The 54,407-nt window shown below is 30.9% G+C and carries 36 protein-coding genes and 1 riboswitch (1 of these 37 cut by a window edge); of the genes, 7 read left to right on the top strand and 29 right to left on the bottom strand.

The features are described 5' to 3' along the window. Positions 1–122: 122 nt before the first annotated feature. Both QMG30_RS12430 and QMG30_RS12425 read right to left on the bottom strand, forming a co-directional pair. On the bottom strand, positions 123–1,574 hold the full coding sequence (locus QMG30_RS12430; RefSeq protein WP_281815804.1) for an aspartate aminotransferase family protein: 1,452 nt from the start codon (positions 1,572–1,574) through the stop codon (positions 123–125). 141 nt (positions 1,575–1,715) lie between these two features. Next, a complete protein-coding gene (locus QMG30_RS12425; protein ID WP_281815803.1) occupies positions 1,716–2,312 on the bottom strand; it encodes a TetR/AcrR family transcriptional regulator in 597 nt (198 codons plus the stop codon). Between the two features lie 233 nt (positions 2,313–2,545). Here QMG30_RS12425 and QMG30_RS12420 point away from each other — a divergent pair, with 233 nt between their 5' ends. The 5 genes from QMG30_RS12420 (at position 2,546) to QMG30_RS12400 (ending at position 10,633) form a co-directional block, all read left to right on the top strand. Next, on the top strand, positions 2,546–4,075 hold the full coding sequence (locus QMG30_RS12420; protein WP_281815801.1) for a xylulokinase: 1,530 nt from the start codon (positions 2,546–2,548) through the stop codon (positions 4,073–4,075). A 63-nt stretch (positions 4,076–4,138) separates the two neighbouring features. Next, positions 4,139–6,046: an MFS transporter gene (locus QMG30_RS12415; RefSeq protein WP_281815799.1), complete on the top strand. Its 1,908-nt coding sequence runs from the start codon at positions 4,139–4,141 to the stop codon at positions 6,044–6,046. A gap of 362 nt (positions 6,047–6,408) precedes the next feature. Next, complete coding sequence (locus tag QMG30_RS12410; protein WP_281815798.1) at positions 6,409–7,383, top strand: CAP domain-containing protein; 975 nt, start codon at positions 6,409–6,411, stop codon at positions 7,381–7,383. 262 nt (positions 7,384–7,645) lie between these two features. Further along, positions 7,646–8,278, top strand: coding sequence for a hypothetical protein (locus QMG30_RS12405; protein WP_281815797.1), 633 nt, complete (start codon positions 7,646–7,648; stop codon positions 8,276–8,278). 87 nt (positions 8,279–8,365) lie between these two features. Continuing rightward, positions 8,366–10,633, top strand: a complete 2,268-nt coding sequence (locus QMG30_RS12400; RefSeq protein WP_281815796.1) for an FAD-dependent oxidoreductase — start codon at positions 8,366–8,368, stop codon at positions 10,631–10,633. Positions 10,634–10,774: 141 nt separating this feature from the next. Here the strand turns inward: QMG30_RS12400 and QMG30_RS12395 are convergent, their stop codons facing one another. From QMG30_RS12395 to QMG30_RS12355, 9 genes are all read right to left on the bottom strand, one after another. Beyond that, complete coding sequence (locus QMG30_RS12395) at positions 10,775–11,956, bottom strand: GNAT family N-acetyltransferase (protein ID WP_281815794.1); 1,182 nt, start codon at positions 11,954–11,956, stop codon at positions 10,775–10,777. Between the two features lie 106 nt (positions 11,957–12,062). Continuing rightward, the gene (locus QMG30_RS12390; RefSeq protein ID WP_281815793.1) at positions 12,063–13,685 is read right to left on the bottom strand and encodes a BCCT family transporter; all 1,623 of its coding nucleotides are present in this window, start codon (positions 13,683–13,685) and stop codon (positions 12,063–12,065) included. A gap of 604 nt (positions 13,686–14,289) precedes the next feature. Then, the gene (locus QMG30_RS12385; protein WP_281815792.1) at positions 14,290–14,529 is read right to left on the bottom strand and encodes a thioredoxin family protein; all 240 of its coding nucleotides are present in this window, start codon (positions 14,527–14,529) and stop codon (positions 14,290–14,292) included. A gap of 36 nt (positions 14,530–14,565) precedes the next feature. After that, positions 14,566–15,534 (bottom strand): permease, encoded by a 969-nt coding sequence (locus QMG30_RS12380; RefSeq protein ID WP_281815790.1) that lies wholly within the window; start codon positions 15,532–15,534, stop codon positions 14,566–14,568. Positions 15,535–15,536: 2 nt separating this feature from the next. Continuing rightward, on the bottom strand, positions 15,537–15,842 hold the full coding sequence (locus tag QMG30_RS12375; protein ID WP_281815788.1) for an ArsR/SmtB family transcription factor: 306 nt from the start codon (positions 15,840–15,842) through the stop codon (positions 15,537–15,539). A gap of 211 nt (positions 15,843–16,053) precedes the next feature. Further along, entirely contained in the window at positions 16,054–17,655 is a 1,602-nt protein-coding gene (locus tag QMG30_RS12370; RefSeq protein ID WP_281815787.1) for a mannitol dehydrogenase family protein, read from the bottom strand. A 30-nt stretch (positions 17,656–17,685) separates the two neighbouring features. Then, the gene (gene uxuA, locus QMG30_RS12365; protein WP_281815786.1) at positions 17,686–18,753 is read right to left on the bottom strand and encodes a mannonate dehydratase; all 1,068 of its coding nucleotides are present in this window, start codon (positions 18,751–18,753) and stop codon (positions 17,686–17,688) included. A gap of 229 nt (positions 18,754–18,982) precedes the next feature. Continuing rightward, positions 18,983–19,705, bottom strand: coding sequence for a GntR family transcriptional regulator (locus QMG30_RS12360; protein WP_281815784.1), 723 nt, complete (start codon positions 19,703–19,705; stop codon positions 18,983–18,985). Positions 19,706–19,828: 123 nt separating this feature from the next. Continuing rightward, positions 19,829–21,001 carry an NAD(P)-dependent malic enzyme gene (locus QMG30_RS12355; protein WP_281815782.1) on the bottom strand — a complete coding sequence of 391 codons (1,173 nt, stop codon included), beginning with the start codon at positions 20,999–21,001 and terminating at the stop codon, positions 19,829–19,831. 349 nt (positions 21,002–21,350) lie between these two features. Between QMG30_RS12355 and mnmH the strand changes: the two genes are divergently transcribed. Beyond that, a complete protein-coding gene (mnmH, locus tag QMG30_RS12350; RefSeq protein ID WP_281815780.1) occupies positions 21,351–22,415 on the top strand; it encodes a tRNA 2-selenouridine(34) synthase MnmH in 1,065 nt (354 codons plus the stop codon). A 109-nt stretch (positions 22,416–22,524) separates the two neighbouring features. Beyond that, positions 22,525–22,700, top strand: a riboswitch (Lysine riboswitch). Positions 22,701–22,777: 77 nt separating this feature from the next. After that, complete coding sequence (locus QMG30_RS12345; RefSeq protein ID WP_281815777.1) at positions 22,778–24,289, top strand: Na+/H+ antiporter NhaC family protein; 1,512 nt, start codon at positions 22,778–22,780, stop codon at positions 24,287–24,289. Positions 24,290–24,394: 105 nt separating this feature from the next. Here QMG30_RS12345 and QMG30_RS12340 read toward each other — a convergent pair whose 3' ends face one another. The 18 genes from QMG30_RS12340 to QMG30_RS12255 all read right to left on the bottom strand — a co-directional run. After that, entirely contained in the window at positions 24,395–25,321 is a 927-nt protein-coding gene (locus QMG30_RS12340; RefSeq protein WP_281815775.1) for a glycoside hydrolase family 113, read from the bottom strand. A 16-nt stretch (positions 25,322–25,337) separates the two neighbouring features. Continuing rightward, complete coding sequence (locus tag QMG30_RS12335) at positions 25,338–27,578, bottom strand: glycoside hydrolase family 30 protein (RefSeq protein ID WP_281815772.1); 2,241 nt, start codon at positions 27,576–27,578, stop codon at positions 25,338–25,340. 24 nt (positions 27,579–27,602) lie between these two features. Further along, the gene (locus QMG30_RS12330) at positions 27,603–28,625 is read right to left on the bottom strand and encodes a glycoside hydrolase family 130 protein (protein WP_281815770.1); all 1,023 of its coding nucleotides are present in this window, start codon (positions 28,623–28,625) and stop codon (positions 27,603–27,605) included. A 60-nt stretch (positions 28,626–28,685) separates the two neighbouring features. Continuing rightward, positions 28,686–29,519, bottom strand: coding sequence for a carbohydrate ABC transporter permease (locus tag QMG30_RS12325; RefSeq protein WP_281815768.1), 834 nt, complete (start codon positions 29,517–29,519; stop codon positions 28,686–28,688). A 2-nt stretch (positions 29,520–29,521) separates the two neighbouring features. Further along, positions 29,522–30,406, bottom strand: a complete 885-nt coding sequence (locus QMG30_RS12320; protein WP_281815766.1) for a carbohydrate ABC transporter permease — start codon at positions 30,404–30,406, stop codon at positions 29,522–29,524. Between the two features lie 87 nt (positions 30,407–30,493). Then, positions 30,494–31,840, bottom strand: a complete 1,347-nt coding sequence (locus QMG30_RS12315) for an ABC transporter substrate-binding protein (protein WP_281815764.1) — start codon at positions 31,838–31,840, stop codon at positions 30,494–30,496. A 289-nt stretch (positions 31,841–32,129) separates the two neighbouring features. After that, complete coding sequence (locus QMG30_RS12310; protein WP_281815762.1) at positions 32,130–33,134, bottom strand: substrate-binding domain-containing protein; 1,005 nt, start codon at positions 33,132–33,134, stop codon at positions 32,130–32,132. Between the two features lie 65 nt (positions 33,135–33,199). After that, positions 33,200–35,041 carry an alpha-L-fucosidase gene (locus QMG30_RS12305; protein ID WP_281815761.1) on the bottom strand — a complete coding sequence of 614 codons (1,842 nt, stop codon included), beginning with the start codon at positions 35,039–35,041 and terminating at the stop codon, positions 33,200–33,202. A gap of 100 nt (positions 35,042–35,141) precedes the next feature. Next, positions 35,142–39,392, bottom strand: a complete 4,251-nt coding sequence (locus tag QMG30_RS12300) for a 2-hydroxyacyl-CoA dehydratase (protein ID WP_330680728.1) — start codon at positions 39,390–39,392, stop codon at positions 35,142–35,144. A gap of 106 nt (positions 39,393–39,498) precedes the next feature. After that, complete coding sequence (locus tag QMG30_RS12295) at positions 39,499–40,287, bottom strand: methyl-accepting chemotaxis protein (protein WP_281815758.1); 789 nt, start codon at positions 40,285–40,287, stop codon at positions 39,499–39,501. A gap of 185 nt (positions 40,288–40,472) precedes the next feature. Then, positions 40,473–45,470, bottom strand: a complete 4,998-nt coding sequence (locus tag QMG30_RS12290; protein WP_281815756.1) for an Ig-like domain-containing alpha-2-macroglobulin family protein — start codon at positions 45,468–45,470, stop codon at positions 40,473–40,475. A gap of 224 nt (positions 45,471–45,694) precedes the next feature. Further along, positions 45,695–46,216 carry a GNAT family N-acetyltransferase gene (locus QMG30_RS12285; RefSeq protein ID WP_281815754.1) on the bottom strand — a complete coding sequence of 174 codons (522 nt, stop codon included), beginning with the start codon at positions 46,214–46,216 and terminating at the stop codon, positions 45,695–45,697. Between the two features lie 187 nt (positions 46,217–46,403). Continuing rightward, on the bottom strand, positions 46,404–47,258 hold the full coding sequence (locus QMG30_RS12280) for an amidohydrolase family protein (RefSeq protein WP_281815753.1): 855 nt from the start codon (positions 47,256–47,258) through the stop codon (positions 46,404–46,406). 23 nt (positions 47,259–47,281) lie between these two features. Continuing rightward, a complete protein-coding gene (locus QMG30_RS12275; RefSeq protein WP_281815749.1) occupies positions 47,282–50,365 on the bottom strand; it encodes a GNAT family N-acetyltransferase in 3,084 nt (1,027 codons plus the stop codon). A 340-nt stretch (positions 50,366–50,705) separates the two neighbouring features. Next, positions 50,706–51,638: an alanine-tRNA synthetase second additional domain-containing protein gene (locus QMG30_RS12270; protein WP_281815747.1), complete on the bottom strand. Its 933-nt coding sequence runs from the start codon at positions 51,636–51,638 to the stop codon at positions 50,706–50,708. A 135-nt stretch (positions 51,639–51,773) separates the two neighbouring features. After that, a complete protein-coding gene (locus tag QMG30_RS12265) occupies positions 51,774–52,730 on the bottom strand; it encodes a GNAT family N-acetyltransferase (protein ID WP_281815746.1) in 957 nt (318 codons plus the stop codon). A gap of 264 nt (positions 52,731–52,994) precedes the next feature. Continuing rightward, complete coding sequence (locus tag QMG30_RS12260) at positions 52,995–53,876, bottom strand: hypothetical protein (RefSeq protein ID WP_281815744.1); 882 nt, start codon at positions 53,874–53,876, stop codon at positions 52,995–52,997. 159 nt (positions 53,877–54,035) lie between these two features. Then, positions 54,036–54,407, bottom strand: the final stretch of a protein-coding gene (locus QMG30_RS12255; protein WP_281815743.1) for a Gfo/Idh/MocA family protein. 759 nt of this gene lie beyond the right edge of the window; the window shows 372 of its 1,131 coding nt (coding positions 760–1,131); the start codon falls outside the window, past its right edge; the stop codon is at positions 54,036–54,038.

Here is a 54,407-nt window from a genome sequence, read left to right as displayed (position 1 = left end):
CAATATTAAAATATTACAGGGTAGGGCTTACCCGTAGAGCTTGGTAATAATAGTAACCATTAGGTTACTACGTCCCAAGAAACCCCCTCAAAACCGTTTTATAGGTTTAGTGGGGGAGCATGTCACTTGACTCCTTCTACATTTTTAAATACGCTTTCGAATCTATTTAATCCTTCATCTATTATTTCATCTGTATCTGCAAGACTGGTATACATCCTGCTTCCTGCAAGAGTCACTAGACCTTCTGCCATATATGCGGCACCCATTTCTTCCATCATGTGTTTTCTGGCTTTCATTTCTTTCATTCCACCTAGTCTGAATATCTTGGTGAACATTGTTCCTGCTGTTTCAAGATGACATATTGAACCTTGATTATAAGCGACAAAAGGAAGATCATAATGTCTAATCAATTCTTTTAATCCTTTTGTCAATCGATCCCCTGCTCTACCTGCTACTTCACAAGCATTGGTTCTCTCAATTTCTTTTATGGTATAATATCCTGCCAAAGCACTTATTGGATTAGCTGCAAGTGTTCCTCCTGCATATGCTCTCTTCTTACCGCTCTGGAGTCCTGCTGCGATATGTTCCATTAAGTCCTTTCTTCCTCCAAGTCCACCGGCTGAAGGATAACCACCTGCTATGATTTTACCAAATATAGTAAGATCGGGTTTTACATCAAAATATCCTTGAGCCCCACCAATACCTATCCTGAATCCACTTACAACTTCATCAAATATTAGTATAGCTCCATATTTATCGCACAGTTCTCTTATATTTTTGTTGTAATCTTTATCAATTGGCCTAGTTCCACTTTCGGGTCCTACTGGTTCAACTATTACAGCTGCTGTACCACCTCTTAATCTATTGAATCTCAATACCCTCTCTAAACTGTGTAACTTATTAGGATAGGCTTCTTGAGTATTACGACGGCATTTACCAGGAATACCATGTGCTTCGAATCCTCTTGTATTAGGTATGTGAAGTCCATATACCATCTGGTCACTCCAACCATGATAAGCACCACCTAATTTTATTATCTTTTTCTTTCCAGTAGCAAGTCTTGCGATTCTTATAGCTGCCATGACAGATTCTGTTCCACTGCCAAGCATTCTATAGAGTTCAACGGAAGGAAAATGTTTCTTCACTTCTTTCGCGATTTTCAGTTCATATTCATGGAATAATCCAGTAACAGGTCCACATTCTTTTATAAGTTCAATAACTTTTTCCTGTACAGGCTTATAATTACTACCTAGTATAGTTGGACCGCCAGCCTGTAAAAAGTCAATATACTCGTTACCATCAATATCATACATATAAGGTCCATCCACTTTAGTAATAACTATAGGAAATGGATGATTGAAAGCTAGATTATGCTGCACCCCTCCTGGAATATGTTCTTTGGCCTCTGTAATCATTTCTTTCGATTTCTTGCATCTGGTATGAAAATAATCAAGATACTTATTCATGGCATCTCTTTTGACTCTACGTATTGGTTGTGCCAATAAATTATCAATCTGCTCATATATCTCTTTTGTATCATGCCACTTAGATACTGAATATCCTTTCTTCTCCATAATATACCTCCCAACATTATAATTACTAATTTATTAATTCTATTTATTGACTTCACTGTATATCAGTTAAGCTTTAATCATTAGAATTATGTTTATATATGCTAGTCGATATCATGTATCAGATTCGTATATTATCTGTAATTACTGTACTGAAAGTCCTTTATATATAATATCTAATATACTACTTACATCATCTATCGTAACTTTTTCTTTACTGTCAAACCATCTAAAGATCAAACTATAATAAGCACCTATAATTGAGTTTACAATAACCTTATTAGTAACATCTTTAGTGAATTCCAGATTTTCTTTTCCTTCATCAACTAGACTATCAAGTAATTCGTATATCTTATGAAACGGTGAATTGCTATCACCACTATTTATTATAGTGGAAAAAACCATTCTACCTGTTAATTGCATATACGGAATTGAATCTTTCAGTAGTCTTTCCATAATCATCTTAATCTTTTTTTTGCTAGATTCAATCTTGTAAAAATTCTCATCAGCAAGTTCAAGAATATCAAAAACCTCATCTTCTGCTACAGCTAACATTAGTCCTTCCTTGTTAGTGAAATAATTAAAAAATGTTCCCTTAGAAACATCACTTCGCTCGGTGATATCCTCAATTAAAACATTCTCATATCCTTTTTCTTCAAAAAGATGTCTAGCTGCAGTAAGTATATTTGATTTAGTCTTAATTTTTTTACGTTCTCTACGAGAAATATTTTCTATATTCATACTTCCTCCATTTATATAATTTACTATGTTAATTATTAACCCTTAGCTTTAATTCAATTATACATATAAATATTATTGCAGTCAAGAATATTTATACTTAAGTTTAAAATTATACAATAGTTAACTTTTATATTAAATTACAAATTTATATTAGCATTCAAATAAATGTTATGATATAATGAATTTAGACTCTAAATTGTGAACCGTAAGAGATTACTTGGAGGAGGGATAAAGTGAACTTAAAATATGTCATTGCTCATGACGTAGGAACCAGTTCATGTAAAACAGTTCTAGTTGATACATTAGGAAATACTATCTGCAAATCCTCTAACAGTTATCCTGTTGATGTTCCCCATCCTAACTGGGTTGAACAGAATCCCACTGATTATTATGAAGCAGCTGTAAAAGGTAGTAAAAATGTTCTTAATGAATCAAGAATTTCTCCTACAGATGTTGTAGGAATTGTTTTCACTACTCAAGCAATGGGTATCATTCCTATTGATAAACATAACCGAGTACTTCGTCCTAACATTACTTGGGTAGATGGAAGAGCTGAAAAACAAGCTAAAAAAATCATGAAAAAACTTATGGGGGAAAAATTATTCAAAAAAATTGTTGGTATTGAATTAGTTGGTAAAGATGTAATTCCAAAATTGCTATGGATAAAAGAATACGAACCAACTATCTACAATGAAACAGAATATTTTCTTGATGTTAACGGTTACCTAAAATTCAGGACCACAGGTAAAAAAGTGACGGAATACTCTGGAGCCTGTTCTTATGGGTTTGATCTCAAGAAAAAAGATTGGATGAGATTCATCATAAAAGCAGCAGGAATCGACATCCATAAGCTTCCACCTCTCGTAAGTTCTATTGACAATGTAGGTGGTCTAACAGAAGAAGCTGCAAAAGCCATGGGACTTGTAGAAGGTACTCCTGTATTCGGAGGCTGTGATGATACCCAAAGCGCAGCAATAGGTTCTAGTGCTGTAGAAGAAGGAGAAGCCCACATATATCTTGGTACATCTGCATGGGTATGTGTAACCACTAAGAAAAACCTGAAATTCAAACATGCAGCAGTCTGTTTGCAAAGTGGTGATCCAAATATGAATATTGTAGTAGGCATAATAGAATCTGCCGGCTCATGTATCAAATGGATTGCAGACGAATTCTATAAGCACGAACAGAATGACCCTAATATCAAAAACATATATGAATTAATGGACGAAGATGTCAAGAAAGTTCCCGCTGGTTCCGATTACCTTATATGCACACCTTGGATGCGTGGAGAACGTTGTCCCGTCAGTACAACTACTACAAGAGCTACTCTATTCAATATTACTCATGAACATACCCGTGAACATATGATGCGTTCTGTTTACGAAGGTGTCGCCTATAATCTAAGATGGATAATAGAAAACTTCATAAAAGATTTTTCTTTTAATATAACTGATCTTAAGATAATAGGTGGTGGTGCTTTAGATAAACAATGGATGCAAATCATCTCAGATATCACCAAAAAGAAAATTCAAGTAACTAACAATCCTCAGATGTGTGGTGCTCTTGGCGCTGCAATGTGTGCATTCGTCGGTCTTGGAATCTACAAAGATTTTGCAGAAATCAAGAAAATCATTTATCCTCAAAATACATACCTTCCTGACACTAATAATTTTCAACAATATGATAAGCTTTTTAATTCATACAAATCTATATATTACTCACTTAAGAAAACTTACAGTGAAATTAATTCTTGGAGATTCTAATTCATCACAACAATATAAAATCAAATGGCTTTTTTAATAAAACAATAGACGGAGGTCAAACAATTGAAAGAATATAAGATTTATCCCTATAGATGGGTAGTACTTCTTTGTACACTACCTATACTGGCTATGACTAACATATTCTGGCTAACATTTGCACCCATAACCAACTCAGCAGAAAGTTATTATAATGTCTCAGGTATAAGTATTGCTTTCTTATCAATGTGTTACATGATTGTCTATATAATAGCAGCTATACCAGCTTCAATACTTATTGATACCAAGGGTTTCAAAATTTCAGTAACCATAGGTGCTGTTCTTTCAGCAGTTTTCGGCATGGCTAGGGGTATTTTTGCTGATAACTATACCATAGTAGTCATTTGTCAGATAGGTGTTGCATTAGGTCAACCATTCCTTGTTAATGCTATCACTAAAATAGCAGCCAGATGGTTTCCCATTGACTCTAGGGCTACAGCTTCTGGTTTGGCGACAATGGCAGGTTACGTCGGAATGGTAATTGCAATGATTCTCTCACCTAGACTATTTGAATCTGTAGGAATGAAAAATCTACTGATGTATTACGGTTATGCATCAGTAATCTGTGCATTGATATTCATAATGTTCGCTAGAGAAAAACCTAAAACTCCACCGGGACCAGAATATCAATCAACTACTTTTAAAGTAAAAGAGATAAACAAGTTATTTAAGAAAAAGACTTACATATATCTAATGATTTGTATGTTTGTTATGATGGGTATATTCAATGCTGTAATGACTTGGATTGAAGAAATGCTGTCACCTAGAGGAATTACTTCCGTTCAAGCTGGTTTAATAGGTGGAATATTAGTAATAGTGGGACTTATTGGTGCTGTCATTCTTCCTGCATTCTCTGATAAATTGAAAAGAAGAAGACCTCTTCTATTATGGCCGATAATACTTACCATACCAGCATTCCTAGGACTAACTTTTTCTAGCGAATACATTGTAATAGCAATCTTTGCAGGTTTAGTCGGATTCCTAGTAATGGGTATGGGACCAATAGCCTTTCAATATGGTGCTGAAGTGGCTTATCCTGTCCCAGAAGGAACATCTTTTGGCATATTAATGCTTATGGGTCAGATATCAGGAATAATATTTATATTTTTAATGGATGCCTTAGGCAGTGCAGCATCTGGTGATATGACCTTATCTCTCGTCATATTCAGTGTTCTGATACTCATAACATTCATAATTGCATTAAAACTAAAGGAATCACCTATAATATTAGATGCAACAGGTAATATTTCAAATAAGGAATGTAATAAGCCTGAAGGTGAATTACTAGAAAAAAGGAAAAAAGAATTGTGCGAAGCTGGATTACGTTTACTTGAAACTGGACTTATAGCAGGAACTTGGGGCAACATAAGTATGAAATTGAATGATGATTATATGTTAATTACTCCAAGTGGAATTCCCTATGATAAACTAACACCTGATGATATGGTATTGGTCAATATTAATGACTTTAGCTATGATAGTAATAATAAACCTTCCAGTGAGAAGAGACTCCATGGAGAGATTTACAAGACCAGAAAAGAATTCAATGCAATCATTCATACTCATTCCTCTAATGCATCAACTGTAGCAGCAGCCAAAAGAGAAGTTCCTCCACTATTGGACGATATGGTACAGATACTGGGACCTTCTGTTCGTGTAGCTGATTATGCATTACCTGGTAGCAAAAAATTGGTCAAAGGAGCCATTAAAGCCCTGAAAGGAAGAAGTGCTGTTTTACTGGCCAATCATGGAGCTGCATGTGGTGGACGAAATCTCGAAGAAGCATTTACAGCTTGTTTCATTCTAGAAAAAGCGTGTAAAACTTTTATTGAAGTACAATTTCTAGGTGGTGGAGTTCCAATAAACAAATTTGAAAGTTATATGATGCATAAGGTGTTTTTGAAAAAATATTCAAAAAATGCTTTAGAAAAGTAACAAAATTCATGTTTTAATTATATTTACAAACAAGAAAGCTAGAGCTGTTGATTATCCTATCAGCTCTAGCTTCTATTTTACTGTAAAGCCAATACAAATCAGTTATTTATATTTTTAGATATATATTTATTATTATAATTTTTTGGAAATTTATTCTAATTATGTGCTTTAATTAAAGTTCAACCACATATTAGGTAAATTCAGTCGTATATTAGGTAAATTAATACTTATTTACTTGTTTTTATTTTAATAAAAATTAAGCCATTTCTAATAATAATGATATAAGTATTTTTTTTTAGAAATAATTCTATAGCAATTAATATGTAACATTACAATAATTTATTAAGATAAGGAGGATAAAGATGAAAAAAATAAGCGTTATACTTATATTCACTTTATTTGCATCTGTCATGTTTACATCATGCAGATCCAATGAAGAACCTGTAAAAGGAATAGAATCATCAGTTAACCAAACTGGACAAATGCAAGCTGTGAAAATAACAGCAGATAATTGTAAAGTAACAGTAGGATGCGATCCTAATTCATCAGTATTACAAACTTGTAATAAAGACACTACACTTAATGTATTAAGTGAGATAAACAAAGATTGGGTAGCAGTTAAATTAGACAACAATCAAATAGGTTTCGTTCCTCAGAAACAGTGTACACCAGTATTACCTGATAGTGCATTAAACAAAGGTAATCAAGCTTCACAAGGCAATAATGTTCAAACTCCTAGTGGTGGAAAAGGCAATCAGAATACTACCAAGAAAAATGGTTATGACAATCTATTGAAGACTCCACCAACAAGAGATAATCCAAACATTATGCAACAGACACCTAACGATACAACTACTCAACAACAAACACCTGGAACAGACACAACTACACCGCCAGAAAACAATAATGTAGAAACAGATACTGATAATAATAATACTACTACAAACCAAAATATATCAAACGAAGAACAACAACTAGTTAAATTGATTAATCAATCAAGACAACAAAATGGATTGAAACCTCTCGTAGCAGATAATCAGCTTTCAGAAGTTGCAAGAATAAAATCAAAAGATATGATAGATAATAATTATTTCAGTCATAACTCACCTACTTATGGTGATCCATTTAAGATGTTGAAAGATTTTGGTATACAGTACCTAAGTGCTGCTGAAAATATAGCAGGTAATAAATCAGTAGAAGAAGCCCATGAAGCATTAATGAATTCTCCTGGGCATAGAAAAAATATTCTTAATCCTGAATTCACACATATTGGAATAGGAATTCAAAAAGGTAGTAAATACGGCTACATGTTTACAGAATTATTTATGAAAAAATAACTTACATCTATGCTTACTAATTAATAACATCGAATAAATTTTACCCAGTACCTTCCACTGTACCTTCCTACTAAAGCTAGTAAAAATTCTTGATCATAGAACTTTACTAGCTTTCAAATATATCCATTTATGCTATAATATACTTATCCAAAATACATTTCTATTTTATATCATCAACTAACTCACAATATACAACATTAACTAAAATCCTACTAGATAATATCTATCCAATGAAAATTTTTATTAAGAAGGAGGTATTACTATGACAGAATCCACAAGACAATCATTGATACTCTTGAGAGATTCTTCAAATTTTCAATGGTATATCATTCCAATACTTTTGCTAGTTATCTATATCTATGCTGTTGAGGTTGAAAAAAGAAATTGGAATGTTCTTTTAGCTGGACTGGCTTTCTGGGGAATGGATTGGATTAATGAAATATGGAATTCATTAGTATTCCATTTTACAGGATATGCACCTGTGTGGGGAGCACCAACCAAAAGTGCATATTTGATACTAATCGGCCTAAATATTGAGATTACACTTATGTTTCTAGTTGCTGGAATAGCATGTGCCAAAATGCTACCAAAAGATAAGAAAATAAAGATATTAGGTATTCCTAATAGATATTTTTTAGTAGTTTTTAATTCCATATTGTTTGTCATAGTAGAAATAATATTGAATCATATAGGCGTATTAACCTGGGAATACTCCTGGTGGCAAGGCTATTGTCCTTGGTTAATTATACTTATTGGTTATATGCCATTCATAACAATGTGCTATATCGTTCATGATATGAAAAAATTAAAAAACAAACTAATAACCGTTGGAATTATATTTTCTATAGACATACTAGGATTAATAATATTCGGACCTATATTAAATTGGATCTAAGAATAAATATACATAAGCTCACAAATAGAAGGATAGATTGTAATAATGTCGAATAAGTAAGTATACACTAACTCAAGGAGGAAAAATATGGTATCTTATCAAGAACGAGTTAAGAATTTAACTAGTAGTTATGGAAATTGGTTTCATGACAATACACTTCTAGAATACGGAAAAATGACTTCTTCATTATACCCCTATACTAAACTTTTTTCCCCTATAACAATAAATAGAACCAAAATCAAGAATAGGTTGATAATGGCACCAATGGGTAATATTTCTATGTGTGACGAAACCGGTAGACCTAACGAAAAAATGGTTAGCTATTTTACAGAAAGAGCTAAAGGTGGTGTAGGATTAATTACTACCGGACTAATACCTATAAGTTATGGAATCGACAATTCCATTATAGAGAAAGGTGATTTAACCTACTTTCCAAGAATTGATAGATCCAGAACTACATTTGCACCTTGGAGAGATATAGCAGAAAACTGTCATTCATTTGGAGCTAAGATTTTCCTTCAAATAAGTCCTGGTCTGGGCAGAGTCGGGAATCCCCAGTGTGTTCTTAATATGCACAAATTTCCTGTATCAGCATCATATAATCCTAATTATTATATGCCAGGAGTACCATCACTTAGATTATCAGATAGAAAACTTAAGAAAATAATCAAAAAATCAGGTCAAGCTGCTGCCGACTCCAAAGCTGCATTGATTGATGGTGTATATATGCATGGACACGAGGGTTATCTATTGGAGCAATTGACCAATCCTGCTTTCAATAGAAGGAAACTAGGGAAATACTCTGATTGGCAGAGATTCGGTATCGATTTAGTAAAAGAAATAAGAGAAAGATGTGGTAAAAATTATCCTATAATGTATAGAATAGATTTATCCTTGGTTCTTAACGAAACATACGGTGAAAGAATGTCAAGTGTCAAATCTCTCAAAAAATTTAAAAACGAAAGAACGGTCGACATGACTCTTGATTATATGAAAAACCTAGTAACCGCTGGCGTAGATGTGTTTGACGTTGATCTTGGATGCTATGATAATTGGTGGCTTCCTCACCCACCAGGACCAATGCCTCCAGGATGTTATTTAGAAGTATCAAAAATAGTAAAAGAATATTTTAATAAAAATAATATTAAATCAAATGCAGGAAATGAAGTTCCTGTAGCAGGTGTAGGTAAATTAGGTTATCCTGATTTAGCCGAAAAAGCTTTACGTGACAACTCCTGCGATATGATCATGCTAGGTAGACCATTATTATCCGATCCATATTGGCCTAATAAAGTTTATGCGAACAAAGTGGATGAGATAATCCCATGCATAGGCTGTCAAGAAGGTTGTATAAATGAATTCGTAGAAGGCGGTCACCCACAATGTGCAATCAATCCTAGAACAGGATTTGAAGATGTGTATAAAGAAGAATTTCCATTGACTGCCAATAAAAAGAAAATTGCTGTAATAGGTGCTGGTCCAGCTGGTGTTACTTGCGCAGTAACAGCTGCAAAAAGAGGCCATGATGTAACATTAATCGATAAAAATGAAAAAGCGGGAGGATTACTTATAACAGGGTCTATTCCAAAGATCAAATTCGACGTAAGAAATTACAATGAATATTTAAATAATTCTATTAAAAAAGCTTGTGAAGACTATGACTTAACATATAAACCTAATACTACTGCCACTGTGGAAAACTTAAAATCAGAAAATTATGATGTAATTATAACAGGTATAGGTGTTAAACAAATCATACCAAAACTACCTGGTTACGATAGAGATAACGTCGTTTTAGCAACAGATCTCTTACTCAATAAAAATCTAGCCAAAAATCACGAAACCATTGCTGTAATAGGTGGCGGTGTAGTTGGCTGTGAAACAGCTTATATGTTAAAAAGCGAAATGAACAAAAATGTTGAAATAATCGAAATGGAACCTTATTTCATGAATCATGTTTGTACAGCTAATAGAGGATATATGATACATTATCTAGAAGACAATAAAGTCCAATTACATAATTGCACAAGATTAAAGAGTATAGAAAAAGATGGTATCATAGTTTCCAAAAATATATCTAGCACCGTACCGGATCCATATATTACATGGGCACCATTATTACCGGAGAATGTAGTTAATCCTCTTGCAAAAGAAATGAAGATTGAAGAAAAAGAAATGAAAATCAACGCTGATTTAGTAGTAATGGCTATTGGTGGAAGACCTATAGATTCACTATATTACAATCTTGTAGAAGAAAATGCAGCTCCAGAAATATATAATATAGGTGATTCATTTAAACAAGGAAAAGTCTTTGAAGCGACTAAATCTGGCTATTTATTAGCTAGGAATTTATAAAAACAATAAAATGAGACTACCTCATATATTAATATTCTGTATTGCAATCACAAACTATACTGCAATCATATTATTATTTGATAAGGTAGTCTCTTATAATTTTATTCTTATATTATTTTTATAAAAATTATTGCATTAATACTAAAATCCATCTGTTATGTAAGAACATTTTTTTGGTATGATTTTATTAAGCTTTTCAATTAGATTAATATCATCACATGATACCAATTCTAAATTGAATGCTTCTTCAATGCTTATAAATCCGAAAATAACCTGAGAAAAAACTTGAATCGAACAACTGATGTCAGGTTTTCTGTTTTCATTTTCAGCAACTTGTATTTTGTCATCATCAACTTTTACTTCAAAAACCGTATTGTTCCAACTAGCATACTTATCTTCAATACCTATACTGAAATCTAAACTATGGACATTCCTGAATGGAAACATCTCCAATACTTTCTTGACATTTATTACACGAACCATCATGTATGGCTCTATAACCATCTTCAATTTCTGATTAGTAAGTATCATATCCAGTTTATCATTTTCGGGCATTACAAATTTAACTTTCTCAACCTGTGCCCTATGGACATATATGAAATACAATAACTGTTTTCTTACTTCCAAAGAATCATATACCATTTCTCTAACAACAAATTGGTTATCAATCAATTTATAGAATATATATCCTCTTAATGTATCGTCATCATCAAAAACTCCATAACTGAATACTTTGTTTCCTAAGTTTCTCTCAAATGTAACATCCCATCTAAGATCAGTCCTCTTGCTAGGTCCATTAAAAGAAGAATAATACTTTTCATATACCTGTTTTGCTGCTTGTATATGCTCCTTACCAATTGGCTTCAATGCATATCCCTGACTCTTGAAATGTGATAATCCATCAATATCTAGTTCCATTGCTTTCATTGTGGTTCCATACTCCCAACCATATTTTCTGTAAAAGGAAAAGGAAAACGGAGCAAGCAATGAAAATATTTGATTGTTTTCATTCATGATTTCCAACGATTCAATCAACAATTGGGAAACAACATGATTCTGTCTGGCTTCAGGGAAAGTAGTAACACCCCCGATACCACCCATCTTCACATTAAGACCATTCCAATATATATTGAAATCATTGATTATCAACGAACCTTGTAATTGATTATCTAAAAAGCCTCCTAATATAATTGATTCATCCTTGCCGAACATTTTGTCTAGTTCAAATTCAACTATATCTCTATCTAAATTGAAACAATAACATTGTAAATCAACAAATTTCTGTAATATCTGCTTATCATCAATAATCTTACGAATCTCCATACTCAATACCTCCTAAATACGTTATAGTATTTAATATAGCATTGTTTAATATTGATTTCAATTATATTATTTGATTTTACCAAAATTTTATTAATAGTATTATACATTACTGCTTATATTCAACATCATCATCTAACTTGTCCATTCTTCTCTTAAGCTTGAGTATAGTATTATATTCGTGTTTTTTATAACTTTTCTTAAGTTCCTTCGATAGAGAATACATCATTATTATCAATAATATCGCAAATGGTAATCCTGTGATAACCACTGCTGATTGTATTGTTTTTAAAGCAGCTTCCCCACCAAGAAGTAACACTGATAATGCTATAAGTCCTTCCATTAACGCCCAGAAAACTCTTTGAGTCTTTGGAGAATCTTGCTTACCACCACTTGTCAAATTATCAACAACCAATGATCCTGAATCACTACTAGTAACAAAGAATAATACAATAGCTATAATCGCTACAAAAGAAAATACCATCTGTAAAGCTTTTGAATCAATCATGTATCTAAACATCTCAAACATAGCAGTCGCAATATTACTATCTATAGCTTGTTTGATAACACCACCATGTAAATCATTAGTATAAACACCTGATGCACCTAATATTGTCATAGCTATGGTTATTATGACAGTAGGTAAAGCAACTGTTCCTATCGCTATTTCTCTTATAGTTCTACCCTTAGATATACGAGCTATAAAAGTTCCTACAAAAGGTGTCCAAGAAATCCACCAAGCCCAATAGAATACAGTCCATGTTCCTTGCCATGAGATATCATCTGCTGCAGTTGCCGTAAAAAGTCCTGCGCCAAAAAAGTCCTTTATATACAGTCCCATACTTGACATGTATGTGGATAAAATATAAACAGTTGGTCCAATCAAAAGAATCGCCAATAATAAAACACCACTTATGATTGTATTAGCCTGACTCAATAATTTTATCCCTTTTGATATACCACTTACTACTGATAAAGTTGCAATAAATGTAATAATCACAATTAAAATAATTTGCACAGTTGAACTAACTGGTATACCAAAAACATAATTCATTCCTGAATTAATCTGCTTAGCTCCAAGGCCTAGAGATGTTGCAAGTCCAAATAATACTGCCAATACTGCAAAAGTATCTATAATATCTCCCCATATTCCAAATATCTTATCTTTAATCAATGGGTAGAATAAACTTCTAAAAGAAAAAGGTAACTTCTTGTTATATGCGAAATAACCCAAACCAATTGCTACCAATCCATATAGCGCCCATGCATGAGCACCCCAATGCATATACATAACTTTAAAATTATCAAATGTAGAACCTGAACTTAATCCTTGTGGAATACTTTCATGATAAATAGGTTCTGCTACTCCATAAAAGAATATTCCAATACCGATACCTGCGCTAAATAACATTGCATACCATGAAAAATTATTATACTCAGGTTTTGCTGTAAAACCACCTAACTTTATTCTACCAAGTTTTGATATACCAATAACTAGTAAAAATATAAAAGAAAGATTAATTGTAAGAACATACAGCCAATTAAAATTCTCATTGAGGCCATTATTAATATTATTAAATGTTGTTTTTGATAATTCCGGTTTTGCAATAGTAAATATGATAAAGGCCAAAACTAATATCGCTGATACTATTGATACGAATAAGTTCATATCAAAGCCCCATTTTTTGAAATTTCTAGAATACAATTTTTTGCTTAAATTTTCTTTTTCCATAAAATCCTCCATTTTCTTTAATTTATTTATATAAAAGTGAATCTTTGTCACCAATATTTTTAATATAGTTAAAAAACCACCTTTTTATATTATTCATATAAAAGTCCTTTTTCATTAAATAAAATTAATAAATATTTTTTTATATATAAGAGTTAAAATTTTCCTATTAAAAAAGCACTCCAACTCTTAATTAGATAAGAGTTAGAGTGCTTATGTTTCATATATTACTATACTCACATTATGCCACTACAATAGTAGCATAGTTTCTTGCCTACAACAGAAATAGACCCAAAACAAACCCCAGTTCAAATCAAATATTTTCAAAAATACTTTCTTCTTTTAAGAATGTTATGATGTAATGCGATTTCATTCTACATACTATAACATTTTTGATATGTTTGAATATATACTGCTATGTAACATTATATATCTTGCATATCAAATACTAATATTTTTTACTTCTACTCATCCAGTATTATTCATTATACACTAACTTTGGGATTTTATCAAGTTTTTATAACTATTAGCAATTGTAAGTACTTTTTATATACTATGGTTACTTAATACTCTATGAACAAATATAGTGATATATAGTTATATATAGTTAAATATACTCTTTTAGAATCTTAGTTATTTCTTTTGCCTTTGGTACACGTCCCATGACTTTTACTTCCTCATCAATTACTAGCGCAGGTGTCTTCATAACACCATATGCCATAATATCATTAATCTCCTCTACCTTTACTACTTCTGCTTCTACACCTAGAGTCTCTAGTGCTTCTAGTGTATTCTTATGCAGATTCTGGCAATTTTTACAACCGCCTCCAAGTATTTTTATTAACATTTGTATTACCTCCATATTTTTGTAGAATTTATAATATTACATTAATAAATGCCCAATGAAATTAAATAAATAGCCTGTCAATAATATTCCTATACCTGTTACTATTACAAACCAAACTATTAATTTGGGCTTTATTACTTTTCTAAGTAAAATTAATTCAGGTGCGGATAATGCTGTTACCGCCATCATAAATGCAAGTGCTGTACCTGTTCCCACACCTTTACCTATAAGTGCCTGTGCTATAGGTATTGTGCCCATTGCATTAGAATAAAGTGGGATTCCACATGCTACAGCAAGTATTACAGCAAAAGGATTATTCTCGCCTGCATACTGAGCCAAGAAATCTTCCGGAACCCATCCATGTATAGCAGCTCCTATTCCTATACCAATTATTAAGAACAACCATATTCTTTTAACTATATCTTTAACATTCTGTAATGAAAATGAAATTCTTTCATTAATAGTTAATTCATCTGGATCAATCTGTGCTACATCCATTTTATACACATATTCTTCAACATGCTTCTCCATTTTCATTTTTCCTATTATAAGTCCACCAAGAACTCCTACTATAACACCTGTAATAACATATACAACAGCTAGTTTCCACCCGAATAATCCTAATAAGATAATAAATGCCGCTTCATTAACAATCGGTGAAGTAATCAGAAAAGAAAATGTAAGTCCAAGAGGTACTCCTGCTTCAACAAATCCTATAAATATAGGCACTGAAGAACATGAACAAAATGGAGTTACTATTCCTAGTAATGATGCCATAATATTACCCTTTATACCTTTAAATTTAGCCAGAATCCTCTTAGTTTTTTCTGGTGGGAAATAACTTCTTATATACGAAATTACAAATATCATTATACTTAATAGAATAACAATTTTTATAGTATCATATACAAAAAAGTGTATACTACTCCCTAATTTACTTTCCATTTCCAAGCCAAAAACTTGAGTTACCAGTAGTTTTGCTAAATAATCTAACCAATTAAACATGTCTATTCCTCTCCATTTAACAATCTGTCAATTTCTGTCCTAACCAATCTGTCAACTAATGTAATGATTTCTTTAACTTCACTGTGCTTAATAGTATAGATAACTTTATTACCATCTTTTCTTGTAGTTACTATATCAGCATCTTTCAGAAGTTTTAGATGTTGGGACATATTTGCTTGAGAATACTCGTTATCATCACATAGTTCACATACACAACGTTCTCCATTAAATAATTTTTTTACTATCTCTAGTCTTACAGGATGAGCCAATGCCTTAAGCACATTAACTTCCATACTATCAATCTTCATTAGTAATCCTCCTTTAAGTATATAATAATATTCTTATATAGTTATTTGCTAATATTATATGCCCGTGTTTATTTTTTGTCAATACCCATATCACTAATTTTCTAAATAATTTCCATAGAAATATAAAGTATAGTACTTATTTTAAAAAAAGGATAATTTTTATCATTACAATAAAAATTATCCACAAATTAAATTATATTAAATTGTAAAATCAAATATCTAAATATTTCTTAAGTGCATCTTCTATGGCACCTACTCCAACTACAAGTTCTGTAAATATCTTGACAACTTTTTCAGCTAAATTATATTTATATAAATCCACACCAAATAATTTATCATCTGATAATATAGGTTTCAGTTTATCAGCAAATGGTCCTTTATCTCCTAATTCAATATCCTCAACATATTTACTATACACATCAAGCATTGGATCAGGACTCTTGGTAAAACTGTTTCCCTTATCATCAACACCCATAAGATATCTTATCCATCCGGCAAAGAATAATGGGATATAAGTTAATGATGATACATCTTTACCCGCTTCTACATATGCCTTTAGAGTTTCACCGAATCTAACTGGTATCTTCTGAGATGTATCACAAGCAATCCTCTGTGGTGTATCTTTTAGGAATGGATTAGGAAAACGTTCTTCAATAACTTCTTTAATGAAATCATTAGGATTGATGATACCTGGATCAACTACAACAGGTAACCCTTCTACATATCCTGCTTTCTCAACAAATGCCTTAAGATATTTATTATTCATTTCATCCGATATGGAATTATACCCTAACAAGCACCCATATACAGCTAAGATAGTATGTAAAGGATTAAGGCAAGTACCTACCTTCATCTTCTCTATTTTATCGATGGTTTCCCTATCGGAAAACATCACTCCGCCTTTTTCTAGAGGAGGTCTTTCATTAGGAAATCTATCTTCTATAGCTAAGTATTGTGCTTGTTCAGCATTGACAAAGGAAGAAACATATGTATTTTTACTGGTACATACAATTTCAGTATCTTCAATTCCATCATTTGCTAATATTTCTCTTACATCATCACTTGGTCTAGGAGTAATCTTATCTATCATACTCCAAGTAAAATAGACATATTCAGAATTGTTCATATACTCTCTGAAATCTTCACCAACAAATCCTTTTTCTACCCACTTATCTACAAAAGCACTAACTGCATCATATAATTTAGTACCATTCTGACTACAATTATCCATGCTTACGAATGATACAGGCAATTTGCCTGCTAGATACCTCTTATAACTAAGCATTGCAACTCTACCTATAATACTTTTTGGATTTTCAATGAAATTATTTAGTTCATTATCAACATCAGGAAAATATTCCCCTTTAGCATTAGTCAATGAATAACCTTTTTCTGTTATAGTGAAACTAACCATCTGTAATGAAGGTGATTCAAATATCTCAACTAATCTATCCATACCTTTACTGGCTTCTATAGATTCAGTAACACTCGCTATGACTTTTTTATCTATGTGTCCATCGCTTTTTAGAGTAGCTAGTATACTAAGGTTATCATATGGCGCATAAGCTTTTTCTATGATTTCTTCATCAAAAGCTTCACACACAATGATTCCTGTATCACATAAACCTTCATTTAATAAATCTTGATGTACAGCTGCTGGAAAAGCCCTAAATATATTCCCGGCTCCAAGATGTAGCCATGTTGGATTCTTTTTTGTATTCTGTCTAACTTCTTCAATATTAAAAGAAGGAAGTGTATACCCCTTTTGTTCCCATAATTCTTTATTTTTTAGCTCATTAATAGAAAGCTTCATAATATCACACTCCATTAAATTGATTTTTTATTACTTACTCATCTTTCCTATTGCTTCCCATAGTCCTAATATATATTGACTTCCAAGAGCTCTATCATACAAACCATAACCCGGCATAGCAACTTCATCCCATATCATTCTACCATGATCCGGACGAGCTGGTCCATCAAATCCTATATCGTATAGAGCTTTCACGATTTCAAACATATCCATAGAACCGTCAGAAGATAGATGTGCCGCTTCTTCGAATACGCCCTTACTTTCATGCTTCATGTTTCTAATATGTGCAAAGTGTATTCTACCTTCAAGGGAACGAATGATTTCTGGTATATTATTATTAGGATTAGTTCCTAATGAACCTGTACAGAGAGTAACACCATTATATGGACTGTCCACTTCTTTTACCATACGTTGTATAGTATCTTGATTAATGATGATTCTTGGCAACCCGAATACACTCCATCCTGGATCATCTGGATGTATTGCCATCTTTACACCATATTTTTCACAAGTAGGCATTATGGCATTAAGAAAATATTTTAGATTCTCGAATAGCTTTTTCTCATCAACATCTTTGTACATTTCAAAAAGCTCTTTAACTTTAGCCATTCTTTCAGGTTCCCATCCTGGAAGTTCGAATCCATTAGTACTCTGTCCAAAACTCTCGAACATCTTATCAGGTTGAATGTTGTCAATAACATTCTGGTCATATGCCAATACAGTAGAACCATCATTTCTTAATTTAGCTAAATCAGTACGTGTCCAGTCAAAAACAGGCATGAAATTATAGCATACCATGTTAATACCTTCATCTGATAGATTCTTGAGTGTATTTATGTATCTTTCAATATATTCATCTCTCTCAGGCAACCCAATTTTGATTGCATCATGGATGTTAACACTTTCTATACCATATATCTCTAAACCACCGTTTCTAACTTCATTATTCATAGCTTGAATTCGTTCTCTCGACCACTCTTCTCCCGCAGGCAAATCATATAAAGTTGTGATTACTCCTTTTATTCCAGGGATCTGCTGAATATTTTTTAGAGTTACCGAGTCATGTCCCGTACCATACCACCTAAATGACATTTTCATATAATTTTTACCACCTTTTTATATATTATTGTTGACTCAACTTTTCCACCGTTAATCAACTTACCTGCATAGAATATTGAACTGGAAAAGTTGAGTAATTGATAAATTCATGGTATCATACTTGTATGGTAGTGTCAATAGTATATTAGCTAGTAAAAAAAGCCTTTAATCGTTGAACTTTATGTTAACAATCAAAAACTTTATATATATGTTACATGAATATATGATTTTATTTATTTTTCAAATCTGAAAATAGATTATCACCAAAAATATTATCATCATCTATGGCTTTAAAGTATTCTGGATATTTTTCGAAAACTTCATCTTCTTCAATAATTATTTTCCTAATATGATGTTTCAATATCTTTTTTGCTGATTCATAGTCATTATCGACAATTCTATCAATCAGTTCCTGATGCTGTTCTATAACATTAATAGATATATCTTCCATCCAAGCTGTGATCAATCTAATTCTATAATAATGTCCAGAAGCATTTTCTATAATATTCCAGCACATGTTTTTATTGGTCTCATCAAAAGTAATCTTATGGAACATATTATCATATTCCATGAATTTATCGTATTCCTTTTTCTCAAGAGCATCTTTCTGCTTTTCTAGATTCTTTTTCATCTTATAAATGCTATCTTCTGTTTTACATTTCATAAATAGCTCCAAAACTCCACACTCTAGAATCTCTCGTAAAAATCTTTCTTCTTCAACTCTTTTCATATCTATTTTAGATACAATTGTTCCTTTCTGGGGTACTATATATACAAGACCATCTTTTGATAGTTTTATAAATGCTTCTCTGACAGGTGTTCTACTTACTTCCATCCTAGCAGATATATCCTTTTCGCTCATAATCGTTCCAGGTAGTAAAGTCATGTTAATTATATTTTTATATAAAGTACTATAAACTGCATCTCCTATGCTTTTTCTATTTTCTCTCATAATTTTCACCTTTTCATTTATTATTTACGTATTAATCATTATATACCTAATTTACACATTTCAATAATTCATGTAAAAAGGCGATTAAAAACTCATTGATACATCAATATAGTATTTTTTCTGTTATTTTCTTACTATATCAGTTTCTATTGCCTTCTTAGCTACAGCCTCTGCTACGGCATTGACTACACGTTCATCAAATGGCGAAGGTACGATATAATCTTCTCTGAGTTCATTTTCATCAATGACACCTGCAATAGCATATGCAGCAGCTAATTTCATTTCTTCATTTATCTGCATAGCTCCAATATCAAGAGCTCCTCTAAATATACCAGGAAAAGCCAGTACATTATTTATCTGATTAGGATAATCACTTCTTCCTGTACCTATAATTCTAGCACCCGCTTCTCTAGCCTTTTCAGGAGTGATTTCTGGTTCAGGATTAGCCATTGCGAATACGAATGGGTTATCATTCATGGATTCTATCATTTCTTTTGAAACAATGTTACCAGCGGATACACCAACAAATACATCGGCATTTTTCATTGCATCTGCCAAATTACCTTCTACATCATTTTTATTAGTAATAACAAGTATCTCTTTTTGTAGAAAATCCAAATTCTCACGTTTTGAATTGATGATTCCATCTATATCAACAGAAATGATATCTCCTACACCATAATTATGGATCATACGTACAATAGAGCTGCCAGCTGCTCCAGCTCCACTAACAACGACTTTCAATTCTTTTGGATCTTTCTTAGTCAATTTGCAAGCATTCAGTAACGCAGCTGTCACAATAATTGCTGTACCATGTTGATCATCATGGAATACAGGAATATCAAGTTCTTCTTTTAATCTTCTTTCGATTTCAACACATCTTGGTGCTGATATATCCTCAAGATTGATACCTCCAAGAGAAGGTGCCAGATTTTTACATATATTAATTATCTCATTAGTATCTTGAGTATCAAGACATAATGGGAAAGAATCCACATTAGCGAAATTCTTAAAAAGAATTGATTTTCCTTCCATAACAGGTAATGCAGCTTTCGGTCCAATATTACCCAAACCAAGAACTGCTGAACCATCAGTGATAACTGCTACCATATTACCTTTGGATGTATATTTATATATATTCTTTTCATCCTCTACAATCTTTCTGCAAGGCTCAGCAACACCTGGTGAATATGCAAGACTTAATTCTTCTTTATTAGTAACTTGTACTTTTGAATTAATTTCAATCTTACCTTTTTTTTCTTCATGTAGTTTTAGTGATTTTTCGTAGACATTCATTTTACGCCCTCCTGATATATAGCAAATAATTTGTTATTTTAATTTTTCAATTGAATGCTTAAATTATAGTATAGATTGATATGTTATGCAAACACATCATATGTAATATAAATTCTCATATCCTTTTTTATTAGTATAAATGTATTAAGCCCTTTGATATAAAAGTTAAATAATATAAATATACCAATTAATTTTATATATTTATCATTGAAATTTATTATAATATTACTGTATACTATAGTGTAAAAGAAATTTTAATAAATTATACACCTTATTATAATATAGACATTATTACTAATCAATGTTTTTATAGGCGCAAACAATAATCTTTCGAAAAGAGGAAATCACAATGGAAACCATATCTATTGATAAATGCTTAAATATGGATAGAGTTATATTTATAGATGTAAGAACCACTAAAGAATATGAAGAAGGAACTATACCTGGAGCTATCAATATACCCATATTCAATAATGATGAAAGAGCTTATCTTGGAGATACTTATGTTAATGTAAATAAATTGACTGCCAAAGAAGAAGGATTCGAAATAGCTTCTCACAAATTACCTGAAATCTATAAAAAAATCAAACAAATAGGAAAAGGTTATAGTAAGATAATTATTTTTTGCTGGAGAGGTGGCCTTAGAAGCAAATCTATAGCTACAGTTATGTCTCTGATGAACTTACCTGCTTACCAATTAGAAGGCGGATACAAAGCATACAGAACTTACGTATTGAAAGAGTTTGAAAAAAGAACTAAAATCCCATCACCCTATATAGTATTACATGGTTATACAGGATGTGGCAAAACTCTATTATTGAAAGCTCTAGAAAAGAAAGAAATGCCAGTCCTTGATCTTGAAGGATTAGCTAATCACCGTGGTTCTGCTTTTGGAGGAGTAGGTCTTGGGGAACAACCTCCACAAAAAGTTTTTGAAGCTAATGTTTACGATAAGACTATATGTTTCAAAGATTCGCTTGTGTTCGTTGAAGCAGAAAGTACTAAGATAGGTAAACGAATTGTTCCCTCTTTCGCTATCAATCACATAAAGACAGGGATTCACGTTCTTGTTAATTTAGACAAAGATATACGGATAAAAAGGCTGCTAGATGATTATATGAACAATAGTGGTTCTGTTAAAGATAATCTTTCCTTCATTAATAATTCTTTGGACTCCATAAAACCATATATGTCAAATAATGACTTTAATACTATGAAAGAATACCTCAATGATAATAATCTATATGATTTTGTAGGGCTTCTTCTGGATAATTATTATGATCCTATGTATAAAAAATGGAAGAAATATTACGGTACATTTGATTATGAAATTGATTCTGGCAATATAGATGATGCAGTCAATGAATTAATAAAAATATATGATATAGAAAATAAAGAAAATACTAAAAAATAAAACAATTTTAATATTGTAATATATTTCTACTATAAATTAATACAAAACCATAATTATCACTTGACACAGTACTTCGTACTCCTGTATAATTCAATACTGACAATAGAATACGTATAATAGAGGCGCAGTGATTAATAGTACTCATATTGAGCTAGGTAAGCTATGATATATGATGAAAGGATGATCTGCCGAAGCATTATTTTTTTACCAGAAGATAATGTTGGAGTTAAGTTTAATAGACTTATCACTCTCGCTACTTAATGTAGTGAAGGCGCTATTGAATAAGATATATTTCAGACAATAGTGTTGACTATTGTCTTTTTAATTGTTGCACTTTTTTATAAAATTATTAGGAGGATTCTATGGAACTATTATTAAGTTTAGTACCAGCATTAATAATGATTATTTTAGTTATTATAACTAAAAAAGTTATTATGTCACTATCAGTAGGTATACTCATTGGTTCACTGATTGCACATAGTTTTAATGTACTAGAAAGTATTTCATACATAGGTACAACTATTTGGGATATCATAACTGATTTTTCATGGCATATGCCCATTGTTGGATTTTTATTGTTACTTGGTATTATAACCACATTATTAACAATAACTAACTCTACAAAAGCTTTTGCTGATTTTGCTGTATCAAAAATAAAAAATAAAAAAGCAGCTCAAATTGTTGCATGGTTATTAGGAATTGTAATTTTTATTGATGACTACTTTAATGCTCTAGTTATAGGTGAAGTATCTAAACCTATCACAGACCGTTACAGTATCAGTCGTGCTAAACTATCCTATATCATCGACTCAACAAGTGCTCCTGTTGTTATTTTATTACCTATATCAACATGGGGAGCATATATAATCGGTATTCTTACTGACGTTTTCAAAAATGAAAATTATACAGTAACTACAGGGACTGGGGCTTACTGGCAGATGATTCCTATGCAGTTCTATGCGATTGTTGCACTTATTATGGTATTCATAGTTATTAAGTTCAATATTAATATAGGAAAAATGAAAACTTATGAAATAAATGCAGAGAAAAATAATGACATAAGTTGCTCTCAATCAGCCGAAAACATATCCCATGTAAAACCCGTAACTAATAAAGGCTCAAAGTGGGCATTAATAATTACGATCATTTCATTAATCGTTTTAATTCTAGGCGGGATGCTCTACGATGCAAATTGGGACATTAGCAAAATGCTTACTGTTGATATTACTCTTCCATTATTTAGGGGTTCTGTTATAACTACAGTTATAGCTATTATATTTGCTGTATCTACTAGAGAAGTCTCTTTCAAACATCTTCTACGTGCCGCTAAAACAGGAATAGGCTCAATGCTTCCTGCCTCAATCATTTTAATAACCGCTTGGACATTAGTTGAAGTTATTGATAAACTTAATACTGGTCAATATCTAGCTGACTGGATAGTCAAGTCACAAATAAATCCTAGTTTATTGATACCTATCATGTTTTTAATTGGAGGTTTCATTGCATTTATGACTGGTACCAGCTGGGGAACGTTCGGTCTATTATTACCTATTGCTGGTAAAATATTAGCTGTAAGCAGTCCTGCACTTATGTTACCTGCTATGGCCGCTGTCTTAAGTGGTGCTATTTTAGGAGATCATTGTTCACCTATTAGTGATACAACTGTCCTGTCAGCCACAGGTGCTCAAGCAAAGCTTGATGCACATTTCACATCGCAACTACCATATGCATTAATTTCTGGGCTAATATCTTTTATAGCCTTCATAACATATGGATTGACAGAAAGTTTATTAATAAGCTATGTAGTAATAATAGTAGAATTTATAATATTCATATATATCATAAAAAAGATATCTAAACCGATTACTAATTAATATCTTTCAAAATATTATAAAATAATATGGTTGAATATAAAGGGAAAAATACTTAGATAGATTACTGTCTAAGTATTTTTGTTTAATTAATAGTTTTTACATAAATCAAAGTGAATAATTCTCCTTGATAACTTTTTCAGCAGGTTTTCCAAAAACATTATATCCATCATCAAGTACTGCTTCTTCCTCTTTATATAATAACGTACTCCAGTCCCATAGTCCAAAACCATTTATCCATTTTCTTAGCTTTGTTTTATCAAATAATACTCTATAATATTCTTCCTGTTCTTGTAAATCCACATCGCCAACAAGCTTCCAATTATTTGGTTCATAAGAAGAACCCTTTCTGCTAGGACATCCAGTCTCAGCAAAAAAGAATGGCTTATTATATTTATATATAACTTGTTCGATTCTGTCTAATTGATTATCAAAATCATTAATTGGATAATAGCCACTAGAAGATATGACATCTAATGCATCCCACCACTTAACATGATCTTCTTGGTATTTATCCGTATTATAAGTGATTAGTCCTTTATATTCATTTCTTACATCTTGGATAAGTTTTCTCCACTCTCTTTCACGTCTTTCGGTTTGTACCATTTCACAACCTATAATTATCATCATACATTTAGTTTTTTCTGCAATTGCTGCATAATGAAGTTGATATTCGGTATAACTTCTAAACCAATCACTCCATTTTGGTTCACAAGGAGCATCCATATCAAAGAAATTGATATAAGCTCGCCATGTCCCATCTTTCACATTAACAGTAGGTTTTAATATTACTTCTAATCCTAACTTCTTAGCATATGCAATCATTTCTATCAATTCTTCATCGCTAACCATATGATTTCCTGTATAATCAATTTCAATTGATTGAGCAGTATCTTGCAATGCAGCTAGAGCAATGATGACAGTATTGACATTGGTTCGCTCTTTTAACAATCTCATTGATTGTTTTGCTTCGTACTTCAAGAAATCTCCTTTATTACTCATAAAACCATATGTAAATCCTTTAATATATTTCAATTGAAATCCCCCTCTGTCATTTTCCATTGCTGTAAATGTTTAGTTCTGAAAGTTGACGGTCCCATGGATGAGGACCACCACCGTATATTTCTATTTTAAGATATTTTGTGTCATCTGTAATATCATCAATTGGGGAATATAATGTCCTATTCCATTTATTTTGAGTACTTACTGGTGAAGTGTGCTCAGTACTGATTTCAGACCAATCAACATTATTTGATGATCCAAAGAATTTAATACAAGGAAAATCAATAAAATAGTAAGCTTTTAGTGTGAAATCAGTAATATGGTTATCTTCGCCATCCAATTTATATGTTAAAAACTCTGAAGTAGAAGTAGTTCTACACGCTCTTGATTCATCTTGTTCAAAGTTATCATTATTAGTTGTATCGAATGCAATATTACTTGATTTTTCGTATACTTTACTCCAATCATCATATGTATCTGTTATAATGGCTGGTTGTTCATTGCTTAATATATTAATCTGAGCAAGTTGTTTATTCCAAACATTACCATTCCCTGTAAATTCAACTTTTAGATAATTAGTACCATCTATTATATCATCTAGTGGTGAAAATTTAGTTTGATACCATTCTGCAGACGTAGCGAAACTAGGAGTATGAATAACATCTAATGGTGTCCATGTTACATTATCTGGTGATGTAAAAAAAGATATTTCATCTAAACTATTATCACGATAATATATATTCCCTAAGAAATCTTTTATGTTATTATTATGATATATAATATATCCACTCTCACTATTCGTTCTTGTAGCTCTTGAATAATCCTGTTCAAAATTTCCTTTACAAGTATCATTATCCAAAGTCCAATTATCACTACGTGAATCTATCTTAGACCAATCATCCAATTTATCAACCATAGACCATTGTTTTACTGGACTTGGTTCTGAACCTTGAGTTCCCACCAAAGTGGTAACACTTCCAGCTCCTAACGATACTGTAAAATTGCCATTTGACAACTGTATATCATCATACTTTTGTAAATTAACATCTGCATTCGTTACATATGGAGTTATTTTACCAGCATTAAACTCTGAAAGAGTAATGTTAATAACATGATTGGTATCACTTTCATTAATTGCAACAATAGTAAAATCTCCTGTTTCCTCATCTTTATAGGCTGATAACTTAACATCTGATATAGGATTCTCTGTAATACCGATTCTTACATAACCGGGTTTTATAAAACGGCTATAGTTACCCAACACATATAGTTTTTTACTTGTTTCATATGTACCATTTTCCAAATCAATTCGTATCAGTCCTTCACCTTTATCAGCATTATAGACACCTAGCCAATATAGGAAAGCATTTACATCTGCTTTTGCTAGAAATTTATGTATTACATTCGCCCAAAACAAACCATCATTCATATCTGTCAAAAAAGACTTTTGTGGGTCTGATAATTCTGTCATCCAAACTCTTTTTCCTTTTTCTTTTGCTCTTGAAAGCGGACGGATTATGCCTTGATATTGATGAGCTCCAACAATATCAAGTCTTGAACAAGCATCAGTATCATCTAGAGCTTTTCTTACAAGGAAATCACTCCAATTAGAATCTTCAGCGGCAATTACCTTAGAAGTTATATTTTCACGTTCAAAAGAAGGTTTCAGATTATTTTTTAAAAAATCTCTGATTTCACTTGATTTCCAACAACAAGACTGCCATTTTGCTGGAAATACAGGTTCATTAGCAATAGATACAGCATACATATCTAAATCATGTAATTCTTTATATCCCTTTATATACCCAGCGAGAAAATCAGCATATTGTTGAAAGCATTCCTCTTTTAATGAACCACCTATAATTGAATTATTTGTCTTCATCCAAGCTGGAGGACTCCAAACAGTTCCAATCAACTTATCTACTCCTCTTTTCTTAGCTTCCTTCATTGCCCATGCCTGCGCTTCATCACTAGAAAAATTCCAAGTACCATCTTCTGATAGAATATGTCCATATATTTCACTTCTGAAAATAGTCAATCCTATACCTTTTTCATTAGAAAATAATAAATCCAATATTTCAGTTCTTTCAGGCTCAGGCATATCTTTCCAATAACCAGCATAAGCTGCAGCTGAAACTCCGAAGCCATCAATTTCTTGTTTTATATCATTCCAATTAATATTTACAGTAGTTGCAGCATAAGTTGGTATTGTTGATGGAATAATCATCGATATAATAAGTGATACAGTAAGTATAGAACACACTAGACTTCTTTTACATTTAATCTTCATTTTATTGCCTCCCCATAATTATTATTAAATTCTACCTAAATGTTGATCTCCTTCAATTGCTTCATGAGTATCTATAACATAATTCACAATATCTTTAACATTAGTAAATGCTACTCCTACATATGTATCTGCTGCCCCATAATAAATTGCGATTCTACCAGTATCAGCATCATGTAATGTTGCACATGGAAATACTACATTATCAACAAATCCTTTTTCTTCATACCATTTTTCAGGAGTTAAAATAAAATTACCCGAACGATATTTAACTTTTGAAGGTTCATCTATATCAAGAATAGCGGCTCCCATACTATAAACATATCCATTACATGTATTTACAACACCATGATAGAATAACAGCCAACCTTCGCTAGTTTCTATTGGCACAGCTCCACCGCCAATTTTCATTGATTGCCACCATCCATTACCACCTTTACTCATAACGTGACGATGTTTACCCCAGAATTTCAAATCTTTGCTTTCACTTAAGAAAATATCTCCGAAAGGAGTATGTCCACTGTCACTTGGACGAGATAATAAAATGAAATTACCATTAATTTTTCTAGGGAACAACACTCCATTTCTATTAAAAGGCAAAAATGGATTTTCCAATCTTACAAAAGTCTTAAAATCTTTAGTTTTCGCCATTCCTATGGTCGGACCGAAGAAATCTGTACACCACATAATGTAATAAGTATCTTCAACTTTAACTAATCTTGGATCATAAGCGTAACGTGGCTGATATGGTTTACCATCTTCATCAATAAAATCGATTCCCTCTTCTTCTATTTCCCAATCTACTCCATTTTCACTCCATCCAAGATGTAAAAGAGGACGACCATTAATTGGTTCAGCTCTCAAAACACCTACAAATTTATTATCATACGGCATAACCGCACTGTTAAAAATTCTAGAAACGCCCTTAATTGGATTACGATTGATTATTGGATTTTCTGTATATCTCCATACTGGATCACATTTTCCTTTTGGTCTATCCTGCCAAGGCATATTTGATAAACTTTCTCCTATAATTTTTACTTCTTTCATTTTTAAATCTCCTTTCATAATTATTCCAGATATCTATTAGATATTTTATTAGTTATCTTATTATTTAACCGAGCCCTTAGTAAATCCATTATAAATATATTTTTGCAATAGTAAGAACACTAGTAAAGTTGGTATGATCGCTATAATAATCGCGGCACATATAACTTCCCATTGAGAACCATACGGACCTTTAAACTTAAACAATGCTGTAGATATAACCTGTAATTTTCTATTAGGCATATATAAAAACGGAGTATAAAAATCATTATAAATACCTACACCTTTTATAATTATTACTGTTGAAATAGCAGGTTTCAACAAAGGAAGAATTATCTTTCTATATATAGTTAAATAGGAAGCCCCTTCTAACATAGCAGATTCATCCAATGATTTTGGTATCGTACTTAAAAATTGAAGAAAAATATACACTGATATTATATCTGTTCCCATATATAATACTATTGCCGCTAACCTAGTATTATATATACCTAGTTTATTTACTATCTGAAATGTAGCTACTTGTGTAGTGATACCTGGTATTAATGTAGCTATCAAAAATAATGTCATGATTAATTTGCTTCCCCTGAATTTAAATCTGTCCAATACATAAGATACCATTGTACCTAATAATATTGCACCAACAGTAGAAACTATCAATATGAATGCTGTATTCAAAAAGCCTAACAACATATTGCCTTCTCCAAAAGCTCGTCTGAAATTTTCAAAGTTCAACCAATTTTGGGGTAATACCAACGGACCTGTTTCCCTATATTCTTTTGATGTTTTAAAGGATGCAAAAAATACAACCATTATTGGCATAATTGCTATAAAACTAGCAAGAACTAGACTTAAATATTTCAAGAAACTACATATTCTATATTTCAATCTTTGCATCTCTACATCTCCCTATCTTTGAAAATAAAATTTTGTATAAGTGATGCAATGACAACTATTATCAATAAAATAACAGCCATCGCTGAACCTAATCCAAATTTACTATATTTAAATGCTGCATCAACTGTTTGAATTACAAAGGTTTTTGTACCATTAGCTCCTTGAGTCATTATATAAGGTACTTCAAATACACTTATCGCTCCTTTTATAGATAAAATAAAGTTTAATTCAACAATTCTTTTTATGCTTGGAAAAATTATGTATCTAAACTGTGCCCATCTTCCAGCACCATCAATTTCAGCAGCTTCATATATATCTGAGGGGATTGATTGTATAGCTCCTAGAAATGTTAAAAAACTAAAACCTATATATCTCCACACAGAACTTCCCGCCAAAGAAAAATTAACTATATCAGGATTACCGATCCATTTCTGAATTAACTGATTCAGTCCTAGAGCACCTAGTAATGTATCAAGTGTACCATCTGGCTTGAAAAAATATAAGAATATAAAACCAACTGCAACACCATTTAATAGATATGGGAAAAATATAACACCTTTGAAGAAATTCTTCCCTCTAATTTTAAAACTTAATATAGTTGCGAAATACAAGGCTAAAGGCATCTGAATAAAAGAACCAACAAGATAATATAAACTTACTTTAAATACCGAAAAATATTTTGGTTCAGTAAAAATCTTTATGTAATTATTAAGACCTATAAACTCTTTATGCTTACTAAAGCCATTCCATTTATAGAAACTATAGACAAACATCTTTTCTAATGGCCAATACGAAAATGTAATAAGCAATACTATCGGCACTAATAGAAACAATAAAATAATTACTTTTCTTTGCTTTTTATAACTTAATCGAGAAAATTTGAACATTAATACACCTCCAAATAAACTACCATGATGTTAAAAGAATATTATAGGAAAGCACATACCGCACTTCCCTATATGATTAAGACTGTTTTATTTCACAACATTTTTTCTAGCAGTTGCCCATCTCTCATTAAGATCATTTACTATATCTTCAAATGTTTCATCTGTATTTCCTATACCAGCTTCTATAATACGTTTTTTATAATCATCATTGTAAAAACCAATTTCTGATTCATTTTGGATTTCATTGACTAATCCTTCTTTACCTTCTGGCGCTGGATTATCTGAAATTAATTTAACACCCATTTCTTGATAAGGTTCTAGAGATGAAGGCATATCTGCTCCTTTTACAGGTGGTATCGCATTTTGGTCATTAGCAAACCCTGATTCGTTTAAGAAGAAATATAAAAAAGCTTCTGCAGCTTCTTTGTTTTTACTGTTTTTATTAACAGCAATACAATAATCTCCACCACTTCCCGAATATACGTTACCATCTTTATTAGTATAAGGGAATGGCATGAATCCGATATCATCTGGATTTTCAGCAAATTCCTGAGCTTGAGGAATGATCCATGAACCTGCTACAATAACACCAATTTCTCCGTTAGCAATCATTTGTTTGGATAATTCAAAATCTGTTGTCATAGGATCATCTTCAATTAGTCCTTCTTTTGCAACATCATACATCAATTTGTAAAGAATATGCATTGGTTCACCTTCTGCAAAAGGTGTGTCATTATCAAGCAAATGATTAGAGAAATCAGAATCCCCTGAGACAGAAAGTACATTACCCTGCCATTGTGACAAAGCCCAGCCACTGGCATAGTTAGTATATAGAGGTATCGCTTCTGTGTTTTCCTTGATTTTCTTTAAAGCCATAATGAATTCATCTGGAGTTGAGGGTAATTTTTCTATTCCAGCATTTTGAAAAACTTTCTTGTTATATAATACACCGTCTACTCCTGCCACTGTAGGAATACCATAAACTACATCATTACAAGTTGCTTTTTCAACAAAGACATATTTTTCACTAAGTTCTTCATAACTTCCAAGAGGTTCAAAGAAATCAGGCATTTCTGTTACAGATATGTTTGGTATTAACAAAACATCCCCATAATCCTCTGTATTCATCCTTATTTTTACTTGTCCTTCATAGTCAGCCATACCTTCAAAACTAACTTTTACTTTTGGATATGTTTCATTAAATTTCTTAGCATACCTTGGGAAATCAGTATCTACCAAATTAGTACGGTTTGTCAAAACAATGATTTCACCTTTTAGCTCATCTTTATTTGTTTTTTCTGAGCTTGTTGCTTGGTTGTTATCAGATTCATTATTTTTTATGGTTTTTTCACTTTCGCTGTCATTCTTACAAGCCACTAATGATGTCATCATTAATAATAATACTACTAAAGTTAAAGATAAAATTTTTTTCATTTATTTCTTCCCCTTTCGTGTATAAATAACTTACCGATTAAGTTACAATTAAATTATAAGTTATTTATATTTTTTTGTCAATACCCTTTGTAAATTTATATAAATATACTAAATCGCTATTATTAATTGCACAATCATACGATGATATTACATAAATTTTATTATTGTCATCAAACAAGATTGTTTGTTTGATATTAACATGTATACATCATAATTAAGTTACTACGGCAAAAAAAATAAGCCTATCATGGTCTTTGATTACCATTTACATAAGCTCATTTTCATATAATTATAAACTCTTAACAGAATTCCTAAATACAATATTTCCCTTAATTGAAATTCTACCATATTTTTCATTGGTATTTTTCATTTTCTCTATAATACATCTGACAGCTGTCTTAGCCATTTCTTCCATGTCAACTTCAACTGTAGTTATCTTGACATCAGAAATTGTAGCATAAATATCATTATCAAATCCAACAACCGAACAATCTTCTGGAACTTTATAGCCTTTATCATTTAATTTTTTTATTAAATTATATGCGATCATATCACAGTTACAGACAAATGCAGTAGGCAACTCATCAGGTAATTTCAGATCGATAAATTTACCTTTTTCATCTCTATCATTGATTATATATTCTTCATTCAATTTAATTCTATGCTCTAACAGTGATTTATAATACCCTAGAAATCTATCCTGTATACTGCTGGTTGCATTTAAATTACCAACATAACCTATCTGTCTATGACCATTTTTAATAAGATAATTAGTAATCTCATATGCTCCATAAAAATTATCTGTAATAATCGTATCTATATCTATATGCTCATCGTAAAAATCAAGAAAAATTATAGGCATTTCTATGTTTTGTAACAATTCAATATATCCTTTATTCACTTGTCCCAATATAATAAATCCATCTACTTTTCTCTGATTGTATATTCTAGGGAGATTAAGCCGTTCTTCATCTTTAGAATCTAATATATTCAGTATCGCAGAATAATGATATTCCTCTAATATCCTTGATATATACTGATAAAAAGTCAAATAAAAAGATCTATTATCACCTGTAAAACGTTCTGCAATAATTACCCCGATATTATAAGAATTACTAACTTTTAATGATTTTGCCAAAGCATTATATCTATAACCCATATCTTCCGCAACCATTTTTATCTTAATTTTCAGTTCTTCACTTACACCATCTTTATCATTCAGTGCTTTTGAAACAGTAACTTTACTAACCCCTAACTTGTCAGCTATATCCTTCATTGTAATGTTTTTATTCATACCAACACCACCTTTTTAATCTTTAAATATTATAACAAAATATGAGAGATTTTTCTACATTTCCTTCAATTACAAGGTTCTAAATTAAGCCCCATAAAGGTAAAAGTTAAATCTTCTTCATTGTCTATTTTCTTGGCAAGCAATTTTTTAGGCTTAATCAAAATTGAGTAAATACCTTTTTTATCCACTTTTATCTTACCAGCATTACTTACTACAGTTTTGTAGTAAAAAGCTTTTTTATTTTGTATTCTTTCATGCTCAATAACAGTAGTATCTATAATGGTATCTCCTATAATGATACTTAGCTCATGTCCACCTAACCAATCACCATTTCTTGAGGCCATACTAAGCACGTTAATATCATAAACACCTTCATTAATTATTTTGACCTTATAACTTAACCATGTATTACAATCCACAAAATCATTAATTTGTCCCACATAACCTAACGAAGCTTTATGATAACTATTTTCATTATGTATTTCACATAAAGTTGCAGGCAAAACCATACTGCCGTTTGGTTGTTGCACCAACATATTATCTACTCTAAGGCAACCATCATATTTAACTCCTATAACCTTAACGTTTTTATTGTCCCTGATACCATCAATCAATATAATTTCTAGAGAGTACAGATCTAATTCTTCATCATAATTTTGCGTATAATCAAGATACCGTTTTTTATTGTCCTCTATTATATAAACGCAGCAAACTTTATTGGTTAATCCATGTACAATAAATTTATTATTGGTGAAGTCAAACAAATGGAAATATATAATATCATTTTTTACAGTTGTGGTACCCCATGGATTATTTAGAAAAGGACTACCTTTAACTCCATATATGCTTTCTTCATTATTATTCAACCATATACCCATCTGTTTTAACCTTATTAATGATTCCTTAGGAATTTCTCCATTACCTTTTGGTCCAATGTTTAATAATAGATTACTCGATGAACCAGCAGCTCTGCACAATGATTGTATTAAAATATCAACCGATTTCCAGTTATCATCATTGCACTTATATCCAAAAGTATCATTCATTGTAATACATGTTTCAGACAATTTTTTGGAATTGTCAGTATCATTACTTAAAAACACTTGTTCTCCTGCTCCAAAACATTTGCATTTTGGTCCCCATTTACGATTAGTTACTATATGAGGTTGCAATTGGTACATCATATTATCAATATCCAAACATATTTCGGGCTCTGCTTTCAAGTATGGCTGATCTTGATCAAACCATACAAAATTGATTTTACCGTAATTAGTTAGTAGTTCCCTCAATTGGTTTTTCATGAATCTACCATATTTTATAGTATCGCCTTTATTATTAGGGAACCGGTGATATCCAACATGGAGATCAGCTGGAAAATATTCATTATACCAATCGGCAACCGAATAATATATACCGAACAACATATTTTCCCTATGACAAGCATCAGCCAATTCTTTAACGAAATCTCTTCCAGATGGTGAGTTTTCAACGCTATTATTATCAGTCTCTTTTGTATCAAAAAGGCAGAATCCTTCATGATGTTTAGTAACTATAACTATATACTTCATTCCTGCATTTTTAGCTATATGGATATAATTATCTGCATTAAATCCTTCTCCTGTAAATTCTTTAGACAGTACTTTTGTGTATTCATCCAAATCAACTTTTAGTTCACATGGTAACCATTCACCCAATCCAGTGTTTTCTTTATTATTGTACTTTCCACCAGCAACTGAATATAATCCCCAATGGATAAACATACCAAACTTAGCTACATTAAACCATTGGAAATCACTATCTAACTTTGTTACATCTGATTTGATTATTTTTAGAGCTTCATATGAATCCAGTTCACCCTGATTTCTTTTTAATCCATCATCTATAATAATTTCTTTATCATTATTCAATTACGTTTCCTCCCGCAAAATGTATTAACGTAACTAACCGATAAGCTTACTAATTAATAATAACTTATTTTTATGCTATATGTCAATAACTATAGCAAATTTATATCTTTTTAATTTTAGCTAGATTCTCACTATCCTTCTTTAACTCTTTGAATGCCACAGCCAACATTAGCTTTATTCTATTCAATTGATTAACTTCACTAGCTCCTGGATCATAATCAACTGTTAATAAATTAGCTTGTGGATATTTTTCTTTTACTGCTCTTAACATTCCCTTTCCTGTTACATGATTAGGCAGACATGCAAATGGCTGCATACATATAATATTATTTACCCCGTTTTCAAGAAGCTCAACCATCTCAGCTGTAAGAAACCAACCCTCTCCAGCATGATTACCTAATGAAAGGATGTTTTCCGCTCCCTTAGCTAATTGCCCTATAGTCCTGGAATTAAAGAATCTATTGCTATTTTCTAGAGCTTCCCTTTGATATTTTCTGAAAGCTTCTACATATTTAATAGCTATTCCACTTCCTATGGCAGTAACTTTACTTTTACCCAAATACCTGCTTTTGAATTTTGAATTATATACACTATATAAGAAGAAATCTATTAAGTCCGGTACAACTGCCTCTCCACCTTCATTTTCTATCATATTAACAATATGGTTATTAGAAAACGGGTTGAATTTAACGAAAATCTCTCCTGTCAATCCGATTCTTGGTTTTTTTATGTTATATAGAGGAATTTTATCAAAATCGTTAACTATTCCTTTTATTATATTAGGTTTAATCTTATTATCATTGATAATATTCTCAATACAAACCTTTTTCCATTTGTTATGAAGTTTAGTTGTTGAACCTATTATTTTTTCGTAAGGTCTTGTTCTATATATCAATTGCATGAAAAGATCTCCATATAATATGGCCATCAGCATTCTGTTAATCATATTAAGACTTAATTTAAATCCAGGATTTTTTTCTAGTCCCACTGCATTTATTGATAAAACAGGTATGTTACCAAATCCAGCATCTTGTAATGCTTTCTTGATGATAGATATATAGTTGGTAGCTCTACATACTCCACCCGTTTGAGATATGATTACAGAAATATTATCTTTATCATAATCTCCATATTTTAATGCACATAATATCTGTCCTACAATTATTATAGATGGATAACATGTATCATTGTTAACATATTTCAATCCTTCTTTCAAAACTTTTTCATTGACATGTGGGAGTATTTTGAAATTATAGCCGCAACTGTTGATGGCTCTCTCCAATAATTCAAAGTGTATTGGTGAAAGCTGAGGCGCTAAGATAGTATGAGTCTTTCTCATCTTTGATGTAAATATTTTTCTTTCATAAAATTCTTTTACATGCATTGGTTTGATTTGATTTTTTTCTCTTTCATCCATAGCTGCTTTTAATGACCTAAGTCTTATTCTTGCAGCACCTAAGTTATTTACTTCATCGATTTTTATTAATGTATATAGTTTATTGTTGTTTCCTAATATTTCTGCTACCATATCTGTTGCTATGGCATCTAGACCACATCCAAATGAATTAAGTTGAACTAGTTCTAAGTAATCCGTTGTTGCAACAAAACTCGCAGCTCTATAAGTTCTAGAATGATATGTCCATTGGTCCACTACTCTTAATGGATTATTGATCTTACCCAAATGGGCTATAGAATCTTCTGTAAGAACTGCCATACCTAAATTGTTAATCAGCTCAGGAATACCATGATTGATTTCTTGATCTATATGGTATGGTCTTCCACATAGCACAATCCCTTTTTTCCCGTTTTCTTGTAAGTACTCTAGAGTTTCTTCACCTTTTTTTCTAATATCTTCTTTAAATGTTTCATTTTCATTCCAAGCAATCTCCAATGCTCTATCCACTTGATTCTTATTGATTCCATATTTACTGAAAGTCTCGTATAGAACCTTACCTAATGCATTTTTATTATCCAAAGTTAAAAAAGGATCCAGATAATCAACATCCTTTTCTTTAATGATTCGCATATTGTTTTTTATTACTTCCGGATAAGATATTACTATAGCACAATTCAAGTTATTATCACTGGAAGCGAATTCTTTTTTTTCATAAAATATACATGGATAGAATATCATATCTACTTGTTTTTCAATAAGACTCATTATATGACCATGAACTATTTTAGCTGGATAACATGCCGATTCAGATGGTATTGTTTCCATTCCTTTTTCATATATCTTCTTATTGCTTGTTGGAGATAGAATTACTCTAAATCCAAGTTCAGTCAAGAATGTGAACCAAAGAGGATAATTCTGATATATGTTCATAACTCTAGGTATTCCAATTACTGCTCTTGCTTTATCCTTACTTAAGGGTTTATAACTAAACAATCTCTTCAGTTTATACTGATACAGATTAGGAAGATTATTTTTGACATGTGATTTACCACTACCTCTTTCACAACGATTGCCACTAACGAAACTGCTACCATCTTGAAATTTATTTATTGTTAATAGACAGTTGTTTACACAAAGTCCACACCTCTTGTGATGTATTTCTCTTCTAAAACTATTAAGTCTATCCTCAGTAAGAATACTAGATACTTCATTTTCATTGTATCGTTCTTTTGCTATCAAAGCACATCCATATGCTCCCATCATACCTGCTATCTCTGGTCTTACAACCTGTCTCTGTGATATCAATTCAAAACTTCTCAATACTGCATCATTATAGAAAGTTCCACCCTGAACTATTATTTTTTCTCCCATATCTTCTGGATTCTTAATTTTAATAACTTTCTGAAGAGCATTATTGATTAACGAATATGATAGACCTGCGGAAATATCCCCTATAGTCGCTCCTTCTTTTTGGGCTTGTTTCACTCTTGAATTCATGAATACCGTACACCTAGAACCAAGGTCAACAGGTTCTTTAGCAAAAAGTGCCTTGCTACTGAAATCTTCTACAGATAGCTTAAGAGATTTTGCAAATGTCTCTATGAAAGAACCACAACCCGAACTACATGCTTCATTAAGCATAATACTCTCTATTACACCATTTTTCACCTTCATGCACTTCATATCTTGACCACCGATATCTAGTATGAATTCGACTCCCTTCAAAAACTTCTCTGCTGCTTTATAATGTGCAACGGTTTCTATTTCTCCGATATCTATTTTAAGTGCACTTTTTATTAATCCTTCCCCATAACCTGTTACAGCTGATTTAACTATTATAGCTTCATTAGGTAATTTAGAATAAATGTCTTTTAATACTTCTATAACTTTTTGCAATGGTAATCCTTCATTACTGCTATAATAACTATATAATATTTCTTCATTCTCACCCATAAGAATCACTTTAGTAGTTGTTGAACCAGCATCAATCCCTAGATAACACTTTCCAAAATATTCAGAAATATCTTTTGTGGGTATACTTTCATTTTGATGTCTTTTTTTGAATTCTTCATATTCATTTTCATCATGAAATAAAGGTCTCATTCTTTTTACCTGATATTCACTAGTTTTATCTAGTTCACCTAATCTATGGTATAATTCTTCCATTGTCATAGAATCATTATCTATCGAACCTATCGCAGCACCTATTGCGATAAAATAATGTGAATTATCTGGAAATATTATCTGTTCTTCATTTAGGTTAAGAGTTTCGATAAATCTTTTTCTAAGTTCTGACAAAAAATAAAGTGGACCTCCTAAAAAAGCTACATTACCTTTAATAGGTCTTCCACATGCTAAATTACTTATCGTTTGAGTTACTATACTTTGAAATATCGATACAGCAAGGTCTTCTTTTCTAGCTCCTTCATTGAGCAATGGTTGGATATCGCTTTTAGCGAACACACCACATCTTGCTGCAATAGGATATATGTTTTCATAATCTTTTGCAAGTTCATTTAGTCCTTGTGGATCTGTTTTCAATAACGAAGCCATTTGATCGATAAATGCACCTGTACCTCCTGCACAAGTTCCATTCATTCTCTGTTCAACTCCATTAGTAAAGTATATTATTTTAGCATCTTCACCACCAAGTTCTATTGCTACATCAGTCTTTGGAGCTAGTTGTTCTACTGCTGTACTGCAAGAAATAACTTCTTGCACAAAAGGTACATGAAGTATATCTGATATTGCAAGACCAGCTGAACCGCTGACATTGATTGTTATGATACTATCACTATATTTTTCATAGATTTCTTGCACTAACTCTTTAACACTTTCTTTTATATCTGAATAGTGTCTTCTGTATTTACTAAAGACTATTTTATAGTTTTTATCTACTACAACAATTTTTATTGTTGTTGAACCTACATCAAATCCAACGTGTAATTTGTCCAAAATAAATCTCTCCTATTTCTACATTTGTTTCACCATCAATTGGTTAATCCACTATATAGATAATTCCCTTTTTTGAAAGAACTTATAATAGGAGAGGTTATTTTTTCTATCTGGCAACTTTTGTTACTAATTCCTCAATTACCTCATTTACGTTAGTCGCCATGTCATCCTGCTCTTCAGTCAGGTTGCTCAATTTCTCAATCTGAGTATTTATATTTTCGTTTTCCTTTGATAATGATTTCAATAAACCCGAAATTTCGTCTGCAAACATTTTAGTATTATCAGATAACTTCTGCACTTCATTGGCAACAACAGAGAAACCTCTTCCATGTTCACCTGCTCTTGCAGCTTCTATATTAGCATTAAGCCCTAATATTTTGATTTGTTGAGTTATGTGATTAACCGAGTCAATTATTTCATCTGATTCATTTATGTATTGTTTTGATTCGTTTGAAGAATGTATAAGATTATGACTAACGTCATTAAGGAATTTAGTCGTAGTAGAAACCTTGTCCATCTCTTTTTTTAATACTTTTGTAGTTTTATTAATTACATTTAACTGGTTATTAAGTTGATCGCTGATTAATATTTGTTTGTCTACTATATTCATCATAAGCTGTGCCATCTTAGAGTCAACAATCTGCTTTTCACTAAATTTATCTTTAATAGTATCTGCCATTTCTTTGATTCCTGTTGCCTCTATAATAACGTCAATACTGTCATCAATATCATTCATGCTATTACTATATTTTATATTGTGTTCTTGTGCCAATATTATACCTGGTGCATTATAATTTTTGTCGACTACCAATCCAATTACTACATTATCCATATCCTTGAATAAGTTAAGTAATTTAGTCCCTCCGATTCCTGCACCAATAATTGCTACTTTCATTTACTCCCTTCCCTTCTATAAATTAATAACTCAACTTTGTATTAATTGCAATTATACAATACAACAATAAACATAATTCGTCAATACATTACAGAAAGGGACTACCTTATAAATAATCTTTATCATAAGATAGTCCCTAACAAAATAAATATTAATATCGTAGGATAGTTCTAATACACGCACATCTATTTCTTTATAATTATTTCACTAGCATCAGAAATTCTAATACTGTCTTTAACTTTATTTCCTGATACTATCGTTCCATCTGCTTTATAAGTACCAGGAGTTATTACTCTTGCATAGTAGTACAAATCATTATCATATTCACTATTTTTACTAATGTACATTGTAACTTTTTGTCCTTCTACATCTCTATAATAATAACGTTCATCATTAAGACCATAGTTATTCGAACTATCAATCGGTACTAAACCTGAAGGAGCAAAATCAGTTACAGAATAATATCTATCAATAGCATCTTTATCGATATCTACATCCAAAACTACTTTTACAATATCTGATTGATCGAATGTGTTAGTTTTTTTACCTGTAGAATAATTAAAGAATTCTTTTTTGATTTTTATATCTTCATCTTGTTTTTGAGCTTCAACCAATTCTTTATCATATACAGCTATTAATGCAGCATCTCCTTTTACACTATCTATTTTGAATTCTCCAAGTTTGCTTGAAGGAATATCTACTGTGAAAGTTCTTCCTTTTTCAATAACTTCTTCATAAGTTTTACCTTGATATGAATATGTTATATGTGGTTCTGTACTATTGACTTTCTCTATTTCATTAATGATATAATTTAATATTTCACTATTAACCAATATTTCCTTAGAATAAGTATCAGAAACATATTCATAATAGAGTTCTTTATCCTGCATATTAATGTTTGACGCTAACATCATCATCAATGCTGTATATTCCAGATAACTATCTTCAGATCTACCGTATTTGATTCTCTTGACTTCTTTGAAGTTTTCTTCATATTTAGCTATTTTTTCTTTGTATATACTTTCTGCCTTATAATTATCTCCTAATTCACTATATGCTAGTGCTAGATATAGATTATCTCTCAAACTAAGATTACTAACTCTTTCCAACTTCTCTATATTGAGTAACACAGGTTCATCTAAAACAGCTAAACCATACATAGCGGCAGCTTTTGATCTACAGTCAATATTTTTTAATTCATTGTATAAATACATTTTCACCTTTTCAACATTTATGTGGTCTTTAATAATTGGAAGTAATTTTACTGTTGTCTCAAGATCACTGTCAGCATATGGTAATATAGCATACCCTCCATCCATTATCTGGTAATCGGACAACTTAACTTCTTCTTTCAATATATCTTCCATTTCAAATTTATCAGTTAATACTTTACTAGCTACGTAAGATATATATTTTTGGTCTATCCTTTTTCCACCACTGTATGTGAGTGAATATAGGTCAGGGATGAATTTTCCTCTTCCCTCATCAACAAATGTTAAATTAGTTATTCCTTTATCGGTAGTTTTTATCTTAAGTCCTTTTACTAAATCATAGTAATCTGCAGCCTGCATTTCATGGTAAGTGTTAACCACGTTTATAGTCTGTTTCAAACCATCTGTAAAACCTGATTCTGATATAGCTTTTACAATAATATTATAAGTCCCTTCATCTTTCATATCCCATAATGGAATATTAACTCTCTCAAATGCTTTTCCTGTAGCTGTTGCTGTATAATCCGTTCCTTCTGCTGTTACTTGATATTTAATATTTTCTCCTTCTTTTAGTTCTTTTCCATATACACTAACCCCTATATATGGTTTATCTCCTGTCAAATAAGTCTTATTCAGACTTGTATTCATAAAGAATGGTAACGAAACTATTAATTCTTGTTTATCAGAACCTGCCATCAATGTCTCAGAAATACCTTCAAAAGTCATACGCCAAGACGTAACATTATCAGGAAGCCTAAATGTGAATGTTCCCTCTCCATTTTCATCTAGTTTCATTGTTTTGAATAATGCAGTATCCTTAAATGTTGATCTTACAATTGCCTCATCAAATTTAAGATCATCCGTCTGAGCCATTTCTTGCACATCACATTTCGCTGTATCACAACTCTTGTTCATAAAATCATATCCGAATCTGATTCCATACAAATCCATATTAGCGCTGGTATTGTTATGTGAACCATAAGTGCTTCCAATGCCTCCATTAACCCACTGATACAATTCTTCTAATGTATCAACATTATTATCACTTAATTTTAATAATGCCTCATCAACCAGACTAACATTAACATATACATCTTTGACTGGTACATTTTTATTTTTCTCCACATTAGCCATTTCTGCTTTTAATGAAACCTTACATATATCTCCTGGCTTATAATTTTCTTTATCCGTTTTAGCGGTAAAATTAATTTTATTCATATTATAATTTAATCTTGGAGAAAAATCTTCGGCTTCAATATAAGTTTTTCCATTAAAATATACTCCCATTATATCTACATTAGGAACATACTTCTTATCAAATGTTTTCTTATACTCTGGTGAATTGGATAATTCATATTCTTTTATTCCATTTTGTGCTGTTACATATAAGTAATTCCCTTTTTCTAATAAATCTTCATTATTTACAAATTTAATATCCATTTCTTCATCAACATCATACTTATCTTTATCTGATATCAACATATATCTATCATATTTATGAGGTTCTTTATCAGGATTAGATATTATATGTCTTCCAAAATATGATTTGAATTCCATTTTTCTTCCATTGGAATCAACTGAATTAAGTTCAGCAGTATAATAACAATCTTCTAATTCTGGAAGGTCCAATTTGATTTCTGCTTTACCATCTTTATCAGTTACTAGTGAAACTTTCTTGACAGTAGTTTTTTCTGTATAATATTCATATTGTTTTCTTACGACTTTATTTATGAAGTCATAATATTCCCCTATCTCTTTCCTCTTCCATTCATTCTTGTACACAGTTCCTTTTATTTTTTGCCCTTGTTTAGGTTCACCTAAATAATCCAAATCATCTTTAGCTGTTTCGTTATTTAATCTAGTTAGATCGTATTTATTGACTTGAACTTTCATAGTACCGATATCTTCTTCTATAACACTCTCAATATCAACATTGATATCATTTATAAATACCCTTACATCATCGTCCCCATATATAGAACCCGATTCAGGCAGCTCAGCATTAGCATTCAGTCTAGCATATCTAATACCTTGAAATTCCTCAATATATTTAGGAGTATAAGTTATACGTGCGATACCGTTTTTGTCTGAAGTTAAATCTCCATTTTCATATCCTAACCCATTAATACTATATCTTACATCTAGATTAGAAACAGGTGTACCTTCAAAGAATAACGTATTTATATCAAAATTAACCTTTTCATCAAGAAATATAGCCTCTTTATCCTTTGATATACCAATTTTATATGCAGGTTTGATATAGTTCTCTACATCTACATAAGTAGTTGATATTATCTCTCCATTAAGTTTAACTGATAATTGATAGCTACCTTCATCTAAGTTGGGAAGTTTGATTTTTCCATTGTAGAATCCCTTATCAGTATCTACCACTACTTCTTCATATGGCATTTCTTGGGCAAAAGGTAGATAATCCCAATAGAACCAACCTCCCTGTGATAGACTTACTGTAACTTCATCAATTTTCTCCTCAGCATATCTATTCTGTAGAAATCCCCAAAATTCCACTGTATCATCAGGCTTGTATAGACTTCTATCGGTTTGAAAATACTTCCAATAGTACTTACTCATATTTTCTCTACCATAATTAGTGAAATCCATTAATACAGCACTTTTATTACCCGATTTTATTTTGTATATGTTATTACTATTTTCATTACTGTTATTTTTAACTATCTCAACTATACCTGTTTCATTACTCCTATAAACTTCATCTGTATCATGCAATGTAACAACAGCATCTTTTATTTGTTTTCCTGTTTTTAGGTCATTAAGCCATAATATGTTTTTACTGTCTCCATAATTATTGCTAGAAATATTTCCTGCATTTTCAGCTTTATATCCTATTATCTGTCTTTCACCCGAACTCATATAATAGAAGCTAAGATCTGTTACTTGTATAAATGTTTGGAAATTAATATCTTCCCAATTACAATCTACAACATAAAATCCACTAGGTAATTTATCAGGTAATTCAACAAAATTGACATCGCTATTGCTCTTATCAACAACTTGGTCAAAGGACAATACTTTTTCTAATTCCTTTGTTTCTATTTTTTCATCTTCAAAAGCAAAGTAACACCATTTTGGAATTCTATCGTATTTACTTACAGCATCTGAAAAATCATCAATCGACTTATACGCATAAACAGATACTGATATAGGACTAGACATCTTTTCATCATTATAGATATTATAATTCATTGGTATCATAGGAGTCTCCGATGTTCCAAACTCATTCATAATATTTCTAAAATTAAAATAACCATCTGGTCTCTCATAATCATCATTTTGTTTTGGAGAAGTTTCAAAACTAAATTTATAATCATCTTTTAGATCTTGATCTGAATCTTTTAGTTTCACTCCTTTTTTAAGAGTTACAGTGTATATTGTCTTATAGTCAAGTCCTCCTTTTGGGACAAATACAACTACATCTCCATGAGCTTCGAATTTTCCTTCTACTTTTGGACTAATCTCAAAATAATCTTTTACATCAGCCCCTTCATGACTGAAATAAAATTCAATTCCTGTATTAACTGGAACATTAACTGATTCATCTCGTGGTAATGAACCTAATAATGTGAACGAATTCATAGTTTGAAATGTCCATGTTATGTCTTTAAATTTAAATGTATATAAACTATTTTTTTCAAGCTCTTTTTTAAGAGTTATCATATAGCCTTCATCTGTCTTGTTTACACCAAATTCAATATCTCCCTCAATACTAAAATCTTTTTTGACATCGTCTATTGTAATATCTTTATTCTCGTCAGTTTTCAATAAAAATGTTGTTTTTGTATCAATACCTGTACTATCAACTTTTTGGGGTATTAGAGCATAACCATCTCTAAACTCCTCTGCTTTAACATCAATTCCTTTATAGAATGAACTGCTGTTGAATAATGTTATAAAAAGTACAGCCATCAAAACTAAACTTACTATTTTTTTCTTCATATTCTTTCTCCTTTCAAATTTATAGAAATATCGTTTAGTAAATGGCAAAAATGTCATTTATACTGAAGTTATATTCTTTTAGACGTTTGTATCATAAGAAATGTTCCATAATTTGAGAATAAAAATACTATGTCACATAAATAACTATTCATAATAACTATTTTATTTCAATAATAAAAGAACTTAAAAAAACTTGGACTTCATATCCAAGTTACTTTTATCATTTATAAATATTTTTCCATTCTTATATCCGCTCTCCATTTTCCTTGATAATATACAAATTCCTTGATACGAGTAAATTCCTTATAACCTATTTTTTCATAAAAAGCTCTAGCTCGTTTGTTATATTCAAAAACTCCTAATTCTATACGTTTTAATCCTAGTTTTCTACATTCGTTTTCAAGATATATCATTGCAGTCTGTGCAATACCTTTCCCTCTATATTCTTTTTCTCCTATACAGATACTAATCCATCCAGTATTTTTTTCTTTTCTTTTGATATGTGGAGGATCAATCATAATTGATAAGTCTCCAATAGGTCTATCTCCATCTTTAATAAGATAAATGTGCTTATTATCAGATTCATTAGCACTCTTGTATAGTTTTTTCGGATCACAATCAGGCATCTCTCCTTCAGTAAAATTTGCTCCGATAAAATACTTTATATCTGGATCATTACTCCACTTTGCTATATATTCAAATGGTTCATATTGTGTTATATCTATTTCTTCTATAATTATGTTCATAATCTGTCTTCACCCTTATTATTATTGTTATATTTTTATCATTATATCATTTACATTATATATTTGAAATAAAGAAACTATAAATTGTAATATTTACTATAAAAGAATTTACGGATTATCATTTTATAATTTATTTTCAAATGCTACCAAATAATAAAAATTAGCATAAAATCTCATGATGATTTTACTATTTAATATTAAATACTTTTCTAGCGTTATTGTAAAAAACATCTTCATGATACTTCCTTGGTATAATCTTTTTCACGAATTCTATATATGCTTTTGTATCTACTAAAGGCCAATCAGAACCATATAATATCTTCTTATAATCATTAGCATAAACTAGAGCTCTTTTAATATGTTCAACAAATAGTTTTCTGTTTCTTACTCTTTTCACTTCTTTTTTATCTCCAACTATAAGTCCTGATATATCTGCATATACATTACTATTCTTATAGATTACTTCAGCACAATCCATTACCCAGGGATCTCCTAAATGAGCTATTATAAAATTAACTCCTCTGTACTTTACTGCTATTTCATCTACATCTAGTGGCTGTGAAAATTTCAAAAGACCTCTTTCTGAATAAGTATCTCCTGAATGAATTACAATGGGCATTCCATATCTTTTGGCTAATTCATATATAGGTGTGTAAATGTGGTCATATACATGATAATGATAATAACCTGCGTAGATTTTTAATCCTACAGCTTCCTTATTAATTATATATTTCTCAATATTACTGAGTTCCTCATCTTTATTAATACCTATAAGTTTATCCGGATTAATTCCTATACACATATTCATGTTATCAGGTTTTCTGGTTTCTAGATCCAACAGCATAGGATTATTACATGAAGAATCAGGGAAATTACCTTCCCCTGTTTCTTCAAGTCCCATACCAATACTCATTACAACATTATTTTTAGTGAATTCATCGTTATATCCATCAGAAGAATAATCAACTAGAGATATATCTTTTGCTGTTTTTATGAATGAATCAATTTCAGAAAAATGTACATGAGCATCTATGATTTTCATTAATAGTATTCTCCTTATATCTTTTATAATATGTCAAAACTTATTTTATATAGGTTTTCTAGTACTACATCATTAAGATCATCTTTACTAAAAATCATAAAAGCAGGTCTTGATAATATTGAAGTAGCATTATCACTACTTATATATTCTATAATTGTTTCAAATGAAGTACCATTAGTATTACCAAATACAATAGCCGAACCATTAGTATTAAGCATATGAATCAATCTGTAGTCTGACATAATAGAACCATGGTTCAAATATTTGTCAGTAAATATATCAAATTCTGTTTCACCACATTTATAGATAATTTCTTCTCTTCTATCTTCTACTATCACAAAATTGTTCTTTATATCATCAGTATGCTTAATAAATGCTACACGATTAAATGGATGGTCTTCTAGATACTTCTTACTATTCTGATGTATAACGGCAAAATCGCATAAAACAGGGACCCCTGAAAGTAATAAGAAATATTGATCTATACTTACTCCTTTGTATTCTGCATTTTCTTTTATATCAACTGAACTTTTTATTCCTGACCAATGATTTTTGAAGTTATCTTCTAGAGTGACAAATTCTGCTTTGTTCTTTTCCTTATATAACGAAGCATAATTGAGTTTGTCATATTTATATAAATAACCTCCGGTCCAAAAATTCCACCAGCTTTTTACACATGCTTCAGGGAAACTACTATCAAGCCATTCTTCATCTTTATGTTTTAATGAAAATATACCTTGAGCAAATTCTGGTGATGATTTTATCTTGATTATTCCATTGTCAGCTTCATATACTTCTTTATCCTGTTCTATATATTGTTTTAGTACTACTTCTTTATTATCTTTAAAGAATATTGCTCTTTCCCTATTAACATTCTTCTTACCCATATCAACTTTCATTTTCAATATATCCATCTCTGCTTTATTCTTACACAAACAATCAACTGATGCTTTATTTCCCTCAAAGTCTAATCGTTTACTTACGGGATCAAATAAATTGTTTTTAGAAGATATTGTAACAGAACCGTCAACTGGTACCATTTTAGCTTCTTCAAAAGTAACTTCTATATCATCATCTAAAAATGGGTTGCCACCATTAATGACACATTCAAAACTTTGTTTAATATTATTATTATTAATGTCGTCATTACCCATGTATTTTCTAAAATCATACCATGAATTAAATGTATCTATTGTTAATATAATCGGTTCAATGATATAACTTTTACCTGGTAATAAATTTTCTATTTTAGAATCAGTGACAACAAAAATCTCATTAAAAGAAATTTCTGTACCTTCGTACCAACCGATACCAAATTTATTTGAATTATTAAAAATCCAGTTTTCACTTAGTTTATTAGCATCCCATTGTTTTGTTAATACTCCATCGTAATTTGGTGTCCTTACTATATTATTATTTATAGGCATTAATGCATCATTTAATAAATAGTATATTGTTGAAGTATAATATAATTCATCATAAGTGTAACTGTCGGAAAGATTTTTTATTTCAGCATATACTTTAACAACACCGTTAGCATATAGTTCTATATAATAATCAAGCATTATATCTTTAAATTTTTCCAATTCATAAGTTGCCTTAATAATTTCTGCCTCTTCTGTAGAATCAAGTAAAACACCATCAGCTTTTTTATTAGATAATTCAATAGTATAGGGCTTTCCTATCTGTGGTGATTGTAAAAAAATACCATCATCATCTTTACTACCTAATTTAGTAAAATCAATAGAATTATCCTTTTTCATCAATTTAATACTATAGTGTCCATTGTATATACCATAATATTCTTCGTCTTCACCGTGATATTTTCCTGTTGCTCCCCTAAATGGTCCTCTAACATTAACGATATGCTTAATCTCATCTCTAGGAGTATAAATTTTTACCTCTATTTCTTCGTCATAGAAACCATAATCTGATAGTTTACATGGTACAGATATTGATTGTTTTTCTTTTGCTTGAAGAGAACACTTCACTATGTCATCATTAAATGAAACCCACTTTTTATCTTTTAAAGAAAAACTAATACTTACATCTTCATCAAAGTTATTCTCAATATTAATATAACATACATTTGATTTATTTAAATATTTTTGCTCTTCCTTATTGGCTATAGCCATTTTTATTGGATTATTAGGATATATTCCTACTCTAAACAAAGCATCTTTGCCATTGATAGTGATAATTGCTGCAACACAAGGGTGACTTCTGTATTTATCTTGTTCTTCATCAATAGTATCAACAAAAAATCCGCCACTAATTATTTCTTTATTTTTTATTGATCCTGTATATTCAGTATTATTAGTTATGTTTTTGTCTGTAGTCCCTTTGATTCTAATATCAAGTTCTTTGCCTGTTTTGTTAACTAATTCATATTTGACTTCGTAATTTTTTCCAATGACTAATTCTTTTTTGTTGACTCTTGCTCTAATTATATAATCATTTGTTTCTATACATGTCAATCCTCTTCCGTTTCTCTCGAATTCCATTTTGAGAGTAACATCCTCTTTTTGCCACATGTATTCATAATATTCGAAGTCACCTTCAATTCTTCCATCACTTTCAATCTTGATTTCTCTAACATTGTCATCATACCAATCCATTGTATTGAAGTAATCTTTGACAGCTTCGGTACGCATTACATATGGTAAAAAATTCATTAGGTGAGTGCTTCCGTCTCTATTTTCCCAGAAGAACCCACATTTCTTGTATACAGGTACTGCTTTATCATTCCCCTGCCAAGTATATAGATCAAGTCTTGGCCATTTTGCATCCATAGCCATCTTAACACATTCTTTTACTAATGTCTTACCTATTTTCTTGCCTATATGATCTGTTCTAACATTAAGTAATGGTATGTAAGATGCACCTTCATCATGTCGATATTGTGAGAAACTGCAATAACCTACAACTTCATCTCCATCAAGAGCTAAAAACGCACATATATTACCCATTTTCTCATTATCGTTTATAACGCCTTCCGCGGTAGTTACTGTTTGCTCTCCTCCCCAGTTTGCGCCACTTTTGTTCCACATATCAGCTACTTTCTCTGCATAAGAATGATTATATTTTACGATTTTAATTTCATCCATTGTTGTACCCCCTTCTTATTAAAAAAATGGAAAAAAATAAGCTGTAGTATTCTACAGCTATAATATAATAAAAAAACTGTAGTATTAACTACAGTATTTTTACACAATATTAATATATAAAAACTGCAGGATTTTACCTACAGCATAATATAACTCATCAAAATGTTATAAATAGAAATTACCTATTATGTGCAGGTCATAATTTTCAATTGTATTAATTTGTTTGTATTGCCCGTTGATTTTATTGATTAATAACATTTTACGACCTCCTTTTTTGATAATTACTACTTTTATATAATATCATGAAATAAATTCCATTACAAGTATTTTTTTAATTAAATTACATATGATGTTTAAGACTGTTCAATTCGCTGATATTAATCTTTTCTTCAATACCTATGATTCCTATTAGAGCATAGCTATTAGTCATTGGATTATATTTTAATTCCTTGACTAAATGGAAATGTTCAATATCAGAAGTATTCTTAAGATGTATTCTTGGACCTGTACATTCAAATTTATCGTTATCTATCGATATATGATTATCATCAACATAACAGACGTCAAGACCTTTCTTAATTAATTCTTTTGTTCTATCTTCTAAATCTTGTATATCAATTTTTGGCTCACTGTCAAATTCCAATACGAAACCATGTTTTACATCATTATGTCCTTCTATATGTTCAAAACCGAATTGTTTCTCTAATACATATCCAGTAAGATCTTCAGCAGTATGAGCCATTCTTCTGTATTTGATGGATTTCTGTACTATCTCGGCTATATCATTTGGGCAAGGACCAAATATACTAGGTCTTGTCACAATAACTTCTTCTCCAATACCTATAATTATATCAGCATTCATTTTCAGATAAGGATACATCAATTCAAAATGTTCAACAATAACTCTTTTACCATTGTTGATTGCTTCTTTTACAGCATCAGCTAACATATACATCTGTGTGAATGCCGACTCGAACCTAACATCAATATGATAAGTATGACTGCTAAAAAAACCTGTGTCTGCCCCATCTAGTAAAGGTAACGGTCTTACATTAACTCCATCATCATCATTAGTGAGTTCCAGTCCTGGAAACATTCCTTTGATGAATACTGATTTTCCTGCTCCTGCATCCCCTATAACACCTACAAGATTATCTAACGGACTTAAATATCTCTGTGATATCTGATGTCCAAGATTCAATAGTCTTTTTCTACCTCTTGGTGCAAAATAAACGGAATACATTAATGCTTCTTGTAATAAAGTTATAGCCATTATATCACTCCTATACAACTATTTCATAAATTTTCTTTCGACTTTCTTTTTTGTTAACCTTCTATTACTGTATTTTTATTGAAATCGTACATAATTAGATATTCTTCATTAATATTTGTTTGTTAATATAATCTTCTAATTGTTATCAGAATCAATTGTCCTTATCATTCTATATTTAGTTATATTGAATCCACATTTTGTATTCCAAAAACGTCTTGCGCTTATATTTGTAATTCTCCAATCCGCTGATAACCATTTATACCCTTTTAATATTAAGTCCTTTACAACATAATTCATCAATTTTGTTCCAACTCCACTATGTGAGACATCTGCATACGTACCTGCTATTGACAGCTCTACACATTTTTCTGGTACTAGATATCCATAATCATCTTCCCATAGAGCTTGAAATGCAACTGGTCTATCTGTTTCAGATATATATAACATTACTTCATCATCATTTACTAGGCTAGCATAACCATCTCTAATCCTCTTTATAGTCTCTACTTGGAGTGGAGCATATACTGGTGAAGCAATTTGATATTTATATATAATGTCAGCCATATCTCTTAAAATATCAGAATCATTTTTCCTGAAAGACCTTATTGATATTTTTGCATCAGATTCACCCTCCTTATAGTTAGAGAGTTTTAACAACCCATGAACTTGTTGAAATGCAAATCCCAACATTTGCAAACTCAACACTTGATTATCTATGTCTAATGTCTCTATTACATGCTCATAGTATCCTAATTCAACCCATTGACTAGAACAATGCTTATATAACTCATATAGAATTTTATCATTGTCTTCACCAAAAGTTGCTATTCCAAAACTCGGAACCCAAGCTTGTCTTTTCTGCTCACCGTTCTTCAGTTCAGCAAACAGAAATCCTACCATTTTTTCATTCTTCATACAAATGGCACCATTTATTGTTTTGTTTTTCATCCAATTTTCTATTTTGCTTCCTAGTAAATTTTCTATTTGCCCAAAGTTTTCATTAATGAGCAATTTACTATACAAATATTCCAAATCTTGAATCATCATCTTTTTCATTTTATTTGTTACTGTACTAAACTCAATGATCTTCATTCTATTTGTTCTCCCTCTCTTTATATTAAATAATATATACTAATCCATCCACACCTACAAATATTCTATACCTTAAAATACCTATTATCAATAAGAGATATTGTCGAATATAGTCATCATATCTAAATGAAATATCCAAAAACATAATACTTGGTTAGAGAAGGGAGTTTTTTGAAACATCTAGATAAAGAAATACTACAGCAAAAGCAACATCGTAATTAATCTTAAGCTGTAGTATTTATTATAGTTATTTGATATTTTAATTTAAGCTGCGTCCTTCTTAATATAATTTCTCACAAAATCATAATTAACATCAATAGTGTATTTGAAATCATCATTCTCAACAACTTTACCTTTTTTGTTCTTCTCATATAGTTTGAATTTAAATGATGCTGATCTACAGCTTTCACAATATATCAGATAGCATTCATAATATTCACCTGTTTTTAACCTGTCATTTTTATACTTATCAATAATTTCTTCTAGAAATATACTCATGTTCAGATTATTAACTAACGTCTCTAGTTCATCAAAGAAACCTTTTCCATTTGGTTTAGGTATATCGAATATTTTTTTCTTTTTCTTATACTTTTTACAGTTATCACAATACTCATATTTATCATATATACTTGAACCACATGCCAAACATCCTGCTAGTAAACCTAAATAGTCAATAATCGTAACAATCCATCCAAAAATAGGATTCGATACCTCTGTTATGTTAGTACTTCTTATACTAAATGAAACAGGTGTATTTTCAATCATATATCTAGTATATTTAGGAAATGTCATTTCACCATAACCATTTACTTCATAATCACTAACATGATTTCCTTCCAAAGAATACTCTATTTTTTGTTCTTCCTCATTAAAACAGCTTAAATAATATGTACCGTATAGAACTGAAACCAAACATACAATAGCCATTATCAATCCAACAAAATAATGACCTCCTGTAATTTTTCTATTAGATAAAACCAATCCTTTAAAATAACCATATCCACATAAATAACCTGTGAAAATTGCTCCTACCGGAATTATAAAAAATAATGCAAAATGTATAACTTGAAAATTAGTTGTAAGTAATAAAGCTAATGGTATAGCAATACTTAATAGTAATGTAAATAAACCTAATATAATACTCATTGTATCCTCCTTAAAAATTAATTGCTTAAATGATTTCTTCGTTTCACACAACCTTTCATATTATAACAAATATGTCAATAGTTGTTAATTAGTATAAAGTAGGGAATTTTTATAGGTCTTTAGTCATTTTTTTATTCATAATCACATATATATTTTATTTTATATATCAATGTTTTCAAAATATTTACTTATGGAAGATTTTTTACAAGCTGTCAATATAGCTTCTAAATTCTTACATTGATTAATAGATGGAACACCTTCTATATTGGTATTGTTTTCAATCTGATATATAAACGAAGCTAATGAAGCTGTATGAGCATCTAAGAAAAATCCTTGAGACATTTTGGGTGTTGGATAGAATTTTAATAGATGCTTGTAGTAACTATCATCAGTATAATATTTTTCATCAAGATGAATATTATTTCCCAGGTAATCATAATACATAACATCTATAGGATTATTATTGACATTAATCATTAATGACCCTTCTGTTCCATATATCCTTACTCGGATACCATCATCACCTACTGC

Source organism: Vallitalea longa (assembly GCF_027923465.1).
In the GTDB taxonomy this organism is placed as follows: domain Bacteria; phylum Bacillota; class Clostridia; order Lachnospirales; family Vallitaleaceae; genus Vallitalea; species Vallitalea longa.
Note: the sequence above shows the minus strand (reverse complement) of the source record. Positions and strands in the feature narration are given on the sequence as shown.

Bases quoted from the DNA above. Each gene is read 5' to 3' on its own strand.
- QMG30_RS12410 (WP_281815798.1), top strand. From the start codon at position 6,409: ATGAAAAAAATAAGCGTTATACTTATATTCACTTTATTTGCATCTGTC.
- QMG30_RS12320 (WP_281815766.1), bottom strand. From the start codon at position 30,406: ATGTTCAAATTTTCTCGATTAAGTTATAAAAAGCAAAGAAAAGTAATT.
- QMG30_RS12330 (WP_281815770.1), bottom strand. From the start codon at position 28,625: ATGAAAGAAGTAAAAATTATAGGAGAAAGTTTATCAAATATGCCTTGG.
- mnmH (WP_281815780.1), top strand. From the start codon at position 21,351: ATGGAAACCATATCTATTGATAAATGCTTAAATATGGATAGAGTTATA.
- QMG30_RS12360 (WP_281815784.1), bottom strand. From the start codon at position 19,705: ATGAGAGAAAATAGAAAAAGCATAGGAGATGCAGTTTATAGTACTTTA.
- QMG30_RS12265 (WP_281815746.1), bottom strand. From the start codon at position 52,730: ATGAAGATCATTGAGTTTAGTACAGTAACAAATAAAATGAAAAAGATG.
- QMG30_RS12285 (WP_281815754.1), bottom strand. From the start codon at position 46,216: ATGAACATAATTATAGAAGAAATAGATATAACACAATATGAACCATTT.
- QMG30_RS12390 (WP_281815793.1), bottom strand. From the start codon at position 13,685: ATGGAAAAAGAAAATTTAAGCAAAAAATTGTATTCTAGAAATTTCAAA.
- QMG30_RS12260 (WP_281815744.1), bottom strand. From the start codon at position 53,876: ATGAGTATTATATTAGGTTTATTTACATTACTATTAAGTATTGCTATA.
- uxuA (WP_281815786.1), bottom strand. From the start codon at position 18,753: ATGAAAATGTCATTTAGGTGGTATGGTACGGGACATGACTCGGTAACT.
- QMG30_RS12380 (WP_281815790.1), bottom strand. From the start codon at position 15,534: ATGTTTAATTGGTTAGATTATTTAGCAAAACTACTGGTAACTCAAGTT.
- QMG30_RS12405 (WP_281815797.1), top strand. From the start codon at position 7,646: ATGACAGAATCCACAAGACAATCATTGATACTCTTGAGAGATTCTTCA.
- QMG30_RS12275 (WP_281815749.1), bottom strand. From the start codon at position 50,365: ATGGATGAAATTAAAATCGTAAAATATAATCATTCTTATGCAGAGAAA.
- QMG30_RS12335 (WP_281815772.1), bottom strand. From the start codon at position 27,578: ATGAAGATTAAATGTAAAAGAAGTCTAGTGTGTTCTATACTTACTGTA.
- QMG30_RS12290 (WP_281815756.1), bottom strand. From the start codon at position 45,470: ATGAAGAAAAAAATAGTAAGTTTAGTTTTGATGGCTGTACTTTTTATA.
- QMG30_RS12355 (WP_281815782.1), bottom strand. From the start codon at position 21,001: ATGAATGTCTACGAAAAATCACTAAAACTACATGAAGAAAAAAAAGGT.
- QMG30_RS12295 (WP_281815758.1), bottom strand. From the start codon at position 40,287: ATGAAAGTAGCAATTATTGGTGCAGGAATCGGAGGGACTAAATTACTT.
- QMG30_RS12400 (WP_281815796.1), top strand. From the start codon at position 8,366: ATGGTATCTTATCAAGAACGAGTTAAGAATTTAACTAGTAGTTATGGA.
- QMG30_RS12370 (WP_281815787.1), bottom strand. From the start codon at position 17,655: ATGAAGCTTTCTATTAATGAGCTAAAAAATAAAGAATTATGGGAACAA.
- QMG30_RS12345 (WP_281815777.1), top strand. From the start codon at position 22,778: ATGGAACTATTATTAAGTTTAGTACCAGCATTAATAATGATTATTTTA.
- QMG30_RS12315 (WP_281815764.1), bottom strand. From the start codon at position 31,840: ATGAAAAAAATTTTATCTTTAACTTTAGTAGTATTATTATTAATGATG.
- QMG30_RS12280 (WP_281815753.1), bottom strand. From the start codon at position 47,258: ATGAAAATCATAGATGCTCATGTACATTTTTCTGAAATTGATTCATTC.
- QMG30_RS12385 (WP_281815792.1), bottom strand. From the start codon at position 14,529: ATGTTAATAAAAATACTTGGAGGCGGTTGTAAAAATTGCCAGAATCTG.
- QMG30_RS12270 (WP_281815747.1), bottom strand. From the start codon at position 51,638: ATGGCTATAACTTTATTACAAGAAGCATTAATGTATTCCGTTTATTTT.
- QMG30_RS12395 (WP_281815794.1), bottom strand. From the start codon at position 11,956: ATGGAGATTCGTAAGATTATTGATGATAAGCAGATATTACAGAAATTT.
- QMG30_RS12425 (WP_281815803.1), bottom strand. From the start codon at position 2,312: ATGAATATAGAAAATATTTCTCGTAGAGAACGTAAAAAAATTAAGACT.
- QMG30_RS12375 (WP_281815788.1), bottom strand. From the start codon at position 15,842: ATGAAGATTGATAGTATGGAAGTTAATGTGCTTAAGGCATTGGCTCAT.
- QMG30_RS12310 (WP_281815762.1), bottom strand. From the start codon at position 33,134: ATGAATAAAAACATTACAATGAAGGATATAGCTGACAAGTTAGGGGTT.
- QMG30_RS12325 (WP_281815768.1), bottom strand. From the start codon at position 29,519: ATGCAAAGATTGAAATATAGAATATGTAGTTTCTTGAAATATTTAAGT.
- QMG30_RS12430 (WP_281815804.1), bottom strand. From the start codon at position 1,574: ATGGAGAAGAAAGGATATTCAGTATCTAAGTGGCATGATACAAAAGAG.